The following is a 57,671-nucleotide window of genomic DNA, read 5'->3' as shown; positions in this document are numbered from 1 at the left end:
GTCAATCAGGACAAAATTTAACGTATATTTTTCGTGAATCCATACTGCATGAGATTAATAACATCCACTATGGCACAAAGGAGATATCCCATCCTGTGTCAGAATATGAAAAACTACCTTGAGGTGAACTAGTAACTCTGGTTATGACGTGGCGCTTGCGCGTCATGATGCAAAACTAATTTTGATGTTTAATGAAATCCTGGTTGCACCCAAGCTAAGCGCTTCATGCTAAATTTTAGGCGAAGGAATAACAGAAGTCCTGTCCATTGCGTGTTATAACCGAGGTTGAAAACCGGCACACTGGCGGTTGAGAGGCATCGCATGAAATTACAAATCACAAGAGCAATTGGCCTCAGTAAGCTCTCTCCACGTTGGGTTAAGGTTATCTGCTTACGGTTAATTAAAAATGATATTGAACGCTCTCTCAACGCTCTTCTGGTCAAAATTGATGAATCTGAACTCTCTACGGAGCAACTTAAAGCGTTTAAGGAATGCGTTGAAAGAATTAACCTGGCACGGGGTAAGGGGATGCAGGCGTGAGCATTTTTAATTAAGCATTTTTCGATGCTGCATTGGTGATGATGGCTTTTATCCAAAAAATTTCGCAGGCGAATAGTAGTCTAAGCGTTTGATAAAAGGTAAGCCCAAACCGTATATGCGCGGCGCGTTTGCTGCGCAAGAAATGGTTACCAGGTCAAATCTGTTTTTCAGTGTGACGACTCAACTAGATATCACCACGCACAGTCCCTATCTCGTCTTCTTTCTCATCAAAGGGAGAAAAAACTTTTAGGCACCCAAATAGGCACCTAAGAAAAGTTGAACTAGCAGTTATTCAAATTAATTCAATGAATTACACAACCAATTCAGACTCCGCCAGCACCAAAATTCTCCATCGGTGATTACCAGAGTCATCCGATGAAGTCCTAAGAGCCCGCACGGCGCAAGCCCTGCGGGCTTTTTTGTGTCTGCATTTTATCCCGCAAAGTTCGTAAAATATTCCGGCAACAATGGAACATTACGCCATCATACATTGTTTCGCTCATGCTCAATGAGCCATTCTTTGCGCGAAATACCACCGCCGTAACCCGTCATCTTTCCATCTTTGCCAATTATCCTGTGACAAGGGATCACAATCGCAATCCGGTTTGCACCATTAGCTGCAGCGACGGCGCGCACAGCATTAGGCTTATTCATCCCTAGCGAAATGGCCTGATAGTGCGAAGTCTGTCCATAGGGAACTGCACGCAACTCATGCCAGACGGATTGTTGAAAATCACTGCCCGGGGCATCCACAGAGAGCTCAAACTGTCGGCGAGTTCCGGCAAAATACTCGCTGATTTCTTTTACTGTCTGCCGGGTATGGCTGTTTTCTCCGGTGACAATTCTGGCGTTAAATAAACGCTGGATATCGCGGAATTCCGTTTCTAACATCCGGCGATCGGTAAACTCCAGCAGACACACTCCCCGCTCTGTCGCGCAGACAAACATAGGCCCAAGCGTAGTGGTAAACCGATGAATGACAATCACCTCGGTTGCCTGAGTCGGCGCTGCGCCAGTAAGCCGCTTGTAGATGTAACCAAACCCGCTCAGGGATTCATAGCCATTGTCCAGCGCAACGTCAGTAGCCGCTCGTCCGCTTTTTAGCTCCTGCAGGGCAACGTTCACCCGCTGCATTCGCTGGAAAGCCTGAAAAGTGATGCCGTGATGTTGCAGGAACCAGCGTCTTACCCGCTCCGGACTGATTCCGTGCTGGCGAAGCTGCGCGTCAGCCACACGGGATTTAATATCGCGCCTGACAAGCGCAAGCGCCTGTTCAACAAATAATGGCGCGCTGTGCGCATTTTCAGCGGGTCTGCAGACCTTACAGGGACGAAAGCCGTCCGCCAGGGCAGATTTGGCATCTTTATAAAATTCAACATTTTCGCGCCTGGGCTTTCGCGCCCGGCATACCGAAATGCAGAATACGCCAGTAGTTTTGACGCCAACAAAAAATACGCCGGTATATTCTGAATCTCGTTCGAGCAATGCCTGATACCAGATATCACACAAATTCTTATCGGTTATTTTCATCGCTAAAAAGTCCTGCAAATGACTGACGAGTTCGAATCGCATGCATTACATCACTCAGCGTTGACTGCATGGCTGAATGAACAAAATTGCCCATTGAAATGCGGTTTACCCCGGCCAGCTTCAGCCTGTCGAACGACGGAAGATCGGGCATACACATGACGTTCAGAGGCAGACCCGTTGCCTCTGCAATGAGGCTGATGTCTTTCTCTGACGTAAGACAGGGAACAAAAAGGCCATCAGCACCTGCAGCTTTATAGCTCTGACCCCGTAATATCGTCTCCTGCAATGCGTCTTCATGCCCGAGCAGGTAAGTGTCAGTCCGAATGTTCAGAAACAGGCTACAGTTTTCGCTTCTCAGCGCATTGCATACTGTTCTCAGATTACGGGAAAAATCAGAGATATCGTCAAGCTGACGCTTACCATTAATAACTCTGCTGTCTTCAAGGTTAACGCCTGCTACGCCTGTCTGAGCAAGGCGCCTGAGATTAGCGACTATCTCTTCGGCTGAATCACCATATCCTGCTTCCATGTCAACGCTCAATGGCAGGCTGCTGACAGCCCGGATACGGGTGACCACATAAAATAACGCATCAAACGGCATTCCCTGCCCGTCTTCATATCCCAGCATGGACGCTATTGCTGCACTGGACGTTCCCAGTGCCTGATAGCCTGCTTCTTGCGCTGCGACAGCACTGGCGGCGTCCCAAACGTTAGCGATAAGCAGGGGCTGATCCTGGTTGTGGAGTTCTGCAAAATTCATATTCATTTCCTCTCAATAGATTGAAAATGAATCTAAGCATTCAGTATGAACGTCACAACCGAAATTCAGACGACCATTTTTTAGCAAGCGTAGTCTGGATTCGCAGACCAGTCAGATCTGTTGTAAACCAGCTGCGCTAACCTGCATTTTTCATCCGCAACGTTAGTTCGCAGATGCCGTCGGTCTGATCGTAATTTCTGTTGTATCGACACTCTCAGGCGCCTCGATGATGTGGCGCACAGCGCGGGCGATATCAGCAGGTTTGAGGGCAATAGCACGGTACGCGTCCATCGCCGCCATGGTTTCCGGGTGCGTAATGGTCGAGGCCAGTTCGCTTTCCACTACCCCAGGGTTAACGCAGGTCACGCGGATGTTCGAACTTTCCTGACGTAAACCATCCGAAATCGCCCGTACGGCGAATTTGGTGGCACAGTAGACAGCAGCCGTGGGCACCACGGACAAGGCACCAATCGAGCCGATATTAATGATTTGTCCCGACCCCTGGGCTTCCATAATCGGCAGAACGGCGCCTATCCCCCACAGCACGCCTTTGATATTCACGTCAATGGTGCGCTCCCACTCATCCTGCTTGCCTGCCGAAAGCGGAGAAAGAGGCATGATGCCCGCGTTGTTAATCAGCACGTCAATGCGGCCCCACTTTTCACGCGCTGCCTGTACGAAGTCAGCCATCGACTGGCGGCTGGTAACGTCTAAGACTGCGGCCTCTGCTTCCCCCCCTGCACTGCGGATTTCAGCAGCCAGGGCGTTGATGCGATCCAGCCTGCGAGCGCCCAGGAAAACGTTCGCGCCTGCCTTGCCTAACTCTCTGGCAATACCTTCTCCGATACCGCTTGATGCACCGGTAATTAAGATAACTTTGTTCATGTTTTGCTCCTTACGTTGAGTTCAACGTGATAATAGATACTCACCATTGTTTCTTGTATCCTGCATTTACTGGACTCACTGGTTAGCAATATTAAACAATGAAAATCGATCTCAATCTGTTACCCGTTTTTCTGGCGGTCGCCGAGGAGCGTAGCTTTAGCGCTGCCGCCGCGCGGCTGGGCATAACCCGCTCCGCTGTCAGCCAGGGGATTAGGCGTCTTGAAGATGGTTTTCAAACCCTGCTGGTGATGCGCACCACGCGCTCGGTAAGCCTCACTGAAGCAGGGGAACGGCTGCGTAAATCGTTGCAGGCCCCCATCGCCAATATTGAAGCGGCATTTGAAGACGTCGCGTCGGACAGCACACCGCGCGGCCAGCTCAGAATCGCGGTCACCTCAATCGCGGAAGCGTTTCTCTCTGGCCCGCTGCTCGCTTCGTTTGCGGCTACGCATCCTGCGGTATCGCTTGATATCTTCGTGTCGGACGAGGAGTTCGATATCGTGGCGGCGGGCTATGACGCCGGGGTAAGGCTGGGTGAAGTTATTGAAAAAGACATGATCGCCGTTCCCCTTACGGGTCAGCAGCGTGAGAGGGTGGTGGCTTCACCGTCCTATCTGGCGACTCACGGCGTACCTGAGCACCCCCGCGAGCTGGTGGCTCACCGGTGTATCGGCTGGCGCCCAGCCCCGGACGTTGCCCCCTATCGCTGGGAATTTGAGGAGGCGGGCGTTCCTTTCGATGTGGCGATTGAACCGCAGATCACCACAAACGATCTGCGCCTTATGCTCAGCCTGGCACTGGCTGGCGGCGGCATAACCTTAGCCACGGAGGATACATTCACTCCGTATATTGAAACGGGGCAGCTTGTTGCCCTGCTGGATGCGTTTCTTCCGTCTTTTCCAGGCTTTTATCTCTATTTCCCCCAGCGTCACAATATGGCGCCCAAGCTAAGAGCCCTGATCGAGCACGTCCGCCAGTGGCGACAGCCAGCGGCAACGTAAAGCGTTAAACGCTAAAAAGGCCAGTAACTTTCATGCAGATTTTCCTTACCCTGCTGCTGCCCTTTGATAAACATCAACGACACCGCCCTCCTCCCATGGAAAAGTAAAAACGGACACAATTCACTCAGGGGATATGTCGTGCCGGGGATGGCTTAACGATGTATCTCGTACGCTGGACAAGACATCACACAAGGATGGAGCCTTAAAATGTACAGACCCATGGTCGTTATTTTCTTTATTCTGCTGACCCTTGCAGCCCTCATAGAAATAGGTTTTTTATCCTTCGGGTGATCCTCAAGCAAGGGGCGCTTGCCTGGGTACTTTGATCTCATTACAGTTTTTTCCTAAAGCCACCCCGCTTCGTCTGTGCCATGATGAATCACGCTCATAACCGATAACGTTAAATGAGGATATTATGAAAAAAACAATTATCGCATTATCTGCCGTTCTGCTGGCTTCCCCAGTATTTGCTGCGACCACACATGCAACTGACGATACCGTCGCTGCGGCGAACGCAAACGCCAACGAAGCGAAGCAAAAACTGCACGAAGAGCAGAACAAAGGCGAAGAGCTGAAGCTGAAACAGCAGCATGCTGCGGAAGGTAAGAGCGAAAGCTTGGGCAGCAAAGTCAGCGAAGATTCCCAGAAAGCCTGGCATAAAACCAAAGAAGGCACCGAGAAGGGGTGGGATGCCACTAAAGAAGGCGCAGAGAAAGGCTGGAACAAAACCAAAGAAGGTGCCAGCGAGCTGGAAAAGAAAGTTACTGAATAACCGACACACTCACCTCAGGGCCGCGTTAGCGGCCTTTTTTATTACTTCGAATAAAAGCGATACGTCGTGTATATATGCCCCTTTTTGTTCGCCGCCTTATGACGACAGAGAGGATTGATGCAAATGTCCGGATGCCCATCCCTGTGGTCATTTTTTTCGCCCTCAGTATCAGGTAAATGAATGACCGTATTGAAAATACAGCAGGTATTATATTTCCTGCTCGCAGTAGCATAATTCCAACACCACATAAGAATATATTTTAAATCCCTATCAATATAATATATCCTACATCAAGAATGTTATCCTAACTTAAACCATGATTAAGCAGCTTTAAATAATAACATTTTTAATTGCATTCAAAAACGTCACTACCAATTATTCAATTACATCTAAAACATAAATAAAAAAGCATACCGCAATCAGAAAAAATCCAACAAAAACAATCTAATAATAAAATAAATACATAAACCTCATCAATAAATTAATGGCCTCTTTACGACCTACCTCTTTATTTACGAAAGCTTAATTTGCACATTCACCGTTTTCTGGCTATATCATTTTTATATCCTCAAAACCAAATCCTCTATTAATTACAGGGTTTTATAAGGCACAAAATACGCATAACAAACATTCTGTCTCGTAAGTAATTACATTCGCTCTGATGTTGCCACTCTGAATCCTGGCGGGCATCGTTCGCTCTAAAAAAGACGGTGAGTGCTGTTTAAAAAACAGTAACTCCGCCGGGGGCGCCCTTTACCTTCTCCAGAGATGGCTCGTCTTGCTCGTCGTTCACGATAACTCTGCTGGAGTAATACCTAAATGAGCCAAATCTCTGTTATATCAAAACTCACTGGCGTGGAAACGACTACGGAAGGCACACAGGTTACGCTGAGCCATTCCTCTATCGTTGAGCTTCATGTAGAGCGAGCCGATGTCTCCCACTTCGCGCGAAGTGGTAACGATCTGGTGGTGACACTGCACTCAGGGGAAGTGATCACCCTTAAAAATTTCTATGTCACCGACGCACAGGGCGTGAGCCAGCTGGTGCTCCAGGAGAGTGACGGTGCGTTATGGTGGATTGAAGATCCCACCGGGGCCGCCACGTACGAATCCATCGCGTCCACGGACGCCTTGCTGGCCGCATCCGGGAGTGATGCAGGTGGTGCCGCCATCTGGCCGTGGGCGCTGGGCGGCATTGTCGCGGCTGGCGCCATCGCGGCGGTGGCAAGCTCCAGCGGCGGCGGCGGGGATGACGATGATGGGAATAACAACAATCCTAACCCTAACCCCAGTACGCCAGTCGATCCCACCAACCCGGATACAACACCGCCGAATGCACCCTCCAGCCTTCAGTTCTCGTCGGACGGTAAAAGCGTCACCGGTACCGCCGAGCCCGGTAGTACCATCACGCTGAAAGACGCGAACGGCAACGTCCTTGGCACCGGAAAAACCGGCAGTGACGGCAACTTTACCGTGTCTCTCGGTACTCCGCTGACCAACGGCGAACAGGTGACCGCCACCGCAACGGATGCGGCCGGGAATACCAGCCAGGGCACAACGATTACGGCGCCGGATCTCACCGCACCCGATGCCCCAACGATCGGCAGCGTGACGGACGATATTGATCCTCAAACGGGGTCGGTCACAAACGGCGGCAGCACCAACGATCCACGCCCGCAGCTCAGCGGCACCGCGGAGGCGGGCTCCACCGTAACCATCTATGACGGCGGAGTCGCCATTGGCACGGCGCTCGTCGCCAGCAACGGCACCTGGACATTTACCCCGTCAACCGATCTGACTGAAAGCACCCACCAGATTACCGTGCGGGCAACCGACGCCGCCGGCAACCTCGGACCGGCCTCACCGATATTTACCCTCACCGTGGATCTTACCCCGCCGACCGCGCCAACCGCGATTGTGCTGACCGACGATACGGGTGCGATCAGAGGAACCATAACCGCAGGCACGCCTACCGATGCGTCAAAGCCGATCCTGGCGGGAACGGGCGAGCCCGGTGGCACAATCACTATCTACGATAACGGCGTCGCGGTTGGAACCACAACGGTGCTGCCGAACGGCACCTGGAGCGTCACGCCAGACGGCCCGCTCGCGGACGGAACGCACACGATAACCGTCGTTGAAACCGATGCAGCCGGAAACCAGAGTGCGGCCTCAGAGCCGATCATCTTCACCGTGGACACCACGCCGCCGCTGGCCCCCGGCGACCTCGTCGTATCGAATGATGGCGGCACCATCACCGGCACCGCGGAGCCTGGCTGCACGGTAACCATCCGTGAAGGCGACGCTATCCTTGGCACCCCGGTGGCCGACAGCGAGGGCAACTTTAGCCTGACGCTGACCCCGCCTAAGCTCAACGGCGAAATCCTGACCGCAGACGCCACCGACGCTGCGGGCAACACGGGGCCAGCAACCTCCGCAGCAGCGCCGGATATCAGCCCACCGCAGGCCCCGGTTATCGTGTCGGTGATTGACGACGTGCTGAACACAACCGGTCCCGTGGACCAGAATGGGCTGACCAACGACCGGGCGCCGACCCTGAACGGCACGGGCGAACCCGGTTCGACCATCACGATTTTCAACGGCAGCGATATCATCGGCACGGTGGCCGTCCCCTCATCCGGCCTGTGGAGCTTTACGCCGCCCTCTCCGCTGGCCGATGGCACGTACGTGTTGACGGCGACGGCAACGGATGCCGCCGGTAACCCGAGCGGACAATCGAACGCGTGGACCATTATCGTCGACGGGACGGCGCCAGCCGCCCCGGTGATTACGCAGGTCGTTGACGATGTGCCTGAACGAACCGGCTCGCTCGACCTCAATGAGACCACCAATGATTCAACCCCGACGCTCAGCGGTACCGCCGAGGCCAACGCCACGGTCACCATCCGCGTGGATGGGGTTGATATTGGAACCACCGTCGCCGATGGCCTCGGCGCGTGGAGCATTACTCCGGACACCCCGATCGCTGAGGGTCAACATACCCTGACCGCCGTCGCAACTGACGCGGCGGGCAACATTAGCGGCGTTTCCAACAGCTGGGGCATCATCATTGACAGCGTTGCCCCGGATGCGCCGGTCATTACCCAGGTGGTGGATGACGTGCCAGAGCGCCTCGGCGCGCTCAACTCTGGCGACAGCACCAATGACACCACGCCGACGCTCAACGGCACCGCGGAGCCGGGCTCAATCGTCACCATCCGCCAGGATGGCGTCGATCTCACTACCATTGTGATCGACAGCAGCGGCACGTGGACCTATACCCCAACCACACCGCTTGTTAACGGCACCTATACCTTTACCGCTGTCACCACCGATGGAGCGGGTAATACCAGCCAGCCGTCAGGCGGCTTTACCCTGACCGTCGATACCACGCCGCCAGCGGCGGCCACCATCGCCACCGTAACCGATGACGTGGGCGGCGTTAACGGGCCGCTTACCAGCGGCGACACCACCGACGACACCACGCCGACCCTGAGCGGCACCGCGCCGGCAGATGCGGTGATTACCGTCTATGACGGAACCACCCTGCTCGGCACCGCGACCCTCGACGGCAGCGGCGGCTGGAGCTTTACCCCCGTTATCCCGCTCACCGACGGCCCGCATACGCTGACGGTGCATGCCACGGATGCCGCGGGCAATACCACCATCTCAACGCCGTTTGAACTGACGGTAGATACCGTTCCGCCAGCCACGCCGGATATCCCGGCAATCACCGTCAATCCTGACGGTACAGAAACGCCGCTGAACCCGGGAGAAACCACCCGCGACACCACGCCGACCCTGAGCGGCACCGGCAATCCGGGCGATACCGTGACCATCTACAACGGTGGGGTCAAGCTTGATGATGTGCTCGTGGACGGCACCGGCAACTGGACCTGGACGCCAGCTACCCCGCTGCCTAACGGCACCTATGACATTACCCTGACCGTCACCAATATGGACGGCACGGGCAACGAAAGCGCCCCGTCCCAGCCGGTCACCATCACCATTGATACCGATGCGCCAATAGCACCAGCAGCACCGGTGATTACCGATAGCGTCAGCCAGATAACCGGCCCCGTTCCCGATGGCGGAACCACCAACGATCCGCGCCCGGTCCTGAGCGGCACCGGTACGGCGAATGACGTTATCAACATCACTGATACCGTTAACGGCACACCGACCATCGTGGGCACCGTGACGGTAGACAGCAACGGCAACTGGAGCTGGCGTCCTGACAGTAATATTGGGGAAGGCAGCCACGTCTATACCGCCACCGCCACCGATGAGGCGGGCAACGTCTCTGACCCGTCGCCAGCGATTACGATTACCGTGGATACCGTAGCACCGGATGTCCCGGTATTTGACGCCGTCGGGGGCCAGCCGAATGGGGGCTTAATCACCGATGCGACGCCAACCGTCGGAGGTACCGGCACGACTGGCGACACGGTCATCGTTTACAACAACGGCGTTGAGGTAGGACGTGTCGATGTCGTTAACGGAGAATGGAGCTTTGTCCTGCCACCACAGCAGGACGGCCTGCTGAACATCACCGTTGCGGGAGTCGATGCCGCGGGTAACGTCAGCGCGCCGAGCCCGGTCGTTTCCGTCACGCTCGATACCCTTGCGCCTGAAGTCCCGGCCATTACCGAGGTTGAGGGCAGCCAGCTGTCTAATAACCTGCTTTATACGAATGACGGCACGCCGACCCTGACCGGGACCGGCGAGCCCGGCGCCACCGTTATCGTCTCCATCGACGGTACCCCGTCAGGAGCACCGGTAACGATACAGTCGGACGGCAGCTGGAGCTGGACCGCAGGCACAACGCTACCGGATGGCCAGTATGCCTTCACCGTATCTTCCAGCGATCCGGCGGGCAATATTTCAGGGAGTTCCGCACCGGTGAGCGTGACGGTAGATACCGTTGCCCCGGCAGATCCGGGCAACATGAGCCTGCCAGATGAAGGAACACCGCTGACCGGTACCGGTGAAGCGGGCAGCATCATTACCGTGACAAACGGTACTACGGTCATTGGTACTGGCGTTGTCGGCAGCGACGGCAGCTTCTCCATTGCGCTGAGCCCGGCGCAGCTGGACCCAACCACGCTGACCGTGACCGCCACGGACGCCGCAGGAAATGCCAGCGCTGACGTGCCTTTTATCGTCACCGACTCGCCGCTTGAGCTGCCGCAGGTTCCCGTTATTACGGCCATCGTCGATGACGTGGACCCGGTCACCGGCGATGTGAAAGGCAAAACCACCAACGACACCACGCCAACGCTTACCGGTACGGCCGAAGCGGGCAGCGTGATTACTATCTATCAGGACGGTAGCACGACGCCATTAACAACGGTGACTGCCGACGGCAGCGGCAACTGGAGCTATACGCCGGCCGCGCTTGGCGAGGGGCTGCACACCTTTGAGGTGACCGCGACCCTCAACGGTGCCACCAGCGGCCGCTCTCCGGCGGCCAGCGTAACCGTCGATCTGACCGCGCCGGGCACGCCAACCATTGGCTCGGTCATTGACGACGTGGGTCCTGTCACCGGTCCGCTGACCAGCGGCCAGACCACCAACGACAGCCAGCCGACCCTCACCGGCACCGGCGCGGTGGGTGACACCATCTCCATCTACAACAACGGCGTGCTGCTGGACAGCGTGGTGGTTGGTAATACCGGCACCTGGAGCTACACCACGCCCGCCCTGCCAGAAGGCAGTAATGTTCTGACCATCCGCGAGACCGATCCGGCGGGAAATCAGAGCGGTCCTTCGGCGGACTTCACCATCGTGGTGGATTCCATTTCCACCACGCCGGTCATCACCAACGTAACGGATAATGTGGGCAATACCGCCACCCCGGTAGCCAGCGGCAGCGAAACGAACGACGCCACGCCAACCCTTTCGGGGACAGCGGACGCAAACAGCATCGTGACCATTTTCGATGGCGCTACCCAGATTGCCGTGGTTACGGCTGATGGCACCGGCGCGTGGAGCTTTACGCCAGAGACCGCGCTTGTCGAAGGGCCACACGCGTTCACGGTTCAGGCAACCGATCCGCAGGGTAACCTGAGCCTGGCCTCCGCCCCGTGGAGCGTGGTGGTTGACCTCACGGCGCCGACGGTTCCAACGTTGGATACGGTAAGTGATAACGTCCCTGGCGGCGTCACGGGCAACCTCACCAGCGGGCAGGCGACCAACGACAACACCCCAACGATTAGCGGCACCGGACAGGCAGGCAGCACCATCTACATCATGAATAACGGTACGCAGTTGGGTACGACGACCGTCGACGTAAACGGTAACTGGTCCTTCACCCCGACCACGCCGCTGGACGACGGCAGCTACTCCCTGCGCGCGTACGCAACGGATGCCGCGGGCAACGCCTCGGCGAACTCGTCGGTCTTCGCCTTCACCGTCGATACCGCAGGCCCCGGCGTGCCGGTGGTGACCAGCGTGATTGACGATGTCGCACCGATCACGGGGACGCTCACGTCGGGTAACAGCACTAACGACGCGCGTCCGACCTTCAACGGTACGGGCGACGTGGGTTCTACGGTGCACGTGATTGTTGATGGCAACGAAATTGGCACCGCCGTGGTCAATGCCCAGGGCAGCTGGACCTTCACGCCGGGTACCGATCTGATCGACGGACCGCATGCCATTACCTTCAACGCCACCGACGCGGCGGGCAACGTGGGTACTGCAACGGCACCGTTTAACCTGACGGTGGATACGGGCGTGCCGTCTGCGCCGGTCATTTCAGCCGCGGCAGATAACGTGGGCAGTATTCAAACCCCGCTCACTTCCGGGCAAAGCACCGACGACACCACGCCAACGCTGAGCGGCACCGCGACGGCCAACGCTACGGTCACCATCTATGAAAACGGGCAGCCTGTCGGCACCGCACTGGCAGACGGTACCGGAGCATGGAGCTTTACGCCGTCCACGCCACTGGCGGCTGGCAGCCACACCTGGACCGCCACGGTCACCGATGCCGCAGGGAACATCAGCCCCGCCTCGCCAGGCTTTACGCTGGTTGTCGATAGCACGGCACCCACCGCGCCGGTTATCAGCCAGGCGATTGACGATGTAGGGAGCATTACCGGGCCAATCACGTCCGGGCAGACGACCGACGACACCGTACCGCGGCTGGTCGGAACCAGCGAACCGTTTGCCACCGTGAATATCTATGAGGGAACCACGCTGGTCGGGACGGGCACCGCAGACGGCAGCGGCAGCTGGAGTATCTTACTCAATACCACGCTGACAGAGGGGGCGCACAGCTTCACCGCGCAGGCTACGGATGCCGCAGGCAACACCAGCGCGTCGTCCGCAAGCTTCAGTCTGACGATTGACACCGCGCCGCCAGCGCTGCCGGTGCTCACCAGCATTCTGGATGACGTCGGCAATGCGGCAACGCCAGTCGCGAACGGAGGAATAACCAACGACGCGCAGCCAACCCTCAGCGGTACGGCGGAAGCGGGTTCTACGGTGAAAATCTTCGATAACGGCGTGCAGATCGGCAGCGTGATCGCCACCGGCGGGGCGTGGAGCTATACGCCTTCTCCGGCGCTGGGCAACGGCCCGCACACGTTGACCTTTACCGCCACCGATGCGACGGGCAATGCCAGCGCGCCAACCGCCGGGTACACGATTAACGTCGATACCCTTGCCCCGGCAGCGCCGGTCATCAGCTCGGTAATTGATGATGTCGGTAGCGTCATCGGTCCGGTAACCGGTACCAACCCGACCAACGACACGCGTCCGGCGCTGAGCGGGACCGCCGAAGCGAATGCAACGGTACGGATCTACGATGGCATCACGCTGGTGGGCACCGTCACCGCCGACGGCAATGGCAACTGGACGCTGCCGGAAACCACCACGCTGACGCAGGGCACCCACAACTTCACCGCCACGGCCACCGATGCCGCAGGCAACACCAGCCCGGCATCGGCCGTGACGACGATTATCGTCGATCTGACCGCGCCAACGGCCCCAACCGGAACCTTCAACGCCGACGGTAGCGTATTAACCGGGAATGCTGAAGCAGGCAGTACCGTCACCATCCGACTCACGGACGGCTCGACGGTCACGACCACAGCGGGCAGCAACGGCACGTACAGCTACACCTTCGTAAACAAACAGACTGAAGGCCAGACGCTGCAAATCACCGCCACCGACGCGGCGGGCAATATCTCGCAGCCCGGCTCGGCGCTTGCGCCAGTGGTGCCGCTCTCCGCCAGCAATAATGTCGAAGAGCTGGATCTCAGCACCACGGCCACCGTCACCAACAGCCAGTACAGCGACTACGGCTTCCTGCTGGTCGGTGCCGTGGGCAACGTCCTGACGCTGCTCGGTAATGACACCGCTCAGGTCAATTTCACCGTGGGCAGCGGCGGCAGCGCGGATATCGTCGTGAACGCCAACGCCACGGGCGCGGTGCTCTCTCTGCTCAACACCCTTGAGCTGGTGGTTCAGCGCTTTGACACCGTTAACAACACCTGGACTACCGTAGTCGATACCGGACAGCCGCAGTTTGCCGACCTGCTGACCCTCGGCGCAACCGGCGTGTCGTTGAACCTGACCGGGCTGGCGGACGGCAACTACCGCGTGCTGAGCTATAACACCAACCTGCTGGCAACCGGCTCCTACACCAGCCTCGACGTGGCGGTGAAAGAGACCGGGCCGGGCACCGTTACGGGCGACACCAGCCTCGGCGGTAACGTGATCACCGACGTTGACCCAACCGCAGGCAGCGACAACGCTCCGGCAGGGGCAACGGTCACGGCCGTCACCAACGCCCAGGGTGTCACCACCAGCGTCACTGCCGACGGCACGGTGATCCAGGGTCAGTACGGTACGCTGACCATTAACCGCGACGGCAGTTACACCTACGATCTGACCAACACCAGCGCATCGGTGATTGGCCGGACGGAGAGCTTCAGCTACACCATCACGCATAACGGCGTCAGCGCGTCGGCGAATCTGGTGCTGTCGCTGGGCACCGGTACCGCCACCAGCGGTATTGTCGCGGTTGACGATACGAACTCGCTGACCTTCGATACCACCGTCAACGCGATTGACAACGGTACGTCGTCCCAGGGCGGCTTTACCCTGGTGGGAATCAATCTCGGCAACACGCTGGGGCTGAACCTGCTGGACGATATGACCAATCCCATCATCTATAACGTGGAGGAAGGCACTACCCGCACCATGACCATCCAGGCCTCCGTGGGCGGCGTGGCGCTGGCGTCGGTGTTTGATCTGTACGTCTATAAGTTCAACAACGCGACCCAGACCTTCGAGCAGATGCGCGTTGAACCAGGCTGGCTGCGCGCGCCGCTGCTGGGCGGCACCTCGCCTCAGCTGACGCTGCAACTGCCGGCCGGTGAGTACCTGTTCCTGCTGAATACGGCTGCGGGGATCACCGCCCTGACGGCCTACACGCTGGACGTGCTGCAGGATCATGTCTACAGCGTGGCGAGCGTCAGCGCGAGCACTACCGGGGACGTTCTGTCGGATGATATTGCGCCAGTCGGCACGCTGGTGACGGAAGTTAATGGCGTAGCGGTGAACAGCAGCGGTCTGACGAACATTACCGGCGAGTACGGTACGCTGAGCATCAACGCGGCCGGGGAGTACACCTACACCCTGAATAGCGGCGTCGGCGTTGACCACATCAGCACCCCGGATACCTTCGTCTACACCATTACCGCGCCGGACGGCACGAAAGACACGGCTTCGATCAACATCACCCCAACCGCGCAGCCGATGAATGCGGTGAATGATGTCAGCACCGCGATGGACGTGACGTCGGTACACCACACCGCCGCGTACTCGGATACAACCGTCGGGTCGGCGAGCTGGAACGCCGCGCTGCTCGCTTCAACCCAGGGCTCCGGCTCCGGCACCTTCGTGGTGGATGCCAATACCGCGCTGCACAACGTGGTGCTGTCGTTTAACGTCGCCTCGTTGCTGACGCTTACAGGGTTGACGGTTGACTGGACGCTGACCAACGGCGCCACCACCGTCAGAACCGGCTCGTTCAACGGCGGGCTGCTGCTGGGCGGCACGGCAACGGTCAACCTGACGGGTCTCGACCTGGAGGCGGGGACCTACACCCTGAGCTATACAGGCAGAATGGGGCCGCTGGGAGTAGGAAATATCACCATCACCCCAAGCGTCACCGGCACAAGCTACTCGCTGTCGCAGTTCGACGCCACGGGCACCCACACCGTTGACGGCAACATTTTCGACGGCACTGGTTCCGCAGGGACGATGGACCAGCTGCACTCGGTGGATACCCGCGTGAGCATTACCGGCTACGACGGCGTTACCACTACGCTGGATCCCTACACCGGCAGCACGCAGTCGAGCATCACGGGTCACTACGGCACGCTGGCGATTGCCGCAGACGGCAGTTACACCTATACGCTCAACCCGGGGATATCGCTCTCTACCATTACCACGAAGGAGGTCTTTAACTACACCCTGACCGATGCCAACGGCACCACGGACACCGCGTCGCTGACCATCAACATGGCGCCGAAATTTATCAGTTCGGAGCATAACGATGTGATTAGCGGTACGGCCTACGGCGACACGCTGATTTATCAGGTGCTGAACAGCACGGCGGGCAACGCGACGGGGGGCAACATCACCAGCGCTGGCGGCGACCACTGGACGAACTTCTCCCTGGCGCAGGGAGACAAGATCGACATTGGCGATCTGCTGGTGGGCTGGGACGGTAATACCGCCTCGCTGGGGAATTATATCAATGTCACGCAAAGCGGTAGCAACACTGTGATCTCCATCGACCGTGACGGCGCAGGGAGCACCTACACTAATACTGCACTCGTTACGCTTGATAACGTGCAGACCACGTACGACGAGCTTGTGAACCAGCAACACATCATTACCTGATAGCACCTGCAGGACATGACCCGGGCGCACAGCGCCCGGGCATAAATAATAAAGCTGTACTTATTTATTAGGGACAAGACATGGGAATAAAGATGCCTTACTGGTGGCTCTCGTGCTGCCTGATATCTGTACCCGCCATCGCGGCAAACCCGGCGGCAACCATCAATACCGGACAGCTCCGCGAAACGCAGGAACTCCCCTCACTGAATGGCCGCGTCGCCCCGGTGGCAGGCAAAGCCGCTCCCGGTTCACTACAGCTTGGCGAGGCCGTTAATCGCGCCGTCACCTGGCACCCGGCGATCGCTGAAGCCGTGGGCAAACTCTACGAACAGAACGAAGAGGTCGACGTCGCCAAATCGAAATACTATCCGCAAATCAACGCCGGCATGGACAACGGGTATTCCCACGACGGCGACCAGAACGGCTTTACGCCGTCGCTGGTGCTCTCTCTTTCACAGATGCTCTACGACTTCGGCAAAGTGGCAAGCCAGGTGCGGGCCGAAAACGCCGGGGTCGCCCAGCAGCAGGCCAACGTGCTGGTCAGCATCGACACCATCGCCCACGATACCGCTATCGCCATGGTGCAGGTGCAAACCTGGCAGCAGATGGTCGACACCGCCAAAGAGCAGCTTGACGCCCTCTCATCAATAGGCACCCTGACCCGCCAGCGTAACGACGAAGGGGCCACTTCCCTGTCTGACGTGGTGCAGACCGACGCGCGCATTGAAGGGGCGCGCGCCCAGCTGATGCAGTATCAGGCCAGCCTCGACAGCGCCCGCGCCACGCTGATGAGCTTTCTCGGCTGGAACAGCCTGAACGATATCAGCAATGACTTTCCGCAGAAGCTGGCCCGCAGTTGCGATATCGCCGAGCCGGACGATCGTCTGGTGCCTGCGGTCCTCGCCGCCTGGGCACAGGCGAACGTCGCTCAGGCTAACCTTGACTACGCCGACGCGCAGATGACGCCAACCGTCTCGCTGGAGCCGGAAGTCCGTCACTATCTGAACGATCGCTACGCGGGTAACGAAACGCGGGACCGCACCCAATATTCCGCCTGGGTGAAAGTCCAGATGCCGCTCTATCAGGGCGGCGGACTCACCGCCCGACGCAACGCCGCCGGTCACGCGGTGGAAGCGGCGCAGTCGACCATTCAGCGCACGCGCCTCGATGTCCGCCAGAAGCTGCTGGAGGCCCGCAGCCAGGTCATGAGCCTGCAAAGCACGCTGCAAATTCAGGGCCGCCAGGAGGCGCTCAGCGCCCGCACCCGCGAGCTCTACCAGCAGCAGTATCTCGATCTCGGCTCGCGCCCGCTTCTGGACGTGCTCAACGCCGAGCAGGAGGTCTATCAGGCGCGCTTTACCCAGCAGCAGACCCTCGGTCAGCTGCATCAGCTGCAGCTCAACTGCCTCTATAACACCGGGCAATTGCGTCATGCGTTCGATCTTGATAACCGCACCATCCAGACCGTGGAGATCCAGCCATGAAGCAACGCGACATCCCGCAGGGGGAAACGATGACGGATGAGGCGCTGGAGCAGTGGGCTCAGGCGTTTGGCTTTGTCGCCACGCGCTACCGCGTTGCCTGTTCGCCAGGCTCGCTCGTCGCGGGCGCGCCGTGGCTGAAAGGCAAACCGATGGTGCCCGCACTGACTCAGCTTGCCCGTGAAGCCGGGCTGACGTTCCAGCTGCTGACGGCCGATCAGCAGTCGATCAACAGCTGGCGTCTGCCGGTGGTGGTGGCGCTGAACGACGGAAAAATCGGCGTGATCGAGAATTTCGACGGAGAAGATACGCTCGAGGTCAGCTTTTTCGACGACAAGACATACACCAACCGCCTGTCGATGAGCGCAATGTTGCCCGCCATCCGCCACGTTATCGCCCTGCGTCCGCTGGCCGCGCTTAAGGACAGCCGCGTGGACGCCTACATCTCAAAGTACCGTCCGGACTGGCTCTACCGGCTGGTAATGCGCGACCTGCGCCCCTACAGCTGGGTGATGCTGGCGGCGCTGTTTATCAATGTGCTCTCCCTCTCCGGCATTGTCTTTTCCATGCAGGTGTATGACCGTGTGATCCCCGCCCAGTCCTACCCGACGCTCTACGTGCTGACCATCGGGGTGCTGATCGCCACCCTGTTTGGCTTTGTGCTGCGCGTTGCGCGCGGGCACATTATGGATCTGCTGGGCAAACGCTCGGATCTGCGCGTCTCTGATCGCGTGTTCGGCCACGCGTTACGGCTGCGCCACAGCGCCATTCCGCGCTCCACCGGCAGCTTTATCTCTCAGCTGCGCGAGCTGGAGCAGATCCGCGAGATGGTCACCTCCTCCACCATCTCGACGATTGTCGATCTGCCCTTCTTCTTCCTGTTTGTGGTGGTGCTGGCGATCATCGCGCCGCAGCTGGCGTGGATCGCCCCGGTGGCGGCAGTGATCATGGTGCTGCCGGGCCTGCTGCTGCAAAAGAAGCTGGCCGAGCTGGCGAAGCAGTCGGCCCATGAATCCACCCTGCGCAACGCGGTGCTGGTGGAGAGCGTGCAGGGGCTGGAGGACATCAAGCTGATGCAGGCGGAGAACCGCTTTTTGCAGCAGTGGAACAGCTATATCCAGATCACCGCGGAATCCGGCCTGCGCACCCGCGAGCTGACCCAGAACCTGATCAGCTGGGGGATGACCGTCCAGAGCCTGGTTTACGCCGCCGTGATCGTGGTTGGCGCGCCTATGGTGATTGACGGCACGCTAACCACCGGCTCGGTGGTGGCCGCCTCAATGCTGGCCTCCCGGATGATCGCCCCGATGGCGACGCTGTGCGGCGTGCTCGCCCGCTGGCAGCAGGTTAAGGCCGCCAAAGAGGGGCTGGACAGCATTATGCAGCTTCCTACTGAAAATCAGCGTGAAGAGACGCCGATCCGCCAGGACGTGCTGCGCGGACACTATCTTTTCGAGCAGGCGCAGTTCCGCTATCAGCCGGAAGATCCGCGCATGGCGCTGCGCATTAACCGTCTTGAGATCAGGCCGGGCGAGAAAGTGGCGATCCTCGGGCGTAACGGCGCGGGCAAATCCACTCTCCTGCAGGCGATGGCGGGCGGCATGGATCTGGCGGCCGGCGAGTTGCGGCTCGACAACCTCAGCCTACCGCATCTGGACGTGGCCGACGTGCGGCGAAACGTCGGCTTTATGACCCAGAACGCGCGGCTGTTTTACGGCACCCTGCGCGAGAACATCACCCTCGGCATGCCGCGCGCCACCGACGAAGAGATTTTCGAGGTGCTGGAGATGTGCGGCGCAGCCAGCTTTGTGCAGAAGCTGCCGAAGGGGCTGGACTACCCGATTATGGAGAACGGCGTGGGATTGTCCGGCGGGCAGCGGCAGTCGATTCTGCTGGCGCGGATGTTGCTGCGCGATCCGAATATCGTGCTGATGGATGAGCCGACCGCTTCCCTTGACGAACACACCGAGCGGGAATTTATCCAGCGCCTGGGGGCGTGGCTCGGCAACCGGACGCTGGTTGTCGCCACCCACCGCGTGCCGGTGCTGGAGCTGGTGGAGCGCGTGGTCGTGCTGAAAGATGGGATGCTGGTCATGGACGCGCCAAAAGCGCAGGCGCTGAACAACAGCCGCATGCAGCAACAGCAGCAGGCAGCAACCGGACGGGAGTGGAAAAATGAAAATCAGTCAGCGTGACGTAGCGGCGATGGACGATCTGGATAATGCGCTCGACTCCGAAAGCGGCTATACCGGCGCGCGGCGGATTGTGATCTTTTCGCTGCTGATGTTTGTGGCGCTGGGCGTCTGGGCGTGGTTTGGGATGCTGGATGAAGTCTCAACGGGAACCGGAAAAGTGATCCCCAGCTCGCGCGAGCAGGTGTTGCAGTCGCTGGATGGGGGGATCCTCACCGAGCTGAACGTACACGAAGGCGATCAGGTGCAGGCCGGACAGGTGCTGGCGCGGCTGGATCCAACACGTTCCGAATCGAACGTCGGCGAAAGCGCGGCGCGCTACCGCGCGTCGCTTGCCTCCAGCGCCCGTCTGTACGCCGAGGTGAACGATCTGCCGCTGAAGTTCCCGCCTTCGCTGGAGAAATGGACCGAACTGACCGCCGCCGAAACGCGGCTCTACAATTCGCGCCGCGCGCAGCTGGAGGACACGCAGCGTGAACTGCGTTCAGCGTTAGATCTCGCAAACAAAGAGCTGGCGATCACCCAGCGGCTGGTAAAAACCGGCGCCGCCAGCCACGTGGAAGTGCTCCGCCTGCAGCGGCAGAAAAGCGACCTGGAGCTGAAGCTCACCGACGTGCGTTCCCAGTATTACGTTCAGGCGCGCGAGGCGTTATCCAAGGCCAACGCCGAGGTGGATATGGTCTCGGCGATCCTCAAAGGCCGCGAGGATTCTGTCACCCGCCTGACGGTAAAATCCCCGGTGCGCGGGATCGTAAAAAACATCAAAGTCACCACCATCGGCGGCGTGATCCCGCCCAACGGCGAGCTGATGGAGATTGTGCCGGTGGACGATCATCTGCTGATTGAAACCCGCCTCTCGCCGCGCGATATCGCCTTTATCCACCCGAACCAGGAGGCGCTGGTGAAGATCACCGCCTACGATTACGCCATCTACGGCGGGCTGCACGGGGTGGTGGAGACTATATCCCCGGACACTATCCAGGACGAGGCCAAGCCGGAGGTGTTCTACTACCGCGTGTTTATCCGCACCAGCCAGGATTACCTGGTGAATAAGGCGGGCAGGCATTTCTCGATCGTGCCGGGGATGATTGCCACAGTGGACATCAAGACCGGAGAGAAAACGGTACTGGATTATCTGATCAAGCCGTTTAACCGGGCGAAGGAGGCGCTGAGGGAGCGGTAGTCTTCGCCGGGCAGCGGCTACGATCTTCCCCTTCACCCTCTCCCCAAAGGGGCGAGGGGATGATTCGCTGCTCGCAGTAATTTGTGGGGATTCTTCAGCCCTGTGGGAGAGGGCTGGAGTGAGGGCATCATGCCGCACCCACACCACAATCCCCCTTTTCTGGAATCCGCCTCGAAGAAACCGCTTTTAATGACGCCTTCCGCTTTCCTTCAGCCTGCATCAGGGTAACATAGCCGCCAATCGAAACGCACTTGCGCACTGTGCAAGAGTGCATTACTATTCACATAGCTTCATGGAGTGGAGCTAATAAGCGCTATGATTAATCATTTTCGTGATCAATGGCTTAAGGATTTTTTTCTGTACGGGAAATCAAGCAATGTGATCCCTTCAAGCCTTGAATCAGCCTTAGCGAGGAAGCTGGATATGATCAACGCTGCCACCTCGCACCGGGAGCTGAGATCCCCGCCAGGCAATATGTATGAATCGCTGAATCCCCCGCTTGCAGGGTACTCTGCGATTCGCGTTAACAGGCAATACAGGTTGGTATTCAGGTGGTCAGAGGGCAAAGCAGACGATCTCTACCTCTCTCCGCACAAGTACACGCCATACAAATGAGGCATTACCTATGACTCTTCAACAGGCTCTACGCAAACCCACCACGCCGGGCGATGTGTTGCAGTATGAATATCTTGAGCCGCTCAATCTGAAAATTAGCGATCTCGCGGAAATGCTTAACGTGCACCGTAACACCATCAGTGCTCTCGTTAATAATAATCGTAAACTGACGGCCGATATGGCATTCAGACTGGCCAGGGCGTTTGATACCACTATTGAATTCTGGTTGAAACTGCAGCTAAACGTCGACATCTGGGAAGCACAAACTAATTCCCGGACTCAGGAGGAGTTGAGCCGTATAAAAACGATTGCAGAAATCATGGCAAAAAGGAAATCAGGCCAGCCGGATGTGGCCTGAATCAAACCGGCTCCACAGCGCCACTTTTAATCCCCCACTGCCCCGGCGTTTTACCGGTCCACAATCTGAAAACTTCAATAAATGCGCTGACGCTGCTGTAGCCGCAGGACAGCGCAATCCATCCCACCGGCTTCCCCGCCGCCAGCCACTCCATTGCCTGCATGACGCGCGCCAGCTGCCGCCAGTTGACGAAATTCATTCCCGTCTGGGCGCTAAATCGACGGTTAAACGTACGCACGCTCATCCCGGCATGGCTGGCATGGCTGTTGACCGTTTGATTATCATCGACACACTGCAGCAAGTGGCTGACCACCTTCTTCAGACGCGGATCCGTCGGTACGGGCAGATAAAAGCGCACCTGAGGCGTCAGGGCAAGCTCATCCAGCAGCAGGGTGAGCTTTCGCGGATCGTACTCGTTTTCTGCAACGCTTAAGCGGGAAAACAGTGCATGAGTGAGATCGTCGGGCTCGAACAGCGCGGGGGCATCGGGAAGCATTGCACAGCACGCAGGGTCAAGATAGATAGCGCAGCCTTCTATCGCGCTTTCAGAAAAGGCGGCGTGCTGCTGGCCCGGCGGGATCCAGCCAATATGGTTTGCGGGTACAACCGAACGCCCCTGTTGGGTCTCAATCACCAGCAGCCCCGTTGCAATACGCCAGAGCTGTCCGGTGGCATGGCTGTGCCACGCGGTGCGGTAACCGCCGGGATGGCGGAGCGTCTCTGTACCGATCATCTTATCCTGGCCGAAAATCGTTATTCATCGACGTATTACAAAAACTGTGCCGTCGACTGTCAAGGATAATGGTGGCTCAACTACACAAGGAGCCAACATGAGCATCATCACAACCCTGATAGCCCAGCCTGACAATACCCTACAGCGCGAAAAAATGGCGTGCCTGTTAAGCCGCTTGTTCAAAGGCGAATTAGATCCCGCAGAGGTGTTCACGCCCGATTACCAGCAGTACACGGATGGTCACGCGCTTGATTTTCTGGGTTTTGTGCAGCACCTGAACCACGTCCGCTCGCAGATCCGCGCGATCGCATTCAGGGTAGAAGAGCTGGCCTGTCACGAGAATCTTTTAGCAGACCGGCACTGGGCTACGGTGACGTATCCAGATGGTCGCCAGGCGGAATTAGAGGTGTATATGTTTGCCGCACTGCGCGAGGGGAAAATCTGTCGTATCCATGAAGTGACGCAGACGATCGGCGACGATGCTTCAGACCGCGCGCTCGCCCACGCCACACAATAAGCTCACCCTGCGCGCACAACGGCAACTGCCGTTATGCGCGCTCTGTTACAGGGAGATCTTCAGGCGTCGAACCGCTTCTTTAAGCTGCTCATCCGTTGGGGTGACGAATGACATGCGCAGCGTTGTCGGGTCCGGTTCGTTGCAGTAGAAGAACTCGCCCGGTACAAACACCACGCCGTTGCTTAAGGTTTTTTCCAGCCATTTCGTCGTATTCATGCCGTTGTTCATTTTTGCCCACAGGAACATCCCGCCCTTCGGCTTGTGGAACGACATCACATCGCCCAGCTCGGCTTCCAGTTCCGTTGCAAACGTCTGGTATTTCTGGCGATAGGCCTCGCGGATCATTTTAATCTGGTTCGCCAGACGCCCGGTTTTCAGGTACTCGTAGGTCATCAGCTGGGACAGCGTGCTGGTGTGCAGATCGGTGGTTTGCTTGAGGTTCACCACCGCGCGCTTCAGCCATTCCGGCACCAGCACCCAGCCCACGCGGGTGCCCGGCGCGAGGATTTTGGAGAAGGTAGAGGTGTACACCACGTTATCCTCATTGCCGATATCTTTCGCATGGGCAATCAGCGGGCGGAACACGTCGTCGGTGTAGTTAATTTCGCTGTACGGATCGTCTTCGATAATCACGAAGTCGTAGCGCTTTGATAATTCCACCAGCTGTTTACGGCGCGCTTCGGAAAGCGTTACGCCGCCAGGGTTACCAAAGGTTGGAACGATATAAACCGCCTTGATGGTTTTCTTCGCCACCAGCGCTTCAAGTTCATCGACCTTCATGCCGTCGCCGTCGGTGCCGACGGATTCAAAATTCGCCTGTGCCAGGCCAAAGACCTGCAGCGCGGCGAGATAGGTAGGACGTTCAACGACAACCGTATCGCCCGGATTAATTAACGCACGCGCCAGCACGTCCAGAGATTGTTGAGAGCCGGAAGTAATGACCACGTCATCGGCCTTACAGGCGATGCCACGCCCCTCGCAGATGCGTTTAATTTCTTCGCGCAGCCCCGGTACACCTTCCGTCAGGCCATACTGGAACGCCTCGCCAAAATTCTGTGACAACACGGCATCGGCGGCAATTTTAAGCCCTTCGCGATCGAACAGGTCCGGATTGGGAATACCGCCGCCCAGCGAAATCACGCCCGCCATTTTGCTATGTTTTAATAATTCACGGATGGCAGATGATTGCAGGCCCTGCGCGCTGCTGGCGAGTTTGTTTGCAGACATTCTTTGATTACCTTCTTTTTTTATATTGTGCCCAATCTTAGCAGAATATGAGCAATAAATTCCGTTAGCTTAGGGAGGGGACGCAAATCCTGACGCCACAGTAAATGCACCGGCCTCGGCGCGGGCGTGAATGGCTCCAGCACACGCACCAGCCTGCCGCTTGCCAGCTCTTCCGCCACCAGCACTTCCGGTTGCAGCAGCAGCCCTGCCCCGGCTCGCGCCGCCATGCGTAAGCCGTAGCCGTCGTTGCATCTTAAGATCGCATCCCGCTTCCAGCGCACCTCCCCTTCCGCACCCGGCAGCCGCCACTCGTTGCGCGCGGTCCACACCGTGTGCGACAGGCACAGATGATCCACCAGATCGGCGGGCGTCTGCGGCGTGCCGTGTCGCGCCAGATAATCCGGCGCGGCGCAGATCACCATGTTGTAGGGACACAGATATTTCGCCACCAGATCGTCATTGCGGATATCGCCAATGCGAATGGCCAGATCGACCCCCTCTTCCACCAAATCGACCATTCGGTTGGTGAGATCCAGTTCGATACGCACTTCCGGGTAGCGCTGCAAAAATGTGGCCGTCAGAGGGGCGATCGCGCAGCCGCCAAACGACGTGGGGGCGGTGACGCGCAGGGTGCCGGCGGGCGTCGCGCGCAGCCGTTCAACCGCGCTTTCGGCAATCGAGACCTGCTCCAGCACGCGCCTGGCCTCTTCGAAATAAACGCGTCCGGCGTCGGTCAGGCTCTGGCGACGGGTATTGCGCTCCAGCAGCCGCGTGCCGAGCTGAGATTCGAGCAGCGCAATATATTTCCCGACCATCACCGCCGACATCTCCAGCCGCGCCGCCGCGCCGGTGAAGCTGCCGCTCTCTACCACCGCGATAAACGTCTCCATGCCGCGAAGCTTATCCATATTCCAAACTCCTGGTTAGTAATCATCTAACTTTAGCCCAGTTTATCTGAATTTTTATTTATTAAAGAATGAGGGCTCACAACATGAGGAGTCGGATATGAAAATCGTCATTATTGGTGCCAGCGGTACGGTCGGTCGTGCCGTAACCGAAGAGTTAAGCCGTCGTCACGAGGTCATCCGCGTGGGTCGCACGCGGGGCGACTACCAGGTGGATATCACCTCGCAGGCGAGCGTGAAGGCGCTGTTTGAGAAAATCGGCCCGGTGGATGCGATTGTCTCCGCCAGCGGTGGTCTCTACTTTGGCCCGCTCGCGACCATGAAGGACAGCGACTTCAACCAGGGCCTGCAGGACAAGCTGCTCGGGCAGGTGCGTCTGGCGCTGACCGGCCAGCATTATCTGAACGAAGGCGGCTCGATTACGCTGATAAGCGGGATTGTGGCGCACGAGCCGATTGCGCAGGGCGTGAATGCCACCACGGTCAATGCGGCGCTGGAAGGGTTTGTCCGCGCCGCAGCTTGCGAACTGCCGCGCGGGATCCGCATTAACCTGATTAGCCCAACGGTACTGACGGAATCCGCCGAAGCATATGACGGGTTCTTCCCTGGCTTTGAAAGCGTTCCCGCCGCGACCGTGGCCCAGGCCTACCGCCGCAGCGTGGAAGGGGTGCAGAGCGGGCGGGTGTATAAGGTAGGTTACTGAGCCTTACGGGCGGACATCAGCACCAGCATCGGGCGCTCCGCCTCTTCAGACAATGCAGGCCAGGCGTTAATCTGCGCCTGCGTTGGTCCCCACTCATTGACTTCACTTATCGTTAACCCGGCCTTTATCAGCGCGTTAAGCGTGGTGCCCAGCGTGCGGTGGTATTTAATCACTCCATCCGCCAGCCAGTTGCTGACGCGCTGGCTTTCGTCCTGATAATGGTTCACGCCCCAGAACCGCTCGCCACTGTCGTCGGTCAGCCAGCCCTGACGGGTGGCGCAGGTGTAAATTGGGTGCTCCATCGAGAAGACCAGGCTGCCACCCGGTTTTAGCGCACGCTGAACGTTGGCGAATAGCGTGTCCAGCTCCGGCAGGTAGTGTAGCGCCAGCGAGCTGTAGACCAGATCGAGACTGTTTTCGCGAAGCTGAAGAGATTCCAGATCGCTACGCTGATAGTGAATCTCCGCGTCATTCGTCAGTTCAGCCGCGCGGGCAAGCATTTTTTCTGAGATATCGACGCCCGTAACGTCAGACGCGCCCAGCTCGCGCGCCGCGCGGCAGAACCAGCCGTAACCGCAGCCGAGATCGATAACCGCTTTGCCGGTTAAATCAGGCAGCATTGCCTTGAGCGCAGGCCACTCAGGCGCACCGTCCAGCCCCTGCACCGAGCGCGGAAGCTGAGCGTAGCCTTCAAAAAACGCCGGGTTGTCGTAGATGTTTTGTGCCATGGCAGATCCCTCTTTAAGAATGTGCATAGCAGTATACTGCATTGTCGGGTGGCGGTTTCACCTTACCCGACCTACGATCCCATGTTGACCCGGTAAGCGCAGCGCCACCCGGATCGCTTTTAGCCAACAACACCCCAGACGAGATTCCCCTTGTGGAACGTCGCGGTCCGCGGAGAAATGCGCGCCACCGCCTCGGCGGAACAGGAGGCGTCCACCAGCACAAAGCTGGCGTCGTCCTGCGCTTTCGGCCATACGCGTTCACCTTTATCGTTCAGCGGCAGCACGTCGCCGGTGGCGATGCCGAGCGCGCGGGAGAGCGTCTGCTCGTTCGGGCGAATATAGAGCTGGGCGTACAGATTGGCTTTCTCCAGCATGTCCCCCAGACCGTACGGCGACCAGTGGTCGATCACGCTGTCGGTGCCGGTCATAACAAACACGCCCTTCTCCCGCAGCTGCTTCAGCGGCATGTGCAGGGTGCCAATCGGCACGGTGGAGGCGATGGTGACCTGCTGCGCCGCCATGCGGGTGGCAATCTCATCCACCTGCTGCTCGTTGAGCGTCGCCAGCGCGAAGGCGTGGCTGATGGTCAGCTTCCCCTTCAGCTCCGGCGTTTTCTCCACGGTTTCCACCATGTAATTCACCGCCGCCACGCCCGCCGGGCTGGTTTCATGGAGGTGAATATCCACCCCTTTGTCGTAATCCAGCGCAATCTGGAACATAGTATCGAGCGATTTCTCCATCGCGCCGTCAACGCTGGTTGGGTCCAGCCCGCCCACATAGTGCGCCCCCACCTGCATCGCCTCGCGCATCAGCTTTTCAGCGTTGGAGAGCAGCAGGCCGTGCTGCGGGAAGGCAACGATTTCGCAGTCAAAACCTGCGCTGCGGCGCGCCAGCACCGCCTGCAAATTTTCCAGGTTTTTCAGGCCGGAAACCGGCTCAATATTGCAGTGGCTGCGGGCGATGGTGGACCCTTTGGACTGGATCAGGTCGATCAGCTTTTCGGCGCGTTCTTGCGTGTAGGGCTGTAACTCCGGCAGCAGCTTCTGCTCCAGGCGGATCATGTCCTGAATGGTGGTGCCCGCCGGACGGTTCAGGGAGCGCCACGGGCCGCCGTAGAAGGTTTTATCCAGGTGAATGTGCATGTCGCGCATCGCCGGAAGCATCAGCTTTTTACCCGCGTCGTAGTGCGGCAGGGTCGCGTCGGCGTGGCTGCCGTTATCGCGCAGGGCGACAATTTTCCCGTCTTTAATCTCCAGCGTTTTCAGCTCGGTGCGGGTGCTCGTCGCCACGCTGCCGTCGACGTTGAACCCGGCCTCCAGCAGCACGTTGTCCAGATAGTAATGTTTTGCGGTGATGTTCATCGGTTTCCCCGTCTCGCAGGTTGCCTTTGCAGAGTCGGCAGCATACGCGACGGAGCCGGTGGCGCCAAACAGCGCGCAGGCGGTGACTATTTTGCCGCTCTGGCTGATAAACTCGCGGCGGCTTTTGTTTTCACTCATCTTATCTTCCTTCATTAACAATGTGGGTACCCGTTTCACCGCGCAGCGCCGCGGGCAGGCAGTCCGGCGAGGTAATGATCACGCGCCTGCCGCCGTGGCGTAAAAATGCCAGCGAGGCGACGATTTTGGGCAGCATGCTGCCCGCCGGAAAGTGTCCTTCATCCATGTAGCGCGTCATCTGCGCCACGCTGACGGTGTCCAGCGCCTGCTGGTCTGGCTTGCCGAAGTTAACGCAGACTTTCTCCACGCCGGTGGTTATCACCAGCACGTCGGCGCAAATCTCACGGGCCAGCAGCGCGGTGGAGAGATCTTTATCGATAACCGCATCCACGCTCTGATAATCCCCCTGCTCGCTGCGCACCACGGGAATGCCTCCGCCGCCCGCGCCGATGACCACAAAACCTTTCTGCGTTAGCGCCTTAATCGCATCCGCCTCGACGATGCGCAGCGGCTGGGGCGAGGCCACCACACGGCGATAGCCCCGGCCTGAATCCTCGACAAAATGCCAGTCCGGGTGCGCGAGCTGTAGCTCGTCGCGCTGCACCTCGCTGAAGAACGCGCCGATCGGTTTTGTCGGGTGCGTAAAGCCGGGATCGTTTTTATCCACCTCCACCTGGGTGACGACCGTGACCGCCTTTTGCTCGCCACGCGCCGCCAGGCGGTTGTTGAGCGCCTGCTGGATCAGGTAGCCGATGCCGCCCTGGGTATCCGCCACGCAGTTTGCCAGCGGGGTCAGCGGCAGCCCTTCCCGCTCGTGAGCGATCTCGGCGCGGCGCAGATCCAGCCCCACCTGCGGGCCGTTGCCGTGGGTGAGGACGATGTCATAGTCGGAGGCCAGCATTTCAAGCACCGACTCGGCCACCGCTTTGACCGCCTGCGCCTGATGTTCAACCGACTGGCTGGCGTTGTCTTTGATGATGCTGTTGCCGCCGATGGCGACGACCATAAGCTCTTTCATACGTTTTCCTTCGCAACAGTAACCTCAGCGCTCGCAACTTCGCGGCTGTCGAGGAAATGCTTCACCACAAACATGCCGCCCATCATCAGGTAGGCCGTGACGAACATCAGGGAACTGCCCTCGGCAAATCCCACCACTGGCGCGTGGATCACGCCAAACAGCGCCAGCAGCGCGCCTCCTGCGGCGGCGACGGCCCCGCGCAGCGGTTTGTTGATGATGGCGAAGATAGCGATACAGCCCCAGAGCATGCTGGCGAGCGGCGCACCGTTGCCGAGGTGCATCAGCCCCTCGTAGTAGATCCCTTTGCTGTGCAGCACGTCGGTGCCAATTTTCGCCGCGCTGGTTCCCGCCGCGCTCATCACGCTATTCATCATGGTCAGCGCCCAGTTAGCGATCCACGGGAACAGGCAGATAAAGATGACGGGCACCTCCACTTTCGGCGTTTCCCGCACCACCTGGTTGGCGGTGACAACGCCGATAAACACCAGAATCGGCACAATAGCGGTCATCGGTATGATGGCGAGCATAAACGCCCCCAGCCCGAACAGCGGCACGATGAACATGGTCACGCCGGACGCCAGCGTGTAGCCGATGCTTGCTCCCATCGCCTTCCAGCCGGGATGGCCCACGTAGACCGTGACCGGGAACGGGTTGCCCATCAGGCAGCCGAGCATGGAAGCCAGGCCGTTCGCCAGCATCACCTTGCGGGTCGGGTACTCATCCCCCGCCGCGTGGGCGCTTTCGATGTTCTCCAGGTCAAAGATGTAGTTCGCCAGACCCAGCGGTACGGCGGACGCCAGATAAGGCAGCGCGTGCGGCAGGCCCTGCATAAAGCTGTCCACGTGTACTTCCGGCGGGTTAAAGCCGAAGGATGACATGGACGCCTTGATGGCATCCGGGCTTTGCAGTCCGGAAATCCACGCCAGCGCTGTTCCGGCAATCAGCAGCAGCAGGCCGGTCGGGATTTTGGCGAAAATCGGCTTTTTACCGAACCAGTTAATGAAGATCAGCAGCAGAACGATGAACGACACGGTGGGCGCTTCGAACGCCTGCAACATCGGGTTCATCGCCAGCAGCAGCAGGCCAAGACCGGACAGGCACGACAGCAGCACGGTACGCGGGATCATCTTGCGAATGGTCTCACCCAGGAACGAGCCGCCCGCGAGGATCATTGCTTCCACGAAGCACCACACCAGGCCAATCTGAATCGCGAAATCCGCATCGCCGGTTTGCTGGTAGACGGGCATCAGGACCAGGAAGGTCACGGTAAAAATCGAGGGTGCGCTCGGGCCGGACGGCAGCGCGGTGACGTCCGTACGTCCGGTGGCGCGCGCCATTTGCAGACCAAACCATGTGTAGCATAAACTCGCTACCAGCACCGCCAGCCCGAAGGCCGGCGCGATGCGTCCATAAACAATCTCCTTCGGGATGCCGACGACAAAAATGAGCAACCCCATCATGGTCAGCAAATTAGTCAGGTTGTTGGTCATCAACCCGAAATAGGCCGCCCAGTCACCTCTTTTCCACTCCAGTTTCATGTTTTTCATGGATGCATACCTTATAAAACGTAGCGATCGCGGAAGGTCAACAGCGCCTTTTCAAAACAGCTAAACGGCGGGTGAACGATGCCCGCCCCAATCATGCCGATGCCCGCGTCTTTGTGGGCAATGGCGGTGTTGATCACCGGCAGAATGCCGCTGCCCGCCACTCTGGTGATGTCGATGGCGGTTGGAATGCCCATAAACGACAGCAGCGGAATGGTGACGTTCGGGTTCTCGCCGAGGGTGATTTCGCGCATCTGGCGCGAGAAGTCGATGGCTTCCTCCACCGTGCCGCCCACCAGCGCAACGATGGCCGGTGCCGTCGCCATCGCAAAGCCGCCGATGCCGTAGGTTTCGGTGATGGCGCTGTCGCCAATGTCCAGCCCGGAGTCTTCCGGCTTGTAGCCTGCGAACATCGGGCCAATCACCTGCTGCGCCGGGCCGGTGAACCACTGTCCCGGCAGGCCGGAAACGCGCAGGCCGAACTCGTAGCCGTTGCGCGCCATGGTGGTAACCACGGTGCTATATTCAATGCCGTGAGCGGCATCCAGCGCGGCTTTACACATCGCCATCCACGTCGGGCCGGAGAAGTAGTCGCTGCTGGCGACAAACTCAAACACCTCGCGCTGCTGCTCCACCGGGTAGCCCGCCTGAATCAGCCCCGGCGTCAGCGCCTGGATCAGCAGCGTGGTGCCGGCGTTGTTGCGGTTGTGGCACTCGTCGCCCATGTGCAGCGCCTGGGCCAGCATCAGGCGCAGGTCGATTTCGCCGATGATATTCATCGCGTCGCGCAGCATCGGGCCGAGCACGTCGCGCATCCAGTTCAGACGGTCGATCACGCTCTGGTCGTTAGCCCCCATGCGCAGGATCTTCGCCATCTGCTCGCTGAGGTTGGTGAACGCCCGGTTGCCGTAGGTTTTGTTCTCAACAATGTGCATAAACATTGACGCGGAGGTGACGCCCGCCATGGAGCCCACGCAGTCGTGCTCGTGGCACGGCGAGAAGGTGATCTCACCTGAAGCCGCCAGCCTTGCGGCATCCTCCAGATCCGTTGCCAGCCCTTCAAATACCAGCGCACCGGTAACCGCGCCCTTCATCGCCCCGCACATGTTTTCCCATGCGACGGGCGGACCGGCGTGCAGAATGGTGGTGCGGGTCATGCCCGGCACTACGTTAATGGCCTGGTCATAGCCCACCAGCACCGGGTGAGACTGGATAATGCGCTCAAGGGCGATTTTGTTCGCGGCGGCGATCTTCTCCGCCAGCGGTTTTTCGGCCAGCTGGTCGAGCGCTTCCACCACCTGCATGTTGCCCTGCCCCGGCGGCGTCCAGTCGAGCTGGGTCACGGGAACGTGCTGCTTTTTGAGGTCGTCGCTGAACATCGCAATGCCGACGTTAATGACGTTAAGCGGCTGGTTGAATAAAGTGGTCATTATGCGTTCTCCCCTTTGCAAACAAATTCGCGTGCCAGTAATCCGGTGTTGGTGCTGCTGCTGGCCCAGATGACGCCTGCGTCGGTCAGCCGCTGGCACTGCTGCGCCAGCGACTGCGGATCCTGGTCGGTGCCGAGCACGTAGCCGAGGATCTCCAGCGGACGGTTATCGGCTTTCGCGATCGCCTGTGCCTCTTTGATCGCGTCGATCATCACCCCCACCGGATCCTCGTGCGCGCCGAAGCCGAGCACGAAGTCCATCACGATGACGCCCACCTGCGGATCGCGCGCCTCCTGTAGCAGGCGGCTGATGCGGTTGGTCGGGTCGATCATTGGGTGCGGTTTGCCGTTGGTGAAGTCGTCGTCACCGAAGTCCAGGAAGGTGTGGGCCTGGCTGACGCTGATGTCCTTCAGGCGCTTAGCCGGATCGGGCTGGATATTGCTCCAGACATCGTCGAACTTCTCCAGCGCGGCAAACATCGCTTCGTCGCACAGGGTGCCGCCGCAGAACAGGCCGCGAATGTACTTCTGCTGTGGGGTCAGGCGGGCGCGCACCTCTTCAATCAAAGGCCAGTTGAGCGGATGCAGATCCAGGGACTCTTTTTTAATGCCGGTAAGCAGTACCGCCTTCAGCGCCGCCTCTTTGGTGCCACGCGCAAACTGCAGGCCGTCTTCATCGGCGGGCGGTTCGCTGCGGCCGAGGAAGCAAACAACCACCGGCTTGCGGCAGGCTCTGGCGCGGGCCAGCACCTTTTCTGCCACCGCTGGCGCAGGCGGCTTGGAGATGAGCGCAATCACCTGAGTGCCCTCATCCGCCTCAAGCATGTCGATGGCGTCGAGCATCATCAGGCCGCCGATTTTCTCGCTGAGATCGCGCCCGCCGGTGCCGATCAGCTGCGACACGCCGCCGCCGAACTCGTGAATGCGCACGCTCAGCTCCTGGCTGCCGGTGCCGGAGGCGCCAACAATCCCAATCGGCCCGCGACGCACCGCGTTGGCGAAGCACAGCCCCGCACCGTTGATGATGGCGGTTCCGCAGTCAGGCCCCATCATCAGCAGCCCTTTCTCATGCGCCAGCTGCTTCAGCGCCAGCTCGTCGTCCAGCGACACGTTATCGGAGAACAGCATCACGTTAAGATCGTTTTCCAGCGCCTGACGCGCTTCACGAGCGGCAAAGGTGCCGTTGACAGAAATGACCGCCAGGTTGCTGTCCGGGCGATGGGTCTTGGCGCTGGCAATCGTCGCGTAGCGTGCTTCATGGCCGCCGCTGCTCGCTTTGCGTGTAAATAAGGCTTCTATTTCCGCCAGCGTTTCATCGTTCGCCGCGTCGCCTTTAATCACGATCATCAGGTCGCCATTTTTGGCTTCCGCTAATTCCGGCGTGAGCAGCCCGAGATTTTTCAGAACGCCTTTATTCATTTCCGTCGCCATTGCCACAAACGCCTGTTCGACGCCCGGCAATTTATTGGCTTTGGTGGAAACCGACATTAAGGAAACCGAATCGAAATACGTGTTCTTTTTTATGACGATTTTGGTTGGCATTGTTTTCTCCTGAATACGGATAAAAGGGGGCCGCCGTCGCGCAGAATGCACGTCGGTAAAAATACTGTTTGAATTAACGGCCAGCCGGACGTGGCTGGCCGAATGCGTTATGCGCCCGCCGCCAGCAGCAGGTCGGCTATTGCATCGAAGCCTTTTTCCCGCGCCAGTTCGAGCGGGGTTTTGCCGTATTTATCGGTCATGTGCGGATTCGCGCCGTGATCCAGCAGCAGCTTCACAATTTCCTGCTGCTTTGCGCCGCCGTCATTCAGCACGATGGCTTCCAGCAGCGGCGTCCAGCCGACAAAGTTAGTGTGGTTGACGTTAATATCGGTTTTTTCCAGCAGCTCGCGCACGATTTCAACGTGGCCTTTTTCACTGGCAGGGGTAATGCCCACGCCGCCGAAGCGCGTCAGACGGTCGAGATCCGGATTCGCCGGAAGAACGATGCGCAGCAGGGTTAAATCATTAGTCAGGCAGCTTATCAGGAAGGGGTTAAAACAGGTCTGGTCCTGTTTATCAATATCCGCGCCGGCGGCAATTAAAAATTCCACGCAGGCATAATGCTTTTTCAGGCTGGCAATAATAATGGCGGTTCTTTTCTGGCGGTTGGTGGCGTTAATATCCACGCCGTTATCCAGGCAGGCTTTTAGCGCGTCGATGTTGCCCTCTTCTGCCGCCAGCAGAAATTCCGTAACGAGTGCGTTTGCAGACATATTCAGTCTCCCAATGTTTCACTTCTGATGACCTGAGAATAGCAACAGCCTGGTCACAAAAGAATCCGCTTAAAAATGATTCATCGACACGCAATTCATTGTTGAGTTAAATTCAACAGTCAGGCTAAAACGTGCGTCTGTGCAACCTTTTTCTTATGGTTTACCGCTTTTTAGCACCTCAGGCAGCATTATCCTTATGGTTGCAAAAGCCTTGCAGTGCGCGGCCCCGCGTAAATAGTCAGAACTGTGACACACTTCAAATATGATGTAACGGCGCTGTTAAAATATGTTCAAAACTGATGGCTGAGGATGCTGTGATATGAATTCCATCTTTACCGAAGAGAACCTGCTGGCCTTCACCACCGCGGCACGCTTCGGCAGCTTCAGCAAAGCCGCCGCCGAGCTGGGCGTGACGACCTCCGCCATTAGCTACACCATTAAGCGCATGGAGACCGGGCTGGATGTGGTGCTGTTTGTGCGCAACACGCGCAGCATCGAGCTGACGGAGTCCGGGTTTTATTTTTACCGTAAAGCCACCGACCTGCTGAATGACTTCCACGCCATCAAGCGCGGGATTGATACCATTTCGCAGGGCATCGAGGCGCGAGTGCGCATCTGCATTAATCAGCTCTTGTATACGCCGCGCCATACCGCGCGTTTGCTGCAGGTGCTGAAAAAGCAGTTTCCCACCTGCCAGATCACGGTGACGACCGAGGTGTATAACGGCGTCTGGGATTCGATCATCAACAATCAGGCCAACATCGCGATTGGCGCGCCGGATACGCTGCTGGACGGCGGCGGGATTGATTACACCGAAATTGGCGCCATTCGCTGGGTGTTTGCCATCGCGCCGGAACATCCCCTCGCCTTTGTTCCCGAACCGATAGCGGAGAGCCAGTTGCGCCTGTACCCCAACATCATGGTGGAAGATACCGCGCATACCATCAACAAGAAGGTCGGCTGGCTGCTGCACGGGCAGGAGGCGATTCTGGTGCCGGATTTCAACACCAAGTGCCAGTGCCAGATTCTGGGGGAAGGGATTGGCTTTTTGCCGGAATACATGGCAAGAGAAGCGATGGAAGACGGTCTGCTCATCACGCGGCGTATTAACAATCCGCGTCAGGACTCGCGCATGCTGCTCGCCACGCAGCATGCGGCGACCGGCCAGGTGACGCGCTGGATCAAACAGCAGTTTGGCCCGGAAGGCGTATTAACCGGTATATACAGTGATTTACTGTGGCGTGCTTAGTTTTTCGTCTGCACCCAAAACGCGTGGATAAGGCCCGGGAAGTAACCCAGGATGGTCAGAAGGATGTTCAGAATAAACGCCCAGCCCAGTCCCTTGCCAAGCAGCACGCCCAGCGGCGGGAGAATAATCGTAAAAACAACGCGCCAAAAACCCATAATCACTCCGTGCAAGCTAACCAATTGAAAATTAAAAAGAGACATTTCTCTAAGCATAGCCAGTTTACGGGTTACTGCCATTCATCTCTCGCGCTTTTACCTGCCTTTACCCTCTTTACACTGGCTTAAGCCCTTCCTTAAATGTTCTACTACTCATAAATTGACCGTAAGGAAATACCATGTCTCTTTCTCTTATTGCCGGCTCAGGCCTTCGTGGTTGAGGGGGGGATTCAGGGTTGGAAGCAGGCCGGGCTTCTGTTCGCCGGTGTGACAGGTTTTTGCGGTATGGCACGGTTGCTGAAAGTGATGCCATGGAACCGTCATACCTCATAAGCAGTAAGCAATGAATTACGCTGTACCCGGCATCAGACGTCGGCTAAGGTGGAGATCGCTAAAACGATGAGGAGGTTATATGTTTTCTGTCGGTGATTATGTGCAACCGCTTAAAGGCGGCCCAAAGCTGAAAGTGCTCGAAGTGAACGGTGAAAACGTGGTGGCGGTACAGGCCAGCAATGAACAAGGCGAGAAATATACGCTGAAAGCGGCCGATTTGGCGCCGTATACCGAAGAAGGTGATTTCGGCGTCTGCTGAACAGATAACCGGGCGGCTTGTTCCGCCCGGTCCACGTATTAGATCAGAAAATCATCCAGTGATTTACCCTCTGCCAGCGCGCTGGCAATAGGCTTCGGCGTGCGGCCCTGGCCGGTCCACGTTTTTTCTTCACCGTTCTGGTCAATAAAGCGATATTTCGCTTCACGCGGTTTACGCTTTTTAGTCGGTTTACCCGCCTGCGCCAGTTCTGAACCCAGCAGGTCAGTCGGAGAAATACCATCGGCTTTCATCAGTTCCAGCAGGGTATTAATTTTTTCCTGCTGTTCAGCGCGCTGCTGCTCTAATTCCGCCAGCTCATTGCGTTTTTCTTCAGTAACGACCCTGACCTTTTCCAGCATTTCCTCAAGAACGTCCAGGGTTAATTCTCGCGCCATCGCGCGCAGGGTTCGGATATTATTAAGATTCTGTAACGTCAAAGACATATTATTGAAAACCTTTTCTTTGGGGTAAATAGATAAATCGCCCCAAGAATAATTCATTTCAGTTGAAATATCTACCCAAAGGTCCAAACGGGCATAAATGTAAATATATTTAAATATCGCCGTTAATAATAGCGCATAGCATTGGCGGGAAACACGTGGATCTAATCACCGAATCAATATAAATGGTCAACTTTAATCCAAATCACAGCATACTACGCTCTCATCAGGGGAGTGGATTTCTGCGTCAAAAGCAAAACACATAAGCAACTGATTTATATAAGTAAAACATTTAATGAGACAGATTATAACGAACCGGATAAAAAACAACCAATTTTAGAGAATTTTGTGGACAAAAGGCGAGTAAATAAAAACTAATCACTAGTTGTTAGTTCAAACATAGAGATATACGCTATACACCTCAAACAAACCAACCTAAAGCACTAGCCGCTGAAGGAAAACCGATTCCACTGCGTTCTTCTCAAGGAGTTCAGACATGTTCTCGCCGCAATCTCGCCTGCGCCACGCGGTGGCGGATACTTTCGCGATGGTTGTCTACTGTTCCGTTGTGAACATGCTGATTGAAATATTCCTCTCCGGAATGACCTTCGAGCAGTCACTTTCTTCTCGTCTGGTGGCGATCCCGGTCAATATTATTATCGCATGGCCTTACGGGCTATACCGCGATGCCGTTATGCGTTTCGCGCGCCGCATCAGCCCGGCGGGCTGGATGAAAAATCTTGCCGACGTGCTGGCGTACGTCACGTTCCAGTCGCCGGTCTACGTGGCTATTCTCCTGACAGTGGGCGCGGACTGGCACCAGATCGCCGCAGCGGTCAGTTCGAATATCGTGGTATCAATGCTGATGGGTGCGGTATACGGCTATTTCCTCGACTACTGCCGCCGCCTGTTTAAGGTCAGCCAGTACGGCCAGGTAAAAGCGTAATGTGAAGCGACTGGCGAAAGCCAGTCGCAGATTTACTGTACGTCGCCAAACAGTCCCTTCAGAAACCGCTCCAGCGCCATACGGGAACTGAAACCGTGCGGAATACCATAATGCTCATGCCGTTCACCGCCTAAATAGAGCGGAAATTGCTGATAGTGATCGCAGGTTTTAATATCCGAGGCAGGCTCAGCAAATGACAGACTTCTGTCTTTCAGCGTCGGGTGAATAATGAGAGCGGTACGTCCCATCCTGGCTTCACGATTAACATAAACATAATTCTCGCCGCGGCGATATCCATACGCTTTTGGCGTCACCTCATCCATGGTGAATCCCTCTTTTTCAAGAACGCGTGCCACCTCGTCAGGTCGTAAATACATATCTTTTCCTCGTTATCTTTTCCTGCCCGGCAACCTTACAGTAATCAGCATTAGCAGGGCTTTCAGAATAGTCCATAAACTGGCGGATAACGCGTGACGCACTTCAGATATTAAATTTCTGAACTAAACTAAACGGGAACACAAAATTACGGAGGATCGTATGTTTAACAGACCGAACCGAAACGATATTAACGACGACGCGCAGGATATTCGTAATGATGTCAGCAAATTAGCGGACACGCTTGAGGAAGTGCTGAAATCCTGGGGATCGGATGCGAAGGATGAAGCAGATGCTGCGAAACGTAAGGCTCAGTCTCTGCTCCGTGAAACCCGCGCCCGTATGAACGGACGTTCACGCGCTACGCAGGCGGCCTGCGACATGGCAAGCTGTGCAACGACCTTCGTACGTGAAAAACCACTGTGTACGCTGGGAACCGTCGCGGCGGTCGGCATTTTTGTCGGAGCCCTGCTCAGCCTGCGTAAGTAAGCCCGCATTCTCAACCCCGGTAGCCTCAGGCGCCGGGGCTTTTTTATGCCTGTAATCCTGAAAAACCCGTACAGCCCGCCCTGCCCCGCTGAGCTCATCATCAGGGCAACATTAATCTGAACTTCCCATATCTTGTATGGTTGAATCTTTTCTCGACTACATCTAGTATTCCCTTAAGAAAGACACACACTCTATGACGCGTTAACTCGCGCCGTTTTCTCATTCTAAATGGAAATACGAATCATGAGCATTATTATTTACACTCGTAACGATTGTGTTCAGTGCCACGCCACCAAACGGGCGATGGAGAGCCGCGGCGTGGCGTTTGAGATGGTAAATATCGACCTGGTGCCCGATGCCGCGGATACCCTGCGCGAACAGGGATTTCGTCAGCTTCCGGTGGTCATTGCCGGTGATACCAGCTGGTCTGGCTTTCGCCCGGACATGATTAATCGCCTGAGCGCTCAGGCCACGCGTGCATGAGTGGGCTGGTCTTCTTCTCCAGCAGCTCAGAAAACACGCTCCGCTTTATTGAGCGCCTCGGGCTGCCTGCGGTGCGTATTCCGCTCAACGAGCGGGAGCGCATTCAGGTAGACGAACCTTACATTCTGGTGGTGCCCAGCTATGGCGGCGGCGGTACGGCAGGAGCAGTACCTCGCCAGGTGATCCGCTTTCTGAACGATCCTCATAACCGGGTACTGATTCGGGGCGTGATCGCGGCGGGCAATCGTAATTTTGGCGATGCCTTTGGCCGCGCCGGGGATGTCATCTCTCAAAAATGCGGCGTGCCGTATCTCTATCGTTTTGAACTGATGGGGACACAGCAGGACGTAGAAAACGTGCGTAAAGGAGTGAACGAATTTTGGCAACGACAACCGCAGAACGGGTAATTCAGGCGACGCCGGACTACCACGCATTAAACGCGATGCTTAACCTCTATGACCGGGAGGGGCGCATTCAGTTTGGCAAAGATCGCGAGGCGGTAGAGGCTTTTTTCGCCGCCCACGTGCGGCCCAACAGCGTGACGTTTGCAAGCCAGAATGAACGTCTCGACTATCTGGTTAACGAGGGCTACTACGAGGAGCGCGTCCTGGCCCGCTACGATCGTCCCTTCGTGGTAAGACTGTTTGAACGTGCGCACGCCAGCGGTTTTCGCTTCCAGACGTTTCTTGGCGCATGGAAGTATTACACCAGCTACACCCTGAAAACCTTCGACGGCAAACGCTACCTGGAAAGCTTTGAAGATCGCACCGTGATGGTGGCCCTGACGCTGGCCCAGGGCGATGAAGCGCTGGCTGAACGGCTGACGGAGGAGATCCTCTCCGGCCGCTTCCAGCCCGCCACGCCGACGTTTCTCAACTGTGGTAAAGCCCAGCGCGGCGAGCTGGTCTCCTGCTTCCTGCTGCGCATCGAAGACAATATGGAGTCGATTGGCCGTGCGGTGAACTCGGCGCTGCAGCTTTCCAAACGCGGCGGCGGCGTGGCGTTTCTGCTCTCGAACCTGCGGGAAGCGGGCGCGCCGATCAAACGCATCGAAAACCAGTCTTCCGGCGTCATTCCGGTGATGAAGATGCTGGAAGATGCCTTCTCCTACGCCAACCAGCTTGGCGCACGCCAGGGTGCGGGCGCGGTTTATCTGCACGCGCACCACCCGGATATTCTGCGTTTTCTGGATACCAAACGTGAAAACGCCGACGAAAAAATCCGCATCAAAACCCTCTCGCTCGGCGTGACGATCCCGGATATCACGTTTAAGCTGGCCAAAGAGAATGCCGACATGGCGCTCTTCTCGCCGTATGACGTTGAACGGATCTACGGCAAAGCGTTTGGCGACGTGGCGATAAGCGAGCTTTATGACGAGCTGGTTGCAGACGATCGCATCCGCAAGAAATACATCAACGCCCGCGATTTCTTCCAGACGCTTGCGCAAATTCAGTTTGAATCCGGCTATCCGTACATCATGTACGAGGATACGGTAAACCGCGCCAACCCGATTGCCGGGCGCATTAATATGAGCAACCTGTGCTCGGAAATTTTGCAGGTCAACAGCGCCTCCGCTTACGACGAAAACCTGGACTACGCGGAGATCGGCAAAGATATCTCCTGCAACCTCGGGTCGCTCAATATTGCCCACACCATGGATTCGCCGGATTTTGGCCGCACGGTGGAGACCGCCGTTCGCGGGCTAACGGCGGTATCGGACATGAGCCACATCCGCAGCGTGCCGTCCATCGAGGCGGGCAACGCCGCGTCGCACGCCATCGGCCTGGGGCAGATGAACCTGCACGGCTATCTGGCACGGGAAGGCATCGCCTACGGCAGCCCGGAAGGGCTGGATTTCACGAATCTCTATTTCTACACCGTCACCTGGCATGCGCTGCATACCTCAATGATGCTGGCGCGCGAGCGCAACCAGCGGTTCGCAGGCTTTGAGCAGTCGCGCTACGCCAGCGGGGCGTATTTCAGCCAGTATCTGGAAGGCGACTGGCAGCCGAAAACCGAAAAAGTGCGCGCGCTGTTTGACCGCGCCGGCATTACCCTGCCGACGCGCGAGATGTGGCAGCAGCTGCGCGACGACGTGATGCGCTACGGCATTTATAACCAGAACCTGCAGGCGGTGCCGCCAACCGGTTCGATTTCCTACATCAACCACGCCACGTCGAGCATTCACCCGATCGTGTCGAAGATTGAGATTCGTAAGGAAGGCAAAACCGGACGCGTCTACTACCCTGCCCCGTTTATGACCAATGAGAACCTGGCGCTGTACCAGGACGCGTACGAGATCGGCCCGGAGAAAATCATTGATACCTACGCCGAGGCCACGAAGCACGTTGACCAGGGGCTGTCGCTGACGCTCTTCTTCCCGGACACCGCCACCACGCGGGATATCAACAAAGCGCAGATTTACGCCTGGAAGAAAGGCATCAAAACGCTGTACTACATTCGCCTGCGCCAGCTTGCGCTGGAAGGCACCGAAATCGAAGGCTGCGTGTCCTGCGCGCTGTAAGGAGAAAGGATGAAACTGTCACGCGTGAGTGCCGTTAACTGGAACAAGATTCAGGACGATAAAGACCTGGAGGTGTGGAACCGCCTGACCAGCAACTTCTGGCTGCCGGAAAAGGTGCCGCTCTCCAATGATATTCCAGCCTGGCAGACGCTGAGCCACGCCGAACAGCAGCTGACGATCCGCGTCTTTACCGGCCTGACGCTGCTGGACACTATTCAGAATACCGTGGGTGCACCCGCTCTGATGAGCGACGCGCTGACGCCGCACGAAGAGGCGGTAATGTCGAATATCAGCTTTATGGAGGCGGTACATGCCCGCTCCTACAGTTCGATTTTCTCGACGCTGTGCCAGACCAAAGACGTGGACGCGGCCTACGCCTGGAGCGAAGAGAGCGCGTCATTACAGCGCAAGGCGGAGCTGGTGCTGGAGTATTACCGCGCCGACGAGCCGCTGAAGAAGAAGATCGCCAGCGTGTTCCTGGAATCCTTTCTCTTCTATTCCGGCTTCTGGCTGCCCATGTACTGGTCGAGCCGGGGCAAGCTCACCAACACCGCCGATTTGATTCGCCTCATTATCCGTGACGAGGCGGTGCACGGTTATTACATAGGCTATAAGTATCAGAAAGGGCTGGAGAATGTCAGCCCGGAAAAACGCGAGGAACTCAAAGGTTTCGCCCTCGATTTGCTGATGGATCTGTATGACAACGAGTTGAGCTATACCGAAGAGCTGTACGCTGGAACGGGCTGGGAAGAGGACGTGAAAGCGTTTCTCTGCTACAACGCGAACAAAGCGCTGATGAACCTGGGCTACGACGCGCTTTTCCCGCCGGAGATGGCGGAGGTAAACCCGGCAATCCTCGCGGCGCTGTCGCCCAATGCGGACGAAAACCACGATTTCTTCTCCGGGTCCGGATCGTCGTACGTGATGGGTAAAGCGGTGGAGACAGAAGATGAGGATTGGGATTTTTAATGTATGAATTAACGTTCATTAATTAAATATAAATCTCATTATTTCCACACCACTATTTCACCAGGCACTACACTGTAATTTCCCCGTCATATTCGCCTGATTCACACCGATTCAGGCGAATTTCCCGACGCAGCAGCAAAAAATTGAGAAAAATTCAAACCGCCCTCAGCCCTTTATTCATGGGAAATTCAGCCGTTTCGCTTGCAGCAAAATTCCGGCGTCAGGCCAACTCAGGGTTGTCTCAGATTCTCAGTATGTTAGGGTTATGCCCGTTAACAATTTACCATGGTAATCATATCGACATAAACAAATAACAGGACACTCTCTATTGCATGGCAATTAAATTAGAAGTGAAAAATCTTTATAAAATATTTGGCGAGCACCCGCAGCGCGCATTCAAATATATTGAGAAAGGCCTTTCGAAAGAGCAAATTCTGGAAAAAACCGGGCTGTCGCTTGGCGTTAAAGACGCCAGTCTGGCCATTGAAGAAGGCGAGATTTTTGTCATCATGGGGTTATCCGGTTCGGGTAAATCCACTATGGTTCGCCTTCTCAATCGCCTGATTGAACCCACCCGCGGACAGGTGCTGATTGATGGCGTGGATATCGCCAGAATATCAGACGCTGAGCTTCGCGAGGTGCGCAGAAAGAAGATTGCGATGGTATTCCAGTCATTCGCGCTGATGCCGCACATGACGGTGCTGGATAATACCGCCTTCGGCATGGAATTAGCCGGTACGCCCGCGCAGGAACGGCAGGAAAAAGCGATGGACGCCCTGCGTCAGGTTGGGCTGGAAAATTATGCACATGCGTACCCGGACGAGCTTTCGGGCGGGATGCGTCAGCGCGTAGGATTAGCCCGCGCATTAGCCATTAATCCAGACATTTTATTAATGGATGAAGCCTTCTCCGCCCTCGATCCTTTAATTCGCACCGAGATGCAGGATGAGCTGGTAAAATTACAGGCCAAACACCAGCGCACCATTGTCTTTATTTCTCACGATCTCGATGAAGCCATGCGTATTGGCGACCGCATTGCCATTATGCAAAATGGCGAAGTGGTGCAGGTCGGCACGCCGGATGAAATTCTGAATAATCCGGCGAATGATTACGTGCGTACCTTCTTCCGCGGCGTGGATATTAGCCAAGTATTTAGCGCGAAAGATATTGCCCGCCGAACGCCAAACGGCATTATTCGAAAAACGCCAGGCTTCGGCCCGCGCTCCGCGCTGAAGCTGTTGCAGGATGAAGACCGTGAATACGGTTATCTGGTTGAACGCGGCAATAAATTTGTCGGCGTTGTCTCCATCGACTCTCTGAAAAACGCCCTGAGCGAAAACCAGGGAATCGATGCGGCGTTGATTGACGCTCCGCTTGCCGTGGATGCCGAAACGCCGCTTAGCGAGTTGCTCTCTCACGTGGGTCAGGCGCCTTGCGCCGTGCCGGTTGTCGGTGAAGAACAACAGTACGTTGGCATCATCTCAAAACGGATGCTGCTACAGGCTTTAGATCGCGAGGGGGCAAACAATGGCTGATCAATCAAACCCATGGGGTACCACTGAAGCTGCGGACAGCGCGGCGCAATCTGCCGATGCGTGGGGTTCCACACCCGCACCTGCCGACGGCGGCGGCGCGGCGGACTGGCTCAACAGCGCACCCGCGCCTGCGCCAGAGCATTTCAATATTATGGATCCGTTCCACAAGACGCTGATCCCGCTGGACAGCTGGGTGACAGAGGGGATCGACTGGGTCGTTACCCATTTCCGCCCGGTGTTCCAGGGGATCCGCATCCCGGTGGATTACATCCTGAACGGCTTCCAGCAGCTGATGCTGGGCATGCCGGCGCCCGTGGCGATAATCCTGTTCTCGCTGATCGCATGGCAATTCGGTAGCGCGGGTATGGGCGTCGCCACGCTGATCTCCCTGATTGCCATCGGCGCGATTGGCGCGTGGTCTCAGGCGATGATTACCCTGGCGCTGGTGCTGACCGCCCTGCTCTTCTGCATTGTCATCGGCCTGCCGATGGGGATCTGGCTGGCGCGCAGCCCGCGGGCGGCGAAGATTATTCGTCCCCTGCTGGATGCGATGCAGACCACCCCGGCGTTCGTCTATCTGGTGCCTATCGTGATGCTGTTCGGCATCGGTAACGTGCCGGGCGTGGTGGTGACCATTATCTTCGCCCTGCCGCCGATTATTCGCCTGACGATCCTGGGCATTAACCAGGTGCCTGCGGATCTGATTGAGGCCTCGCGCTCGTTCGGCGCCAGCCCGCGTCAGATGCTGTTTAAGGTTCAGCTTCCGCTGGCGATGCCGACCATTATGGCGGGCGTTAACCAGACGCTGATGCTGGCACTGTCCATGGTGGTGATCGCCTCGATGATCGCCGTTGGCGGTCTCGGCCAGATGGTGCTGCGCGGTATTGGCCGTCTCGACATGGGGCTGGCGACCGTCGGCGGCGTCGGGATTGTGATCCTCGCCATTATCCTTGACCGCCTGACCCAGGCTGTCGGTCGTGATTCACGCAGTCGCGGCAACCGTCGCTGGTACACCACCGGCCCTGTCGGGTTACTGACCCGCCCATTTACAAAATAAGGAACAACGATGCGACATAACGTACTTTTTGCCACAGCGTTTGCCACCCTTGTCTCCACCAGCGCGTTTGCCGCTGACCTGCCGGGCAAAGGCATTACCGTGCAGCCGGTGCAGAGCACCATTTCGGAAGAGAGCTTCCAGACCCTGATCGTCAGCCGCGCGCTGGAGAAGCTGGGCTATACGGTCAACACGCCGAGCGAAGTGGATTACAACGTGGGCTACACCTCGATTGCCTCCGGTGATGCCACCTTTACCGCCGTGAACTGGCAGCCGCTGCATGACGACATGTATGCCGCCGCAGGTGGCGATAAGAAATTCTATCGCGAAGGCACCTTCGTGACCGGCGCGGCGCAGGGTTATCTGATCGACAAGAAAACCGCTGATAAGTACCACATCACCAATATTGAGCAGCTGAAAGATCCGAAGATCGCCAGACTGTTCGACACCAACGGTGACGGAAAGGCCGACATGATGGGCTGCTCGCCGGGCTGGGGCTGCGAAGCGGTGATTAACCACCAGAACAAAGCGTTCGATCTGGCGAAAACCGTCGACGTGAGCCACGGCAACTACTCCGCGATGATGGCCGACACCATTGCCCGCTTTAAAGAAGGCAAGCCGGTGATCTACTACACCTGGACGCCGTACTGGGTGAGCGACGTGCTGAAGCCGGGCAAAGACGTGGTGTGGTTACAGGTGCCCTTCTCCTCCCTGCCGGGCGAGCAGAAAGATATCGACACCAAACTGCCGAACGGCATGAACTATGGCTTCCCGGTGAACACCATGCACATCGTGGCGAACAAAGCCTGGGCGGAGAAAAACCCGGCTGCGGCGAAGCTGTTCTCGGTGATGAAGCTGCCGCTGGCGGACATCAACGCCCAGAATGCGATGATGCACGCGGGCAAATCCTCTGAGGCGGATGTTAAAGGCCACGTGGATGGCTGGATCAAAGCCCACCAGCAGCAGTTTGATGGCTGGGTGAAAGAGGCGCTTGCGGCGCAGAAGTAAAAACACAACACAACCTTACCCCTCACCCCGGACCGTACACCCCTCTGGGGAGAGGGTTAGGGTGAGGGGATTAACCGCACAAACACACACATAACAATCCCCCAACATTCACAATCATTAGCTATTATGGTTTCCGGAAAAATAATCACTTAACTCACGATTCCTGAAACTAATGACAAAAACATCTCAGGGGCTTAGCCCCGCACTCATCCTTTTAATGTCCGTGGCAACGGGTCTGGCAGTCGCCAGCAACTATTACGCACAACCTCTGCTTGATACTATCGCACGCGCCTTCGATCTTTCAGCCAGCTCCGCCGGCTTTATCGTCACCGCTGCGCAGCTCGGCTATGCGGCAGGGCTGCTGTTCTTGGTGCCATTGGGCGATATGTTTGAGCGCCGGATGCTTATCGTCTCTATGACGCTTCTGGCGGCAGGCGGCATGCTGATCACCGCCAGCAGCCAGTCGCTGACGATGATGATCGTCGGTACCGCGCTAACGGGGCTTTTCTCCGTCGTCGCGCAAATCCTGGTGCCTCTCGCCGCAACGCTCGCCTCGCCGGAAAAACGCGGCAAAGTGGTCGGCACTATCATGAGCGGCCTGCTGCTGGGCATTCTGCTGGCGCGAACCGTTGCCGGGCTGCTGGCAAGCCTCGGCGGCTGGCGCACCGTTTACTGGGTGGCGAGCGTATTGATGGTGGTGATGGCGCTGGCGCTGTGGCGCGGGCTGCCGAAGGTGAAGCAGGAGAACCACCTGAATTACCCGCAGCTTCTGGCCTCCGTGTTTAGCCTGTTCACGCAGGATAAACTGCTGCGCACCCGCGCTCTGCTGGGGTGTTTAACCTTCGCCAACTTCAGCATTCTCTGGACGTCGATGGCGTTTCTGCTGGCAGCACCGCCGTTCAATTATTCCGAAGGGGTGATTGGTCTGTTCGGTCTGGCCGGTGCTGCCGGTGCATTGGGCGCTCGCCCGGCAGGCGGGCTGGCTGATAAAGGCAAATCGCACATGACCACGACAGCCGGACTGATTTTGCTCCTGCTCTCCTGGGCGGCCATCTGGTATGGGCACGTCTCGGTGCTGGCGCTGATCGTCGGTATTCTGGTGCTCGATCTCACCGTACAGGGTGTGCACATCACCAACCAGACCGTGATTTACCGCGTGAAGCCCGAGGCGCGTAACCGCCTCACGGCCGGATACATGACCAGCTACTTCATTGGTGGTGCGGCGGGTTCGTTAATATCAGCGTCGGCGTGGCAGCATGCCGGCTGGTCAGGCGTGTGCGGGATAGGGGCAATCGTCGCCGCGCTTAACCTGGTTGTATGGTGGCGCGGCTATCATCGTCAGGAAGCAATTCATTAAGTTTTACATTGCTTTGGGCCTCTTAGGGTGTAAAGGGGCCCGGCAGTCTGTTAATGTAAACGTAATCATTTATCCCAGAAATTTTAATGTGGGTGACATATCTACAATTGGCATGAATAGTTCAGACCCCCGTCCCCACATCCTCTCTTCAGCGGGTTTATACCCTACGCTTTCTGTGCTCACCGGGTCACGGACTTACCCGGCGCTCTTTGATGGTGGCATTCGTTTGGCGGATATAACCGCACAAATAATTCATTTACATTATTTGTCACCATCGTTACTATATCGGCTGTAATTAATGAGGTTATGCCCAAAATGGATAGTTCGTTTACGCCCATTGAACAAATGCTTAAATTCCGCGCCAGTCGTCATGAGGACTTCCCGTATCAGGAAATCCTGCTGACCCGCCTGTGCATGCACATGCAGGGTAAGCTGCTGGAAAATCGTAATAAAATGCTGAAAGCTCAAGGGATTAACGAGACGTTGTTTATGGCGTTGATTACGCTGGAGTCTCAGGAAAACCATAGCATTCAGCCTTCTGAGCTGAGCTGCGCGCTGGGATCGTCCCGTACCAATGCGACCCGTATTGCCGATGAGCTGGAAAAGCGCGGCTGGATTGAGCGCCGTGAAAGCGATAACGATCGCCGCTGCCTGCATCTGCAATTGACCGATAAAGGTCACCAGTTCCTGCGTGAGGTGCTGCCACCTCAGCACAATTGCCTGCACAAACTCTGGTCTGCCCTCAGTACTTCCGAGCGCGACCAGCTTGAGCATATCACTCGCAAGCTGCTCACCCGTCTGGACCAGATGGATGAAGAAGGCGCTGTTCTTGAGGCGCTGCGCTAACGCGACGACACGCTCAACAATCCAGATTTATATAAGAAAACCGACAGGCCAGCACGTCACACTGCTGGCCTTTCTGACAACAGGTCGGCTCAGCCGATGTGAAAATAAGAAGATCGTGGAGAACAACAATGAGCGCAAATGCGGAGAGCACTACCCCGCAGCAACTGGCCAATAAGAAAGGCAAACGTAAAAGTGCCCTTCTTCTGTTGACCTTGCTCTTTATTATTATTGCCGTGGCATATGGGATCTATTGGTTTTTAGTATTGCGTCATGCAGAAGAGACTGACGACGCATACGTGGCAGGGAACCAGGTACAGATTATGGCGCAGGTGTCGGGCAGCGTGACGAAAGTCTGGGCTGACAATACCGACTTTGTGCAAAAAGGCGATGTGTTGGTGACCCTCGATCCAACCGACGCCCAGCAGGCCTTTGAGAAAGCCCAGACCGCGCTGGCCTCCAGCGTCCGTCAGACCCGCCAGCTGATGATCAACAGTAAACAGCTGCAGGCCAACATCGACGTACAGAAAACCGCACTCGCGCAGGCGCAGAGCGACCTGAACCGCCGTGTACCGCTCGGCACCGCTAACCTGATTGGCCGTGAAGAGCTGCAGCACGCGCGCGACGCGGTTGCCAGTGCCCAGGCACAGCTGGACGTGGCGATTCAACAGTACAACGCCAACCAGGCGATGGTGCTCGGCACCAGCCTCGAAAACCAGCCCGCCGTACAACAGGCGGCGACTGAAGTACGCAACGCATGGCTTGCCCTGCAGCGTACCAAAATCGTCAGCCCGATGACCGGCTACGTCTCCCGCCGTTCCGTCCAGCCAGGGGCGCAGATTAGCCCGACCACGCCGCTGATGGCGGTCGTGCCGGCAGACAACCTGTGGGTAGACGCCAACTTTAAAGAGACGCAGCTCGCCCATATGCGTATCGGCCAGACCGCAACCGTGGTCAGTGATATCTATGGCGATGACGTGAAGTACACCGGGAAAGTGGTGGGTCTGGATATGGGGACCGGCAGCGCCTTCTCCCTGTTGCCTGCGCAAAACGCCACCGGTAACTGGATCAAAGTGGTTCAGCGTCTGCCCGTGCGTATCGAGCTGGATGCCAAACAGCTGGCGGATCACCCGCTGCGTATCGGCCTCTCAACGCTTGTGACGGTCGATACCGCCAACCGCGACGGTCAGATCCTGGCAAGCCAGGTGCGTAGCAGCCCGGTTTATGAAAGTAACGCCCGTGAAATTAGCCTCGATCCGGTCAACAAACTGATCGATGACATCGTGAAGGCAAACGCCGGTTAATCCGAAGGTGAGCGTTATGCAACAGCAAAAGCCGCAAAAACCGCTGGAAGGCGCGCAGCTGGTCATTATGACCATTGCGCTGTCGCTGGCGACATTCATGCAGGTGCTGGACTCCACCATCGCAAACGTGGCGATCCCAACCATCGCCGGCAACCTTGGCTCGTCGCTGAGCCAGGGGACCTGGGTCATTACTTCGTTTGGGGTGGCAAACGCCATCTCCATCCCTATCACCGGCTGGCTGGCGAAGCGCGTCGGTGAGGTGAAGCTGTTCCTCTGGTCCACGGTAGCGTTTGTTCTTGCCTCCTGGGCGTGCGGCATGTCCAGCAGCCTGACGATGCTGATTTTCTTCCGCGTCATTCAGGGGATTGTCGCCGGGCCGCTGATCCCGCTGTCGCAGAGTTTGCTGCTGAGCAACTACCCCCCAGCAAAACGTTCGGTCGCGCTGGCGCTATGGTCAATGACCGTTATCGTTGCGCCTATCTGCGGACCAATTCTGGGCGGGTACATCAGCGATAACTACCACTGGGGCTGGATCTTCTTTATCAACGTACCGATTGGCGCCGTCGTGGTATTGATGACGCTGCAGTCGCTGCGGGGACGAGAGACGCGCACCGAACAGCGCCGTATCGACAGCATCGGGCTGGCGCTGCTGATCCTGGGTATCGGCAGTCTGCAGATCATGCTCGACCGCGGTAAAGAGCTCGACTGGTTCAACTCGCAGGAGATCATCATCCTGACCATTGTCGCGGTGGTGTCGATAAGCTTCCTGATTGTCTGGGAGCTGACGGACGACAACCCGATTGTCGATCTCTCGCTCTTCAAATCGCGAAACTTCACCATCGGCTGCCTGTGTATCAGCCTCGCCTATATGCTCTACTTCGGCGCGATTGTTCTGCTGCCGCAGCTGTTGCAGGAGGTGTATGGCTATACCGCGACCTGGGCGGGTCTGGCCTCAGCGCCCGTTGGGGTGATCCCGGTTCTGCTGTCGCCGATTATTGGCCGCTTCGCCCACAAGCTCGACATGCGTCGGCTGGTGACGTTCAGCTTCATTATGTACGCCGTGTGCTTCTACTGGCGCGCGTACACCTTTGAGCCGGGAATGGACTTTGGCGCCTCGGCGTGGCCACAGTTCATTCAGGGCTTCGCGGTGGCGTGCTTCTTTATGCCGCTGACCACCATCACGCTCTCTGGCTTACCGCCTGAGCGTCTGGCGGCCGCGTCGAGCCTGTCGAACTTCACCCGTACGCTGGCGGGCTCTATCGGGACGTCGATCACCACCACCCTGTGGACCAACCGTGAATCGATGCACCACGCCCAGCTGACCGAAGCGGTGAACCCGTTCAACCCGAACTCCCGCGAAATGTACAACCAGCTTCAGGGAATGGGGATGACGGAGCAGCAGGCGTCCGGCTGGATTGCCCAGCAGATCACCAACCAGGGGCTAATTATCTCGGCCAACGAGATTTTCTGGATATCTGCGGGGATCTTCATCGTCCTGCTGGGGCTGGTGTGGTTTGCCAGACCGCCGTTTGGCGCCGGTGGCGGCGGCGGAGGGGCGCACTAATTCGCGTTGTCCAGAACGCGACAGCGATTGTCAGTTTCGATAAAGCAGCGCTCCTGAAATCAATTCACGATAGTGAAAAGACAACAGGAGCGCATCATGCTGAACACACCCGCCGACAAATACCAGCCTTATCCCACCGTTTCATTGCCCGACCGCCGCTGGCCGGAGCAGACCATCACCCGCGCGCCGCGCTGGCTCTCGACAGACTTACGCGACGGCAACCAGGCGCTTGCCGAGCCGATGGACAGCGCGCGCAAGCTGCAGTTCTGGGATTTGCTGCTGGGCTGCGGATTTAAAGAGATTGAGGTCGCCTTCCCGTCCGCCTCGCAGACCGACTTCAACTTTGTCCGCCAGCTTATCGAAGAGAACCGCATTCCGGATGACGTCACGATTCAGGTGTTAACACAGGCGCGGGAAGATCTCATCCATCGTACTTTTGAATCCCTGCACGGCGCGAAGCAGGCCACCGTCCACCTGTATAACGCCACCGCCCCGCTGTTCCGCCGCCTGGTGTTCGGTATGGAGAAAGCGCAGATCGTCGAGCTGGCCACCCGCGCCACACGGCTTATCCGCCAGCTTTGTGAAGAGAACCCTGAAACCCGCTGGCAGTACGAGTACTCCCCGGAAACTTTCTGCTTTACCGAGCCGGAGTTTGCGCTGGAGATTTGTGAAGCCGTGGCGGAGATCTGGCAGCCGTGCGATGAACGGCCAATGGTGATCAACTTACCCGCTACCGTCGAGGTCAGTACGCCGAACGTCTATGCCGACCAGATCGAGTATTTCTGCCGCCACTTCAGCCGCCGCCGCAACGTGTGCATCAGCGTGCATCCGCATAACGACCGCGGAACGGGCGTCGCCAGCGCGGAGCTGGCGGTGATGGCCGGGGCCGACCGCGTAGAGGGCTGCCTTTTTGGCAACGGCGAACGCACGGGCAACGTTTGCCTGGTAACGCTGGCGATGAACCTCTACAGCCAGGGCATTAGTCCCAATCTGGACTTTAGCGATATGAATCGGGTGGTCGAAACGGTAGAGGCCTGCAACCAGTTGCCTGTCCATCCGCGCCATCCGTGGGCAGGACGGCTGGCCTATACCGCCTTCTCCGGCTCGCACCAGGACGCCATTAAGAAAGGCTTTGATGCCCGCAGGCCTGGCGATCGCTGGGAGATGCCCTATCTGCCCGTCGATCCGCAGGACATCGGCTGCACCTACGAAGCGGTGATCCGCGTGAACAGCCAGTCAGGAAAAAGCGGCAGCGCCTGGCTTATTGAGCAAAACCACGGCCTGAAGCTGCCCCGCGCTCTGCAGCAGGATTTTAGCCAGCACGTGCAGCAGGAAACGGATCGCCACGGGAAAGAAATGACGCAGAACGCGCTGTGGAAGCTATTCCGCACCCGCTACGGGCTGGTAACGACCCCGCAGCTGGCGTTGCAATCCTACCGCAGCGACGGCCAGCAGGACGGCCAGCTGCGGCTGACGGCAAGCGTCGTCACGCAGGGGGGAACGCGCCAGCTGGAGGGTCAGGGCAACGGTCTGCTCTCCGCTGCCGCGCAGGGCCTGAGCCGCTGGGTCAACGCGCCGTTTGTGATTAAGGATTATCACGAACATACGCTGGGCGAACGCAGCGACAGCCGTTCGGTGGCCTATATCCGCTGCCTGTTCCAGGACGGCACCAGCAGCTGGGGCGTGGGCATTGACAGCGACGTGGCGCGCGCGTCGCTTCAGGCGCTGTTTAACGCGGTTAGTCGTTCTTAAAGTAATCGCTGGGAGAGATACCCATCGCCCGGCGGAACATCGCCGTAAAGGCGCTGTGGCTGCCGTATCCCAGATCCAGCGCCACGCGCAGCACCGGCTGGCCCTGCGCCAGCCGCACTAAGGCTTCCAGCAGGCGCGCCCTTCTCACCCACTCGCCGTAGCTTAACCCGGTCTGCTGCTGAAAATGGCGGTTCAGCGTACGCTCGCTCATGCCGAGCAAGCTCGCGCTCTGTTGACCGCTCCAGCTTTCACCTGGTAACTGACGGACCTGTCGACACAGCTGGCGTAACGCTTCACTTTCCGGCTCCGGCAGGTGAAACGGCAGCACCGGCATGATGCGAATTTCATCCAGAATGAGCTCATACACGCGCTCGTCACGGCTTCCCGGCGAGTACGACTCAGGTAGCGTCAGGGAGGTGAGGATCAGCTCGCGCAGCAGCGGGGAGATCTGCACGATCTGACAGGTCGCCGGGAGATCGGCTCGCGCCAGCGGATCGATAAACAGCGTGCGGGCTGCAACGTTGCCGGTGATGCGAAGCGAGTGCTGTGTTCCCGCCGGTAGCCAGACGCCGCGCCCGGGCGGCACTACCCAGCAGCCGGATGCGGTATCGACCCGCACGACGCCCGTCAGGCTGTGCAGCAGCTGCGCGCAGTCGTGCTCATGCCACGGCTCGCTATCGCCATGAGCATAATCATGCGAAAACGGCACAAGCGGGCGATGGGTAAAGGAGAAGGTGGTGGTTGTCGTCATGAGGATTGTAGGCCCGGCCAGCGAAGCGCCACCGGGCATCCACAGGCACAATACTAGATGTGCAGCTCCTGCAGTTTTTCTTTTGGCAGGGCCAGCTCTTCGTTGCTGTTTACGCGAACGTCACGCTCGATGATGTGACGGGCAATTTCCTGGGCTTCTTCCAGAGAGTGCATCTGGTAAGTGCCGCACTGGTAAACGTTCAGCTCAGGGATCTGGTTCTGCTCTTTCACTTTCAGCACGTCTTCCATCGCCGCTTTCCACGCATCGGCGACGCGTTTCTCTTCAGGCTGACCAATCAGGCTCATGTAGAAGCCGGTACGGCAGCCCATCGGAGAGATGTCGATGATCTCAACGCCGTTGCCGTTCAGGTGGTCACGCATGAAACCGGCGAACAGGTGTTCCAGGGTGTGAATGCCTTTCTCCGGCATCACTTCTTTATTCGGCACGCAGAAGCGCAGATCGAAGACGGTGATCGTGTCGCCGTGCGGGGTGTGCATGGTCTTCGCCACGCGGACTGCAGGTGCTTCCATACGGGTATGGTCGACAGTAAAGCTATCTAATAACGGCATACGTCACCTCCGATAGTGATTTTTTTTAAAATAAACTGAACTCTTCTACAGAATGCACGTCTGAGTATATGAAAGACGCGCATTTGTTATCATCATCCCTGAATTCAGAGATGTATATTTTGGCCACAGCGATGTGGCCTTTTTCTTTTCTGCTTAAGCCTGCTTCGCCAGAAACGCCTCAAACGACTCCGTATCCGCCGCTTCAACCTCTTTCTGACGCACCAGGGACGCGTCGCGCTCCGCGACAAAATCCGCTTCGCTCAGGATCTCTAACGGCTCCTGTATCAGCATCTCACGGTACTCCGCTGAGAGTGAACGCCCCGTGCCGCCAATCCCCTGCTCGATCATGGTGCGCAAAATGCGCGCAGAGAACGTCAGTTCCGGGTTATCAAAGCATTCCACCAGCTGGTCGCAAATCTGTTGATACGCGTCGCCGCCGTCGATGCTGTCCAGGGTGCGGGCAACACGCTTCAGGTCACGGAACAGATCCTTACCAACCTTAGCCAGCGGGAACTGCGCTGTTTCGCAGCCAATACCCAGCGTCAGACCCGGTTTACGGCCTTCCAGAATCACGCGGTTCCAGTTCGTGCGCGTACAAAGCAGTTCGTCTGAACTCATTTCCGGCGCATCCGCCAGCGCGCACCAGACCATAAACAGATCCAGGAAGCGAACCTGCTGCTCGTCAACGCCAATCGGTGAGAACGGGTTGATGTCCAGCGAGCGCACTTCAATGTATTCAATGCCGCCGCGCTGCAGCGCATCCGACGGCGTTTCACCGCTGCGCGTCACGCGCTTCGGACGAATTGGCGCATACAGTTCGTTTTCAATCTGCAATACGTTGCTGTTGATTTGCAGGCGCTTTCCGTCTTTTTCGAGGCCGATTTTCGCGTACTCTTCCGACGGAGTTTTAATCGCCCGCTTCAATCCTGCCACATATTCGTGCAATTCGTTAAACGTAATACCGAGATTGCTTTGCGATTTATTGGTATAGCCCAGATCGCTCATGCGCAGAGAAGTCGCGTACGGAAGATAGTACATGCCGCACTCGGTTTTTTCGAACGGCAGCGTGGTCGGTTTCCCCTGCAGGAACGATGAACAAATGGCAGGCGACGCGCCAAACAGATACGGAATCACCCAGCCAAAACGGTAATAGTTGCGGATCAGACGGAAATAACCGGCGGAGATCGCTTCTTTATCCGTTTCTCCCCCCTTCGCCTGCCAGAACGCCATCGGCAAAGAGAAATTGTAATGCACGCCAGAGATCGTCTGCATCAGCGCGCCGTAGCGATTTTTAAGACCTTCGCGATAGAGCGTTTTCAGCCGACCAATGTTTGACGTGCCGTACTGCGCCAGCTCAATCTCCTGGCCCTGCTCGATATAGCACGGCATGCTGAGCGGCCACATACGTTCATCGCCGAGATTGCGCGCGGTGTAGCGATGGATGTCGCGCAGGATCGTCAGCATATGATCAATATCGCCGTCCACCGGCGTAATGAACTCCAGCAGCGCTTCAGCGAAATCGGTTGTGATCCATTTATGTGTCAGCGCCGAGCCTAACGCCTTCGGGTGACCCGTCGTCGCTAAGCTACCGTCCGCGTTAACGCGCAGCGTTTCACGCTCAAGACCACGCTGAATACCCTTCAGAGCCTGAGGGTGGTTTTCCAGCCAGGCCAGCGCCTGAGATACGTCCGGGATCAAATTGACCTCCCGCCTGTCAAAGTAATGTTACTCAGCATAATTGTAATGGTTGACGATTGAAGGTCGCGTATTCATTCCACCAATTAGTGCCACCACGTCATACCCTGTAGTGTTGCCCACGCCACGAGAACATAGCGCAACGCCTTGCCAAGGCACAAAAAAAAGAGCACCGGTCCCCAGGAGATGCGCATCCATCCCGCCAGCAGACACAGTAAATCGCCTATTACAGGCATCCAGCTTAATAACAGCGTGGCAGCGCCATAGCGTTTTAGCCAGCCGACTGCCTTTTCCTGCCAGCGCGATTTTTCGCGCAGCGGAAAGAAACGCCCAAGAATAACGTTAGTCAGCCCTCCAAGGCTATTACCCATTGTTGCTATTAATACAAGCAGCCAGGGCTGACTCACGCCGGACAACAGCATCGCCACCAGTACCACTTCCGAATTTCCCGGTAACAGCGTGGCGCTTAGAAAACTGCTGGCGAATAATGAGGCAAGTGACAGCGCGTCACTCACAGTAAGCGCACATCCACCGCCGCCATTCCGGCATCACGCGCGGCCTGAATACCGAAGTCGGCATCTTCAAACACGACGCATTTTGCCGCCGGTACGCCCATTAATTCTGCGCAAAGCAGGAAGGTGTCCGGCGCGGGCTTGTGATTTTTAACATGATCGGCGGCCACCACGGCAGAAAAATAGTGGCGCAGGCCAAGATGGTTGAGCAACGCTTCTGCTATCGCGCTCTCGCTGCCCGTCCCGACAGACATCGGGCGACGCCCGTGCCACTCTTTTACCACATCAATCAGTGGCAGAGGGCGTACGGTATCTAAAAGCATGGCTTTTACCGCATCGGTTTTTTCACGCGCGAGAAGGTGTGGGTCGAGATCGGCCTGATTCAGTTCAATCACGGCCTGCGCAATACGCCAGGTTGGGGATCCGTTGAGGGCAATCATCGCCTGAAGGTCGAAACGCATGCCGTAGCGGCCAAGGACCTCGGTCCAGGCTTGACGATGCGTGGGTTCAGTATCCAGGATGGTGCCATCCATGTCGAAGATCAAACCGTCATACTGTGCGTACATCGTGCTCTCGCTAAACGATTAACAAAGCATTACTTTATCGTAAAAGGGGGTTTTTGTCGCTGATTGAGAAGTGATAACTACGAGAGTGATTAAGAACTAAACATCGAAGGGAATAACAGAAGGGATGGTGCATCCGGGAGGATTCGAACCTCCGACCGCTCGGTTCGTAGCCGAGTACTCTATCCAGCTGAGCTACGGATG

At 57.5% G+C, this 57,671-nt stretch carries 49 protein-coding genes and 1 pseudogene (1 of these 50 running past the window's edge); 29 read left to right on the top strand and 21 right to left on the bottom strand.

The window, feature by feature from the left end; genetic code table 11:
* Positions 1-21, top strand: the final stretch of a protein-coding gene (gene arsH / locus HBA26_RS10810; protein WP_024274591.1) for an arsenical resistance protein ArsH. The gene continues 678 nt to the left of window position 1, outside the view; 21 of the gene's 699 nt are visible here — the last part of the coding sequence; its start codon lies off the left edge, out of view; its stop codon occupies positions 19-21.
* 300 nt (positions 22-321) lie between these two features.
* Entirely contained in the window at positions 322-540 is a 219-nt protein-coding gene (locus HBA26_RS10805; protein ID WP_010434242.1) for a hypothetical protein, read from the top strand.
* A 483-nt stretch (positions 541-1,023) separates the two neighbouring features.
* Here the strand turns inward: HBA26_RS10805 and HBA26_RS10800 are convergent, their stop codons facing one another.
* The 3 genes from HBA26_RS10800 to HBA26_RS10790 form a co-directional block, all read right to left on the bottom strand.
* Positions 1,024-2,070, bottom strand: coding sequence for a methylated-DNA--[protein]-cysteine S-methyltransferase (locus HBA26_RS10800; RefSeq protein WP_045631577.1), 1,047 nt, complete (start codon positions 2,068-2,070; stop codon positions 1,024-1,026).
* Entirely contained in the window at positions 2,054-2,830 is a 777-nt protein-coding gene (locus HBA26_RS10795; protein WP_088204879.1) for an isocitrate lyase/phosphoenolpyruvate mutase family protein, read from the bottom strand. The genes HBA26_RS10800 and HBA26_RS10795 overlap by 17 nt, the downstream gene beginning before the upstream one ends.
* 162 nt (positions 2,831-2,992) lie before the next feature.
* Positions 2,993-3,715: an SDR family oxidoreductase gene (locus HBA26_RS10790; RefSeq protein WP_047367534.1), complete on the bottom strand. Its 723-nt coding sequence runs from the start codon at positions 3,713-3,715 to the stop codon at positions 2,993-2,995.
* A gap of 98 nt (positions 3,716-3,813) precedes the next feature.
* Between HBA26_RS10790 and HBA26_RS10785 the strand changes: the two genes are divergently transcribed.
* The 8 genes from HBA26_RS10785 (at position 3,814) to HBA26_RS10750 (ending at position 22,240) form a co-directional block, all read left to right on the top strand.
* Complete coding sequence (locus tag HBA26_RS10785) at positions 3,814-4,716, top strand: LysR family transcriptional regulator (protein ID WP_126344987.1); 903 nt, start codon at positions 3,814-3,816, stop codon at positions 4,714-4,716.
* A 415-nt stretch (positions 4,717-5,131) separates the two neighbouring features.
* On the top strand, positions 5,132-5,488 hold the full coding sequence (locus HBA26_RS10780) for a hypothetical protein (RefSeq protein ID WP_014884928.1): 357 nt from the start codon (positions 5,132-5,134) through the stop codon (positions 5,486-5,488).
* A gap of 819 nt (positions 5,489-6,307) precedes the next feature.
* The gene (locus HBA26_RS10775; RefSeq protein ID WP_166720903.1) at positions 6,308-16,411 is read left to right on the top strand and encodes a BapA/Bap/LapF family large adhesin; all 10,104 of its coding nucleotides are present in this window, start codon (positions 6,308-6,310) and stop codon (positions 16,409-16,411) included.
* Positions 16,412-16,491: 80 nt separating this feature from the next.
* Entirely contained in the window at positions 16,492-17,895 is a 1,404-nt protein-coding gene (locus HBA26_RS10770) for a TolC family outer membrane protein (protein WP_041908566.1), read from the top strand.
* Positions 17,892-20,087: a type I secretion system permease/ATPase gene (locus tag HBA26_RS10765; protein WP_028014148.1), complete on the top strand. Its 2,196-nt coding sequence runs from the start codon at positions 17,892-17,894 to the stop codon at positions 20,085-20,087. The genes HBA26_RS10770 and HBA26_RS10765 overlap by 4 nt, the downstream gene beginning before the upstream one ends.
* Positions 20,088-20,097: 10 nt before the next feature.
* Positions 20,098-21,267: an HlyD family efflux transporter periplasmic adaptor subunit gene (locus tag HBA26_RS10760; protein WP_088204896.1), complete on the top strand. Its 1,170-nt coding sequence runs from the start codon at positions 20,098-20,100 to the stop codon at positions 21,265-21,267.
* Positions 21,268-21,582: 315 nt separating this feature from the next.
* Positions 21,583-21,882 carry a type II toxin-antitoxin system RelE/ParE family toxin gene (locus tag HBA26_RS10755; RefSeq protein WP_048957972.1) on the top strand — a complete coding sequence of 100 codons (300 nt, stop codon included), beginning with the start codon at positions 21,583-21,585 and terminating at the stop codon, positions 21,880-21,882.
* A 10-nt stretch (positions 21,883-21,892) separates the two neighbouring features.
* Positions 21,893-22,240: a HigA family addiction module antitoxin gene (locus tag HBA26_RS10750; protein ID WP_126344985.1), complete on the top strand. Its 348-nt coding sequence runs from the start codon at positions 21,893-21,895 to the stop codon at positions 22,238-22,240.
* Between the two features lies 1 nt (position 22,241).
* Here the strand turns inward: HBA26_RS10750 and HBA26_RS10745 are convergent, their stop codons facing one another.
* Positions 22,242-22,973 (bottom strand): helix-turn-helix transcriptional regulator, encoded by a 732-nt coding sequence (locus HBA26_RS10745; RefSeq protein WP_126344984.1) that lies wholly within the window; start codon positions 22,971-22,973, stop codon positions 22,242-22,244.
* 97 nt (positions 22,974-23,070) lie between these two features.
* Between HBA26_RS10745 and HBA26_RS10740 the strand changes: the two genes are divergently transcribed.
* Positions 23,071-23,490, top strand: coding sequence for a nuclear transport factor 2 family protein (locus tag HBA26_RS10740; RefSeq protein ID WP_126344983.1), 420 nt, complete (start codon positions 23,071-23,073; stop codon positions 23,488-23,490).
* A gap of 45 nt (positions 23,491-23,535) precedes the next feature.
* On the opposite strand, the gene HBA26_RS10735 is transcribed toward HBA26_RS10740, so the two are convergent.
* On the bottom strand, positions 23,536-24,717 hold the full coding sequence (locus tag HBA26_RS10735; RefSeq protein WP_047367525.1) for a PLP-dependent aminotransferase family protein: 1,182 nt from the start codon (positions 24,715-24,717) through the stop codon (positions 23,536-23,538).
* 20 nt (positions 24,718-24,737) lie between these two features.
* Complete coding sequence (locus tag HBA26_RS10730) at positions 24,738-25,625, bottom strand: LysR family transcriptional regulator (RefSeq protein WP_063437854.1); 888 nt, start codon at positions 25,623-25,625, stop codon at positions 24,738-24,740.
* Positions 25,626-25,722: 97 nt separating this feature from the next.
* Here HBA26_RS10730 and HBA26_RS10725 point away from each other — a divergent pair, with 97 nt between their 5' ends.
* Positions 25,723-26,325, top strand: a complete 603-nt coding sequence (locus HBA26_RS10725; protein ID WP_126344982.1) for a short chain dehydrogenase — start codon at positions 25,723-25,725, stop codon at positions 26,323-26,325.
* On the opposite strand, the gene HBA26_RS10720 is transcribed toward HBA26_RS10725, so the two are convergent.
* The 7 genes from HBA26_RS10720 to HBA26_RS10690 form a co-directional block, all read right to left on the bottom strand.
* The gene (locus tag HBA26_RS10720; RefSeq protein ID WP_166720902.1) at positions 26,319-27,053 is read right to left on the bottom strand and encodes a class I SAM-dependent methyltransferase; all 735 of its coding nucleotides are present in this window, start codon (positions 27,051-27,053) and stop codon (positions 26,319-26,321) included. The two genes, HBA26_RS10725 and HBA26_RS10720, sit on opposite strands and share 7 nt — an antisense overlap.
* A 119-nt stretch (positions 27,054-27,172) precedes the next feature.
* Positions 27,173-28,552, bottom strand: a complete 1,380-nt coding sequence (locus HBA26_RS10715; RefSeq protein WP_126344980.1) for an amidohydrolase family protein — start codon at positions 28,550-28,552, stop codon at positions 27,173-27,175.
* Between the two features lies 1 nt (position 28,553).
* The gene (locus tag HBA26_RS10710) at positions 28,554-29,510 is read right to left on the bottom strand and encodes a carbamate kinase family protein (RefSeq protein ID WP_126344979.1); all 957 of its coding nucleotides are present in this window, start codon (positions 29,508-29,510) and stop codon (positions 28,554-28,556) included.
* The gene (locus HBA26_RS10705) at positions 29,507-31,057 is read right to left on the bottom strand and encodes a hypothetical protein (protein ID WP_045260886.1); all 1,551 of its coding nucleotides are present in this window, start codon (positions 31,055-31,057) and stop codon (positions 29,507-29,509) included. Before HBA26_RS10705 ends, HBA26_RS10710 begins: the two co-directional genes overlap by 4 nt.
* An 11-nt stretch (positions 31,058-31,068) precedes the next feature.
* Positions 31,069-32,484 (bottom strand): DUF1116 domain-containing protein, encoded by a 1,416-nt coding sequence (locus HBA26_RS10700; protein WP_048959576.1) that lies wholly within the window; start codon positions 32,482-32,484, stop codon positions 31,069-31,071.
* Positions 32,484-34,025, bottom strand: a complete 1,542-nt coding sequence (gene fdrA, locus HBA26_RS10695; RefSeq protein WP_126344978.1) for an acyl-CoA synthetase FdrA — start codon at positions 34,023-34,025, stop codon at positions 32,484-32,486. The genes HBA26_RS10700 and fdrA overlap by 1 nt, the downstream gene beginning before the upstream one ends.
* A gap of 107 nt (positions 34,026-34,132) precedes the next feature.
* A complete protein-coding gene (locus HBA26_RS10690) occupies positions 34,133-34,738 on the bottom strand; it encodes an ankyrin repeat domain-containing protein (protein WP_041908539.1) in 606 nt (201 codons plus the stop codon).
* 319 nt (positions 34,739-35,057) lie between these two features.
* On the opposite strand from HBA26_RS10690, the gene HBA26_RS10685 reads away from it, so the two are divergent.
* A complete protein-coding gene (locus tag HBA26_RS10685; protein ID WP_028014168.1) occupies positions 35,058-35,987 on the top strand; it encodes a LysR substrate-binding domain-containing protein in 930 nt (309 codons plus the stop codon).
* On the opposite strand, the gene HBA26_RS10680 is transcribed toward HBA26_RS10685, so the two are convergent.
* The gene (locus HBA26_RS10680) at positions 35,984-36,142 is read right to left on the bottom strand and encodes a YqaE/Pmp3 family membrane protein (RefSeq protein ID WP_032644909.1); all 159 of its coding nucleotides are present in this window, start codon (positions 36,140-36,142) and stop codon (positions 35,984-35,986) included. The two genes, HBA26_RS10685 and HBA26_RS10680, sit on opposite strands and share 4 nt — an antisense overlap.
* A gap of 246 nt (positions 36,143-36,388) precedes the next feature.
* Here HBA26_RS10680 and HBA26_RS22900 point away from each other — a divergent pair.
* Positions 36,389-36,475: pseudogene (locus HBA26_RS22900) on the top strand (hypothetical protein); the annotation flags it as partial.
* Positions 36,476-36,554: 79 nt separating this feature from the next.
* Complete coding sequence (locus HBA26_RS10675; RefSeq protein WP_028014170.1) at positions 36,555-36,734, top strand: hypothetical protein; 180 nt, start codon at positions 36,555-36,557, stop codon at positions 36,732-36,734.
* 38 nt (positions 36,735-36,772) lie between these two features.
* On the opposite strand, the gene stpA is transcribed toward HBA26_RS10675, so the two are convergent.
* Positions 36,773-37,177, bottom strand: coding sequence for a DNA-binding protein StpA (gene stpA, locus HBA26_RS10670; protein WP_041908535.1), 405 nt, complete (start codon positions 37,175-37,177; stop codon positions 36,773-36,775).
* A gap of 493 nt (positions 37,178-37,670) precedes the next feature.
* On the opposite strand from stpA, the gene alaE reads away from it, so the two are divergent.
* A complete protein-coding gene (gene alaE, locus HBA26_RS10665; protein WP_028014172.1) occupies positions 37,671-38,120 on the top strand; it encodes an L-alanine exporter AlaE in 450 nt (149 codons plus the stop codon).
* A gap of 32 nt (positions 38,121-38,152) precedes the next feature.
* On the opposite strand, the gene HBA26_RS10660 is transcribed toward alaE, so the two are convergent.
* Positions 38,153-38,497: a DUF2002 family protein gene (locus tag HBA26_RS10660; RefSeq protein WP_023308923.1), complete on the bottom strand. Its 345-nt coding sequence runs from the start codon at positions 38,495-38,497 to the stop codon at positions 38,153-38,155.
* A gap of 160 nt (positions 38,498-38,657) precedes the next feature.
* On the opposite strand from HBA26_RS10660, the gene HBA26_RS10655 reads away from it, so the two are divergent.
* The 13 genes from HBA26_RS10655 to leuA all read left to right on the top strand — a co-directional run bounded on the left by HBA26_RS10655 (position 38,658) and on the right by leuA (position 53,377).
* Positions 38,658-38,984, top strand: a complete 327-nt coding sequence (locus HBA26_RS10655) for a DUF883 domain-containing protein (protein ID WP_126344977.1) — start codon at positions 38,658-38,660, stop codon at positions 38,982-38,984.
* 243 nt (positions 38,985-39,227) lie between these two features.
* Positions 39,228-39,467, top strand: a complete 240-nt coding sequence (nrdH, locus tag HBA26_RS10650) for a glutaredoxin-like protein NrdH (protein ID WP_032644910.1) — start codon at positions 39,228-39,230, stop codon at positions 39,465-39,467.
* Positions 39,464-39,874, top strand: a complete 411-nt coding sequence (gene nrdI / locus HBA26_RS10645; RefSeq protein WP_041908531.1) for a class Ib ribonucleoside-diphosphate reductase assembly flavoprotein NrdI — start codon at positions 39,464-39,466, stop codon at positions 39,872-39,874. Before nrdH ends, nrdI begins: the two co-directional genes overlap by 4 nt.
* On the top strand, positions 39,847-41,991 hold the full coding sequence (gene nrdE, locus HBA26_RS10640; RefSeq protein WP_126344976.1) for a class 1b ribonucleoside-diphosphate reductase subunit alpha: 2,145 nt from the start codon (positions 39,847-39,849) through the stop codon (positions 41,989-41,991). The genes nrdI and nrdE overlap by 28 nt, the downstream gene beginning before the upstream one ends.
* A gap of 9 nt (positions 41,992-42,000) precedes the next feature.
* Positions 42,001-42,960, top strand: a complete 960-nt coding sequence (nrdF, locus tag HBA26_RS10635; RefSeq protein WP_126344975.1) for a class 1b ribonucleoside-diphosphate reductase subunit beta — start codon at positions 42,001-42,003, stop codon at positions 42,958-42,960.
* Between the two features lie 332 nt (positions 42,961-43,292).
* Positions 43,293-44,495: a glycine betaine/L-proline ABC transporter ATP-binding protein ProV gene (gene proV / locus HBA26_RS10630; RefSeq protein ID WP_126344974.1), complete on the top strand. Its 1,203-nt coding sequence runs from the start codon at positions 43,293-43,295 to the stop codon at positions 44,493-44,495.
* On the top strand, positions 44,488-45,552 hold the full coding sequence (gene proW / locus HBA26_RS10625) for a glycine betaine/L-proline ABC transporter permease ProW (protein WP_028014178.1): 1,065 nt from the start codon (positions 44,488-44,490) through the stop codon (positions 45,550-45,552). Before proV ends, proW begins: the two co-directional genes overlap by 8 nt.
* A gap of 9 nt (positions 45,553-45,561) precedes the next feature.
* On the top strand, positions 45,562-46,557 hold the full coding sequence (gene proX, locus HBA26_RS10620; protein ID WP_045260894.1) for a glycine betaine/L-proline ABC transporter substrate-binding protein ProX: 996 nt from the start codon (positions 45,562-45,564) through the stop codon (positions 46,555-46,557).
* A gap of 172 nt (positions 46,558-46,729) precedes the next feature.
* On the top strand, positions 46,730-47,914 hold the full coding sequence (locus tag HBA26_RS10615) for an MFS transporter (RefSeq protein ID WP_047367513.1): 1,185 nt from the start codon (positions 46,730-46,732) through the stop codon (positions 47,912-47,914).
* A 315-nt stretch (positions 47,915-48,229) separates the two neighbouring features.
* Positions 48,230-48,760, top strand: a complete 531-nt coding sequence (gene mprA, locus HBA26_RS10610; protein WP_041911975.1) for a transcriptional repressor MprA — start codon at positions 48,230-48,232, stop codon at positions 48,758-48,760.
* A 128-nt stretch (positions 48,761-48,888) separates the two neighbouring features.
* On the top strand, positions 48,889-50,061 hold the full coding sequence (gene emrA, locus HBA26_RS10605; RefSeq protein WP_166720901.1) for a multidrug efflux MFS transporter periplasmic adaptor subunit EmrA: 1,173 nt from the start codon (positions 48,889-48,891) through the stop codon (positions 50,059-50,061).
* A 16-nt stretch (positions 50,062-50,077) separates the two neighbouring features.
* Complete coding sequence (emrB, locus tag HBA26_RS10600; protein ID WP_126344973.1) at positions 50,078-51,625, top strand: multidrug efflux MFS transporter permease subunit EmrB; 1,548 nt, start codon at positions 50,078-50,080, stop codon at positions 51,623-51,625.
* A gap of 96 nt (positions 51,626-51,721) precedes the next feature.
* The gene (gene leuA, locus HBA26_RS10595) at positions 51,722-53,377 is read left to right on the top strand and encodes a 2-isopropylmalate synthase (RefSeq protein WP_126344972.1); all 1,656 of its coding nucleotides are present in this window, start codon (positions 51,722-51,724) and stop codon (positions 53,375-53,377) included.
* Here leuA and HBA26_RS10590 read toward each other — a convergent pair.
* The 5 genes from HBA26_RS10590 to yqaB form a co-directional block, all read right to left on the bottom strand.
* On the bottom strand, positions 53,364-54,128 hold the full coding sequence (locus HBA26_RS10590) for a helix-turn-helix transcriptional regulator (RefSeq protein ID WP_045260898.1): 765 nt from the start codon (positions 54,126-54,128) through the stop codon (positions 53,364-53,366). The two genes, leuA and HBA26_RS10590, sit on opposite strands and share 14 nt — an antisense overlap.
* Before the next feature lie 53 nt (positions 54,129-54,181).
* Positions 54,182-54,697, bottom strand: coding sequence for an S-ribosylhomocysteine lyase (luxS, locus tag HBA26_RS10585; RefSeq protein WP_008499539.1), 516 nt, complete (start codon positions 54,695-54,697; stop codon positions 54,182-54,184).
* Between the two features lie 153 nt (positions 54,698-54,850).
* Positions 54,851-56,395 (bottom strand): glutamate--cysteine ligase, encoded by a 1,545-nt coding sequence (gene gshA / locus HBA26_RS10580; protein WP_126344971.1) that lies wholly within the window; start codon positions 56,393-56,395, stop codon positions 54,851-54,853.
* A gap of 83 nt (positions 56,396-56,478) precedes the next feature.
* The gene (locus HBA26_RS10575) at positions 56,479-56,907 is read right to left on the bottom strand and encodes a YqaA family protein (protein WP_008499541.1); all 429 of its coding nucleotides are present in this window, start codon (positions 56,905-56,907) and stop codon (positions 56,479-56,481) included.
* Positions 56,904-57,470, bottom strand: a complete 567-nt coding sequence (gene yqaB, locus HBA26_RS10570) for a fructose-1-phosphate/6-phosphogluconate phosphatase (RefSeq protein ID WP_028014186.1) — start codon at positions 57,468-57,470, stop codon at positions 56,904-56,906. Before yqaB ends, HBA26_RS10575 begins: the two co-directional genes overlap by 4 nt.
* Between the last annotated feature and the right edge of the window lie 201 nt (positions 57,471-57,671).

Source organism: Enterobacter sp. 725m/11 (assembly GCF_011683705.1).
In the GTDB taxonomy this organism is placed as follows: domain Bacteria; phylum Pseudomonadota; class Gammaproteobacteria; order Enterobacterales; family Enterobacteriaceae; genus Enterobacter; species Enterobacter bugandensis.
This window is presented reverse-complemented; position numbering and strand designations above follow the sequence as displayed.

Excerpts from the sequence above, each read along its gene's own strand:
- HBA26_RS10805 (WP_010434242.1), top strand. The coding sequence starts at position 322 with ATGAAATTACAAATCACAAGAGCAATTGGCCTCAGTAAGCTCTCTCCA.
- HBA26_RS10800 (WP_045631577.1), bottom strand. The coding sequence starts at position 2,070 with ATGAAAATAACCGATAAGAATTTGTGTGATATCTGGTATCAGGCATTG.
- HBA26_RS10795 (WP_088204879.1), bottom strand. The coding sequence starts at position 2,830 with ATGAATTTTGCAGAACTCCACAACCAGGATCAGCCCCTGCTTATCGCT.
- HBA26_RS10790 (WP_047367534.1), bottom strand. The coding sequence starts at position 3,715 with ATGAACAAAGTTATCTTAATTACCGGTGCATCAAGCGGTATCGGAGAA.
- HBA26_RS10785 (WP_126344987.1), top strand. The coding sequence starts at position 3,814 with ATGAAAATCGATCTCAATCTGTTACCCGTTTTTCTGGCGGTCGCCGAG.
- HBA26_RS10780 (WP_014884928.1), top strand. The coding sequence starts at position 5,132 with ATGAAAAAAACAATTATCGCATTATCTGCCGTTCTGCTGGCTTCCCCA.
- HBA26_RS10775 (WP_166720903.1), top strand. The coding sequence starts at position 6,308 with ATGAGCCAAATCTCTGTTATATCAAAACTCACTGGCGTGGAAACGACT.
- HBA26_RS10770 (WP_041908566.1), top strand. The coding sequence starts at position 16,492 with ATGGGAATAAAGATGCCTTACTGGTGGCTCTCGTGCTGCCTGATATCT.
- HBA26_RS10765 (WP_028014148.1), top strand. The coding sequence starts at position 17,892 with ATGAAGCAACGCGACATCCCGCAGGGGGAAACGATGACGGATGAGGCG.
- HBA26_RS10760 (WP_088204896.1), top strand. The coding sequence starts at position 20,098 with ATGGACGATCTGGATAATGCGCTCGACTCCGAAAGCGGCTATACCGGC.
- HBA26_RS10755 (WP_048957972.1), top strand. The coding sequence starts at position 21,583 with ATGATTAATCATTTTCGTGATCAATGGCTTAAGGATTTTTTTCTGTAC.
- HBA26_RS10750 (WP_126344985.1), top strand. The coding sequence starts at position 21,893 with ATGACTCTTCAACAGGCTCTACGCAAACCCACCACGCCGGGCGATGTG.
- HBA26_RS10745 (WP_126344984.1), bottom strand. The coding sequence starts at position 22,973 with ATGATCGGTACAGAGACGCTCCGCCATCCCGGCGGTTACCGCACCGCG.
- HBA26_RS10740 (WP_126344983.1), top strand. The coding sequence starts at position 23,071 with ATGAGCATCATCACAACCCTGATAGCCCAGCCTGACAATACCCTACAG.
- HBA26_RS10735 (WP_047367525.1), bottom strand. The coding sequence starts at position 24,717 with ATGTCTGCAAACAAACTCGCCAGCAGCGCGCAGGGCCTGCAATCATCT.
- HBA26_RS10730 (WP_063437854.1), bottom strand. The coding sequence starts at position 25,625 with ATGGATAAGCTTCGCGGCATGGAGACGTTTATCGCGGTGGTAGAGAGC.
- HBA26_RS10725 (WP_126344982.1), top strand. The coding sequence starts at position 25,723 with ATGAAAATCGTCATTATTGGTGCCAGCGGTACGGTCGGTCGTGCCGTA.
- HBA26_RS10720 (WP_166720902.1), bottom strand. The coding sequence starts at position 27,053 with ATGGCACAAAACATCTACGACAACCCGGCGTTTTTTGAAGGCTACGCT.
- HBA26_RS10715 (WP_126344980.1), bottom strand. The coding sequence starts at position 28,552 with ATGAGTGAAAACAAAAGCCGCCGCGAGTTTATCAGCCAGAGCGGCAAA.
- HBA26_RS10710 (WP_126344979.1), bottom strand. The coding sequence starts at position 29,510 with ATGAAAGAGCTTATGGTCGTCGCCATCGGCGGCAACAGCATCATCAAA.
- HBA26_RS10705 (WP_045260886.1), bottom strand. The coding sequence starts at position 31,057 with ATGAAAAACATGAAACTGGAGTGGAAAAGAGGTGACTGGGCGGCCTAT.
- HBA26_RS10700 (WP_048959576.1), bottom strand. The coding sequence starts at position 32,484 with ATGACCACTTTATTCAACCAGCCGCTTAACGTCATTAACGTCGGCATT.
- fdrA (WP_126344978.1), bottom strand. The coding sequence starts at position 34,025 with ATGCCAACCAAAATCGTCATAAAAAAGAACACGTATTTCGATTCGGTT.
- HBA26_RS10690 (WP_041908539.1), bottom strand. The coding sequence starts at position 34,738 with ATGTCTGCAAACGCACTCGTTACGGAATTTCTGCTGGCGGCAGAAGAG.
- HBA26_RS10685 (WP_028014168.1), top strand. The coding sequence starts at position 35,058 with ATGAATTCCATCTTTACCGAAGAGAACCTGCTGGCCTTCACCACCGCG.
- HBA26_RS10680 (WP_032644909.1), bottom strand. The coding sequence starts at position 36,142 with ATGGGTTTTTGGCGCGTTGTTTTTACGATTATTCTCCCGCCGCTGGGC.
- HBA26_RS10675 (WP_028014170.1), top strand. The coding sequence starts at position 36,555 with ATGTTTTCTGTCGGTGATTATGTGCAACCGCTTAAAGGCGGCCCAAAG.
- stpA (WP_041908535.1), bottom strand. The coding sequence starts at position 37,177 with ATGTCTTTGACGTTACAGAATCTTAATAATATCCGAACCCTGCGCGCG.
- alaE (WP_028014172.1), top strand. The coding sequence starts at position 37,671 with ATGTTCTCGCCGCAATCTCGCCTGCGCCACGCGGTGGCGGATACTTTC.
- HBA26_RS10660 (WP_023308923.1), bottom strand. The coding sequence starts at position 38,497 with ATGTATTTACGACCTGACGAGGTGGCACGCGTTCTTGAAAAAGAGGGA.
- HBA26_RS10655 (WP_126344977.1), top strand. The coding sequence starts at position 38,658 with ATGTTTAACAGACCGAACCGAAACGATATTAACGACGACGCGCAGGAT.
- nrdH (WP_032644910.1), top strand. The coding sequence starts at position 39,228 with ATGAGCATTATTATTTACACTCGTAACGATTGTGTTCAGTGCCACGCC.
- nrdI (WP_041908531.1), top strand. The coding sequence starts at position 39,464 with ATGAGTGGGCTGGTCTTCTTCTCCAGCAGCTCAGAAAACACGCTCCGC.
- nrdF (WP_126344975.1), top strand. The coding sequence starts at position 42,001 with ATGAAACTGTCACGCGTGAGTGCCGTTAACTGGAACAAGATTCAGGAC.
- proV (WP_126344974.1), top strand. The coding sequence starts at position 43,293 with ATGGCAATTAAATTAGAAGTGAAAAATCTTTATAAAATATTTGGCGAG.
- proW (WP_028014178.1), top strand. The coding sequence starts at position 44,488 with ATGGCTGATCAATCAAACCCATGGGGTACCACTGAAGCTGCGGACAGC.
- proX (WP_045260894.1), top strand. The coding sequence starts at position 45,562 with ATGCGACATAACGTACTTTTTGCCACAGCGTTTGCCACCCTTGTCTCC.
- HBA26_RS10615 (WP_047367513.1), top strand. The coding sequence starts at position 46,730 with ATGACAAAAACATCTCAGGGGCTTAGCCCCGCACTCATCCTTTTAATG.
- mprA (WP_041911975.1), top strand. The coding sequence starts at position 48,230 with ATGGATAGTTCGTTTACGCCCATTGAACAAATGCTTAAATTCCGCGCC.
- emrA (WP_166720901.1), top strand. The coding sequence starts at position 48,889 with ATGAGCGCAAATGCGGAGAGCACTACCCCGCAGCAACTGGCCAATAAG.
- emrB (WP_126344973.1), top strand. The coding sequence starts at position 50,078 with ATGCAACAGCAAAAGCCGCAAAAACCGCTGGAAGGCGCGCAGCTGGTC.
- leuA (WP_126344972.1), top strand. The coding sequence starts at position 51,722 with ATGCTGAACACACCCGCCGACAAATACCAGCCTTATCCCACCGTTTCA.
- HBA26_RS10590 (WP_045260898.1), bottom strand. The coding sequence starts at position 54,128 with ATGACGACAACCACCACCTTCTCCTTTACCCATCGCCCGCTTGTGCCG.
- luxS (WP_008499539.1), bottom strand. The coding sequence starts at position 54,697 with ATGCCGTTATTAGATAGCTTTACTGTCGACCATACCCGTATGGAAGCA.
- yqaB (WP_028014186.1), bottom strand. The coding sequence starts at position 57,470 with ATGTACGCACAGTATGACGGTTTGATCTTCGACATGGATGGCACCATC.